This is a genomic window from Streptomyces sp. R818, assembly GCF_056172735.1.
Window position 1 is genome coordinate 480775 of record NZ_JAOCNE010000004.1, and the last position, 56973, is coordinate 537747.

Genomic DNA, 56973 nt, shown 5'->3' on the forward strand with positions numbered 1-56973 from the left:
GGCCGCGCCCGGTTCGCCGGACCAGCGCGGCTGGAGGTACGAGATCCACTCGACGTGGGTCTCCAGGTCGAGCGGGGCACGGCGCAACGCGGCGTCGAGGCGGACCTCGTTGACCGCGGGGCCGAGGGACATGCCGCGGCCGGACGTGAGGAGGCGGCGCCAGGGCGTCACCCAGTCGGGCCGCAGCTCGGCGGCTTCGAAGAGCTGCTCCTCGGCGATGGTGAGCCGCTCGCGGAAGGTGCGCCACTGCTCCTGCGTGACGTCGTGGGCGTAGGCGCCCGTACGCGCCTCCCAGCCCCACTTGATGTGACGCGCGCCGGATATCAGCAAGGCGGTCGCCCGGTGCTCCTTGTCCTCCTCGATGGCGCGGCCGATCCAGTCCTGCACACTGTCGAGACCGGCGAGTTCGTCGAGGACGAGGTGGTCGCGCCCGAGGTCGAACGGGGCGAGGTGCTCCTTGACCGCGTCCCAGTCCCCCGCGTCGGCCGCCTCCACCAGAGCGAGGACGCGCGTGTCCCCGAGAGCCCGCAGCCGGTAGACGCCGTGGGACCGCTTGCGCGGGGCCGCCAGGGCGTACGGATCCGCCGGCGCCCCGCCCCCGCCCCCACCCTTACCGAACAGCTTGCCCAACATGCCGCGCCCTCCCCAGGTCCCGCGTGATCGTTCGCGCAGCATAAGCGGCCCCACTGACATCGGTTTCACGGGGTGGCCACGGGAGCTTCACGTACTCCTGGCGTATGTCACTCGTGTGAGATCGGGGACGCGTGTCGAGCGGTTCGGTGCGCCGAGCGCTTTCGGTGCTGCCCGGGTTCGCCCAACTCGGTTGTGATGAAGACCACTTGATGCCCCCGAGGCGCGCATGTGCGGGTGAACGCCGGTTCACTCTCGCTGCTCACGGCCCCCTTCTGGACTGTTGTGCGGCAATCGTGAACACGTTCCGCAGCCAACCATGATCATTAAGTGATATTTCCTCGCGCCGCCATGCGTGAGCGGGCGCGATTCTCGACATGGTGGTCACATGAGCCGCCTGGCTCACTGGTGAGCGCCCCTGGTGGGGGCACGCGCCATCGTTTCCGCACCACAGGGACAGGCACATGATCACTGCGAGGCCCGCGTGACCAACGACGATCACGCGCTGACGGACGCGTCCGGCACCCCCGCACGGGGCGGCCGCAACCCGATCTCCGCGCCCAGCACCGGACTTCCCCTCGACTTCGAGGGCTTCTACCTGGTCCAGCAGGAGTTCTTCCACGCCTTCGCCGAACTCCACCTCGGCCACCGCTCCGTCGCCGAACACGTCGTCCACGACGTGTTCCTGGAGATCCTCGCATCCTGGGACGAGCTGCTCACCGAGGCCGACATCGAGCAGCGGACGATGGCCGTCCTCAGCCGTCACGTCACCAGCCGGCTCACCGCGGAGCGGCGTCCCCCGGCGTTCGTCATCAATGCCCCGATATCGCGCAACCTGCGCGCGATACGCGCCGAGATGGAGCTGGCGCCCAGCAACGCCGGTCTGTACGAGGCGATGCTGGAACTGCCCACCCGTCAGTACAACGCGATCGTGCTCAAGTACGTGCTCAACTACCCGGTGCCGCGTATCGCCCGCTACATGGGCCTGGACCCGCGCACCGTCGACTACCACGTCCGCAAAGGGCGCGAGCGCCTGCGCGTCCTGCTCGATCTGCCCACCGACAGGGACCGCCGCAGGAGGACGGCGCCGATCACGCCGATCGAGCGAATCAAGCACATCACCCAGAACGCGGAGAACACCGATCCATCCAGGGGGGAACGATGAAGACGATCGACGACGTGCTGGCCGAGGCGGCGATGCCGGTCAGCACGCCCAGCAAGTTCGACGTCGGCGCCGCACTGGAGAGGCTGGCGGTCGACGCCGGCCGCATCCGTGCCGCCGACGACAGCCGGCGCGCCGCGCAGGCCGGACAGCGGCTGACCGTGATCGCCCGGTGGATCCTCGGCGCCCCGCACGCCGCGCACCACGTCGACCAACTGGCCCATGGCGACCCCGACCTGCCGGTGGAGGAGGACAACCTCGACGTCGAGGGCGCCGCCGTCTTCGCCTCGCTGCTCTACCTGACCGGTCAGCACCCCGAATCGGCGCAGTTCTGGTGGCAGTTGGCCGCTGGCGCCGGACACCGCGCGGCGGCGTACTGCCTGCACCTGCACCACACCGCCCTGGGCGAGCAGCGCGAGGCGGCCCACTGGTGGCACCAGGTCAACAACGACCTCGGCACCCGTCTCGACGACGCCTTCTTCGACCGGATCGAGGCGCTCGCCCGCTACGTCTACCCGCGCCCGGCCAGGCCGCTCCGCTCACCGGCGGTCTGGAGATGGAGGTCGACCGGCTCGCCGACGACGGCGCGCCCTGCGTGATCGTGCCCCGCCCCGACCGCCGCCTTGCGCGTGTCCTGCGCGAGCACAGCCGCGGCTGACGGCGACCACGGCGAGGTGCCCGTTGACGCGCCCCCGGTTGCGTGGGCCCACGGGGCGCAGGGCTCCTCGCGAAGGCGACCTCCTCACCGCATCCGGCCGTCCAACCGGCCGACCAACCGGCCGACCGTCCGAGTGATGAAGGACCTCTCCATGACGCGTAATCTCCGGCGCCGCGCTGTCCACCGCCTCGGCGGGACTCCGGCCGCCCTCGCCAGGGCGCTGGACTGGCTGCGCGCCCGTCGCCGTGTCGCGCTGGGACAGGCGCTGCGCGGTCTCTGCTTCGGCTCCGGCAGCGGTCTGATCACCCTGTTGGTCTTCTGGCTGACGCACCACTGACCCGCCGCACCACAGTGCTGGTCACTGGCTGAGGCGATGCACGCTGACCGCGTAGCCGCCGCCGTCGGCGTACGGGGCGGCGTCCCACGTGGCGAAGCGATCGACGCGTTCGAGTCCGGCGGCGGCGCAGTACGCGTCGTACTCCGGCAACGTGATGCTGGGCGGCACCGGCAAGTGCGCCGCGTCGAGCCCGAACCCGGCTACCAGCAGACCGCCCGGGCGGAGGGCCGTGGCGAGGCGTTTGACCACCTCGGCCTCCGTGCCGGGCGCGAGCAGCGGGAGGACGTTGCCGGCGGCGACCACGAGGTCGAGGTCCGGGGCGATGCCGAGCGGGGCCGGGTCGAACGCGGCGAGATCGACCTGGAGGAAGGGCAGGTGCGGCGCCCGCTCCCGCGCGACGTCCAGCATCGAGGCGTCCAGGTCGATCCCCACGCAGTCGTACCCGAGCTCAGCCAGCCGGATCATGACCCGCCCGGTACCGCACCCGGCGTCGAGGACCCGGGCCCCGACGGGCACGAGGGCCGCGCAGAACGCGGCTTCGCCGTGCACGTCCTTCCCGCCTCGGCGCAGCGCGTCGAAGCGGGCGGCGTACTCTTCCCCGGACGTCCCACCGGTCAGTTCCTGCCAACGACTCATGTGATCGACTATAGGTCGCCGGGTCATGGACAGCCGGGGGGCGGTCACCGCGGCAGTGGCGGTCACTGCGGCAGTGCGGACGATCAGGAAGCGACGAACCGGGCGATCTGCCCGAGCACGACGGTGTCCGTCAGATACCCGATGTGGGTCTGGCAGACCACGTTGTTGTTGGTCGCGCCGTCGAGCCGGGTGCTCGTGTAGGGCAGGATGATGCCGTCGCACGCCGAGTACCAGGTGGCGTACCTGGTGGAGCCGGGCGTCTCGTCCCCGGCGGTGATCTGGGAGATGAACGACGACCCCGGGTACATCTGCTGGCAGGTTGTGTAGATCAGACAGGCGCCGGCGTAGGTGGTGCCGTGGTTGGCACCCGCGATCGAGGCGAGGTGGCTGACGCTGGTGTTGCCGCCGAGGACCTTCAGGTAGTACTGGCTGACCAGGCCGCCCATCGAGTGGTTGACGATCGCGACCTTGCTCGCCCCCGTCCGCGCCTTCACGGTGTTGACGTAGGAGGCGAGCCCCTGGGCGTTGGTGATGTTGTTGCCGTACGAGTTGTACTCGTAGGCGAAGAGGTTGGAGCTCGACCAGCCGTTGGCACGGAAGACGCTCATCGCGGTGACCCAGTTCGAGGCGCTGCCGGTGTAACCGTGCACGAAGACGACCGGCGTGCTGGTGGAGAGCGGCTGCACAGCGGCGGCGGCTCGCGCGGGCGTCGCCTCGGGTGCGGTGGCGCCCGCCGCCGTGGCCGACGAGAAGAGGGTGAACGCGACGGCCGTGGCCGCCAGCACGCCGAGCAGCCGGCGCGGGGAACGACGAGTTGCGGAGCCCATGGAGCCCTCCTGACAGGTGCGGGTGTCTGGTCCGACCAGAGTCCTGCGACGGCCCCCACACGCCATCGGCGAAATCACCGGTGTCCGCGAAGGCCGCCCAGGCCCCCGGCAACTCGTCCCCCCATGCAAGGCCCGGCTCCGCTCACCCCTCCGGCGGCGCCCCCAGCGGCCGAACCCGACCCGGCGCGGGCCCGGTCGACTCCCGCTCCACGTAACTCGTGCGCAGCGTATGGCGGCGCGGCCGGGTCTCGGAGCCGTTGACGCGGCGCACCAGAATGTCCGCCGCGAGGCCGCCCAGCTCCTGCACCGGCTGGCTGACCACGCTGAGCCGCGGCCGGACGAGGGTGGCCCATTCGGCGTCGTCGAAGCCGATGACGGAGACGTCGTCGGGGATGCGGGCGTCGAGGTCGAGCAGGGCGTCCAGGGTGCCGAGCGTGGCCACGTTGTCCGTGGTGAACAGCGCGGTGGGGCGGTCGGCCCCGGTCATCAGCTCCAGTACGACGGAGCGCGCCCAGGCCCGGTCGTACCCGGTGTGCCGGATCACCTCCGCCCCGCGCGGGATGCCCGCGGCGCGCAGGGCCTGCCGGTAGCCGGTGAGGCGCTCGGTCGTGGTCCAGATGTCCGCGCCGGGTGCCAGGTGGCCCGAGGCGGCGTCGGCGGAGGCGGAGGTGATGACGGCGATCCGCGTGTGCCCGGCGTCGGTGAACCGGGAGACGGCGGCTTTGGCCGCACCCCGGTTGTCGACCACGACGGTGTCCAGGGCGGCGCCGGTGAGGGCGCGGTCGAGGAGGACGACCGGGATGCCCGAGGCGACGGCCTTGTCGAGATGGTCGTGGTCGGCCGCGGCGGGCGCCACGACCAGGCCGTCCACGCGCCGCTCGATGAACAGCTGCACGGCGGCCTTCTCGGTCTCGCCGTCCTCGTCGCTGTTGGCGAGGACCACCTGGAAGCCGGCCTTGGCCGCGATGTCGCTGACGCCGCGCACCGCGCGCGCGAAGTAGGCGTTCTCCACGTCGGCGACGATCACCCCGAGGGTGTGGGTGCGGCCGCTGATCATGCTGCGGGCCACCGCGTTGGTGCTGTAGCCGAGTTCGGCCGCGGCGGCGAGGACGCGTTCCCTGGTGGCCGCGCTCGCCGACCCGTATCCGCCGAGGACCCGGGCGGCGGTGGCCTGTCCTACGCCGGCGTGCCGGGCGACGTCGGGGATGGTGACGCGCCGCGGCGGCCGTGCGGTGTTCGACATGGGCGGTCTCTCGCGGGGACGGCTCGGCGGACGCCGAGGGAACGGTCGGTGAAATCCGCCTCCATCCAACCATTGACGGAGAGCAAGAGCCGATGGGTAAGGTACGAGCAGATTGGTAACGTTATCAAAAACCGGTCGACGGGCTCTCCTGCGCTCGTCCGAGCGGCGACCTCCCCTGTCTCCCCCTGCCTTGCTCCCGTCTTTCCGGGCCGACCTCGGCATGTCCGCGTCCACGGTCGGCCGCCCCGCTTCCACGTCCCGAACACCGGAGGTACCACGGATGGCACCCGACACCCTCTCGCCGCCGCCACCGGCCACAGGCCCGGCCATCACCCTCGTGGACGTGGTCAAGTACTTCGACGGGGCCGGCGCCCGGGACACGGCCGTCGTCCGCGGCGTCGACCTCGCCATCGGCGAGGGCGAGTTCTTCTCCCTGCTCGGCCCCTCCGGGTGCGGAAAGACCACCACCTTGCGGATGATCGCCGGATTCGAGGAGCCGACGAGCGGTCAGATCCTGCTGCATGGACGGGACATGGTCGGCGTGCCCGCCAACAAGCGCGACATCAACATGGTCTTCCAGTCCTACGCGCTCTTCCCGCACCTGAGCGTCGCCGACAACGTGGCGTTCGGACTGCGTCGCAAGCGCGTTCCAAGGACGAGATCCGCGACCGGGTCGAGAAGATCCTGCGCACCGTCGAACTCGCCGACAAGGCCGACCGCCGCCCCCGCCAGCTCTCCGGCGGCCAGCAGCAGCGGGTCGCGCTCGCCCGCGCCCTGGTCAACCGGCCCCGCGCGCTGCTCCTCGACGAGCCACTCGGCGCCCTCGACCTCAAGCTGCGCCAGTCGATGCAGCTGGAGCTGAAGCGGATCCAGCGCGAGGTGGGCATCACCTTCATCTACGTCACGCACGACCAGGCCGAGGCCCTGACCATGTCCGACCGGATCGCGGTGATGAACAACGGCCTGGTCGAGCAGGTCGCCCCGCCCCGGGAGGTCTACGAGCGGCCCGCCACCGCGTTCGTCGCCGGGTTCATCGGCACGTCGAACCTGATCGGCGGACGCCTGAGCGCCGTGGACGGGGACAGCGGGGTCGTCGATCTGAGCGACGGCCAGCGCCTCACCGTCCGGTTGGGCGACGCGAACCGCACGGCGGGGACGGAGGTCGAGATGACCGTCCGGCCCGAGAAGATCACGCTGACGACCGGCCCCGTCGACACCGCCAGCCGCGTCCGCGGCACCGTCCGGGAGGTGGTCTACCTCGGCACCTCCACCAGCTACACGGTGGACACGGACGTCACAACGGACGCGGGCGCGCGCGTCGAGATGACGGTCTTCCAGCCCAACGACGGCACCGCCCCGGTCTCCCCCGAACGCGGGGAAACGGTCTGGCTCTCCTGGCCCGCCGACCACTCCTATCCGCTCTCCACCGCACCCGCACCCGCAGCCGCCGCGGACGCGACCCCCGTCCCCCTCACCTCGCGCTGACCGACGACAGGCGGACCACCACCATGCCCGAGCACTCCACCCCCTTCGCGCCCCGGCCGCGCGGACCGCTCCCCCGCGGACTCACCCGGCGCGGCCTGCTGCGCGCCGCGTTCGGCGCCGCCGCGCTCACCCCGCTCGCCGCGTGCAGCGTGGCCGGCGCCCGGGTCCACGTACCCACCGGCAAGGCGGAGATCGCCGCCGCCGTCCGCGACTTCTGGGACGGGAAGAAGAAGACCGGGAAGCTGGACTTCGTCAACTACACGCAGTACATCGACGTCGACCCGGCCGACCAGAGCAAGCACCCCACCCTGGACGCCTTCACCCGCGAGTTCGACGTCAAGGTCGGCTACCACGAGCTGATCGACGACAGCGCCTCCTGGTTCGGCAAGATCCAGCCCGAGTTCGCCTCGGGCCAGGGCATCGGGTACGACCTGATGGTCGTCGGCGGGGACAGCTACCTCACCAAGTACATCGAGCTCGGCTACCTGGCCCCGCTCGACCACAGCCGGCTCCCCACCTTCGCCCGGCACGGCGGCGCCGTCTTCAAGGACTCCTCCTTCGACCCCGGCAACGTCTACACCGTGCCCTGGCAGTCCGGCATGACCGGCATCGGCTACGACCCGGCCCAGGTCGGCCGGAAGATCACCAGTTGGCAGGATCTGCGCGACCCCAAGCTGCGCGGCAGGATCGGCATGTGGAACGACGCCGTGCAGATGGGCAACGTAGGCCTGCTCGCCATCGGCGTGAACCCGGAGACGTCGACCCACGCCGACTGGCGCAAGGCGGCGGCCTGGCTGAGGGAGCAACGGGACGCGGGCATGGTCCGCTCCTACTCCACGGCGACGTACCAGTCCTCACTGCAGCGCGGTGACCTGGCGGCCTCTCTCGTCTACTCGGGCGACGTGTTCCAGGCCAACCAGAGCGGATCGAAGCTGGAGTTCGTCATCCCCGACGAGGGCGGTCTGCTCTGGACCGACAACCTCTGCATCCCCTCGTCCGCGTCCCACCCCGTCGACGCCCTCGCCTACATGGACTACGTCTACCGGCCCGAGGTCGCCGCGAGGATCAGCGAGACCGTGCAGTTCGTCTGCCCCGTCCCCGGCGCGCAGCAGGTCGTCGCCGAGGACGCGGCCGCCGCCACCGGCAAACGACGCACCGTGCTCGACGCCCTGAGCACCAGCCCGCTCGTCTTCCCGACCGAGGCCGACCAATCCAAGCTGCGCCGCCTGCGGGTGCTCGACAAGGAGGAGGAGAAGCAGTGGAACAAGCTGTTCGAGCCGATCTACCAGGCCTGAGCCCGAGCCGAAAGCGGCGGCCCCGCCGCGCGGCGGCGCTGGCCCCCTACTGGATGATCCTGCCGGGCTGGCTGTGGCTGGCCGCCTTCTTCGTCATGCCCGTCATCGTGATGGTGTCCCTGTCGCTCCAGACGGGCGACTTCATCGAGGGCTTCCGTCAGACCTTCCACTTCGCCACCTACGCGGACGTCATCAGCACCTACCACGTGCAGTTCCTGCGCTCCCTCGGCTACGGGGCCGTGGCCACCGCCGCCTGCGCGCTGATCGGCTACCCGGTGGCCTACTGGATCGCCTTCCGCGCCGGCCGCCACAAGTCACTCTTCCTCTTCCTGATCCTGCTGCCGTTCTTCGTCTCCTTCGTCATCCGCACCCAGTCCTGGAACGTCGTCCTCGCCGACCACGGTGTCCTGCTCGGCCCGCTCAAGGACGCGGGCCTGCTCCCCGCCGACTTCCATCTGCTGGCGACGCCGTACGCGGTGATCGGCGGCCTCACGTACAACTTCCTGCCGTTCATGGTGCTGCCGGTGTACGTCGCCCTGGAGCGGATCGACCCCAAGGTCCTTGAGGCCTCCACCGACCTGTACGCCTCCCGGGCGGGCACCTTCCTGCGCGTGGTGCTGCCCCTGTCGCTGCCAGGTGTCTTCGCCGGGGTGCTGCTGACCTTCGTGCCCGCCTCGTCGGACTACGTCAACGCGGCCATCCTGGGCGGCCCTTCGACCACGATGATCGGCAACATCATCCAGTCCCAGTACTTCACCAACCTCGACTATCCCAGCGCCGCCGCCCTCTCCTTCGTCCTCATGGGCGCGCTGCTCCTTGCCGTGTTCACCTACGCCCGGGTCCTGGGCACCGACGACGTACTGGAGGCGGCCGCGCGATGACCACGTCCATGACCACGTCCACGTCCACGTCCGCTGTCGCGCCTCCGGTGGGCACACCGGCCGCACGCGCACGGCGCCGCCGACGCCGCCGCCCGACCCTGACCGTGTGGACAGCCCTGGTCCTCCTCTGGCTGCTGCTGCCGGTGGCCGTGATGGTCCTCTTCGGCTTCAATGACACGCACAGCAAGGTCAACTTCACCTGGCAGGGCTTCACCCTGGACTGGTACCGGCACCTGTTCGCCATTCCGAACCTGACCTCGGCACTGGTCAACAGCCTGACGATCGCGCTGATCGTGGCCGTGGTCGCCACCTTGCTCGGCACCCCGATCGGCCTTGCCCTCGGCCGTTACCGCTTCCGCGGCAGGGGTTCGGTGGACCTGCTCCTCTTCGCGGCGATCGCGGCACCCGAGATCGCGCTGGGTGCGGCCCTGCTGTCGCTGCTCATCGTGCTGGGCGTACCTCGCGGCTACTGGACGGTCGTCCTGGCCCACGTGGCGTTCTGCATCCCGTACGTCGCCATCACCGTACGAGCACGTATGGCGGGCCACGACCCGACGCTCGAGGAAGCGGCCCGCGATCTGGGAGCAGGCCCCTGGACGGCGTTCCGCCTGGTCACCCTCCCCACGCTGCTGCCCGGCGTGGTCTCGGGCGCCCTGCTCTGCTTCGTCCTGTCCATCGACGACTACATCATCACCAGCTTCAACGCCGGCCGTACGGTCACCTTCCCGCTGTGGGTCTACAGCGCCAGCCGTACGGGCGTGCCCCCGCAGGTCAACGTCATGGGGACGCTGATCTTCGTCGGCGGTCTGCTCATCGCCGCGGCGAACGTCGTGTTCTCGCGGCGCCGCGCGGCCTGACGGGACCCGGCCCCCGCGCCTTTTCTCCACCCCCCTCCACCCTCATCCACCCTCGTTCGCACCCCTCCACCCTCGAAGGAACCTCACCGTGCTCAAGTTCAACGAAGCCGAGTTCGTCGCCCAGACGGAGAGCCTCGTGGCGCTCCGCCCGCAGATAGAGGAGCTGGTCGACCGCCTCGTCGACGACGGCTACGACAACGTCCTCCTCGTCGGAGCGGGTGGCACCTACGCCCAGATGTGGCCCTACGAGCACCTCGCCCGCCGCACCTCGAAGCTCCCGGTCCGCGCCGCCATCGCCGCCGAACTGGCCGTCTCCGGCGACGCCTTCCTCGGCGAGCGCACGATCGCCGTCTTCACCTCCGTCTCCGGCACGACCGAGGACAGCCTGCGCGCCATCGACCACTGCAAGTCCCGCGGCGCGCACACCATCGGCTTCACCGGCATGGCCGACTCCCCGGTCGCGCAGAGCGTCGACACGGCTCTGATCTCGGCACCGAAGGCGTGGCCCTTCGACGTGCAGATGCTGCTGCTGATGGGCCGACTGCTGTCGCGTCGAGGCGAGTTCGACGGCTACGAGCGCCTCGCGGACGACCTCGCGTCCCTCCCCCGCGTCCTGGTCGACGTCTCACGCCAGGCGGAGCCGGTCGCGGAGGCCTTCGCCAAGGCGCACAAGGACACCGACTACCACTTCCTCATCGGCGGCGGGAACCTGTGGGGCTTCACCTACCTGTACTCCATGTGCATCCTCGAGGAGATGCAGTGGCTGCGCACGACCCGGGTGCACAGCGCGGAGTTCTTCCACGGCTCGCTGGAGCTGCTGGAGGAGGACACCAGCGTGATCCTCTTCCAGGGTGAGGACGAGACCCGCCCGCTCACCGACCGCGCCGAGTCCTTCGCCAAGCGCGTATCGAAGGACGTCACCGTCTTCGACACCCGCGACTACCCCCTCGAAGGCATCAGCCCGGAGTTCCGCGGCCTGCTCTCCCCGCTGGTCATGGACACCGTGATGGACCGGGTGAGCAAGCACCTGGAGCGCGTACGGGACCACTCGCTCGACCTGCGCCGCTACTACCGGGTCATGGACTACTGACGCGAGCGGCGGTTCCGCTCCTCCCCCGTCCCCATCTCCGTATCCGTCAACCAGTCCCCGTCAACCAGTCCCCGTCAACCAGTCCCCGTCAACCTGTCCAGCGCGCCGGTACCGCTGCCGCATCGGCACCGGCACCGGCGCGCCCTCCGGGAGATCCCGTTGAACGTCTCGCACGACCAGACCGACCACGACGACCGGCGCGGCCCGAGCGTCCTCGGCCTCGGCGACAACACCATCGACCGCTTCGTGGACCGCGGCACCGACTACCCCGGGGGCAACTGCGTCAACGTAGCGGTGTATGCGCGTCAACTCGGCCTCCGAGCAGCCTACTTGGGAATCCTCGGCGACGACGAACTGGGCACTTTCCTCCGCGAGTCGATGGCGGCGCGGGGCGTATCGGTGGAACGCAGCCCGACCCGTCCCGGCACCACATCCATCTCGACATTGCACGCGAAGGACGGCGACCGCACGTTCCTCGGCTACGAGGCCGGCACGATCCGGGACGCGCTCGTCCTGTCCCCCTCGCTGCTGACCTACGCGGCCTCCTTCGCGCTCGTCCACTCCAGTGTCTACTCGGCGACCGAACCCCAGCTCCCTGCCCTGGCCACGAAGGGCCCACTGCTCAGCTTCGACTTCTCCGACGAGGACGAGTACCGCACCCCCGCGTACCTCGACCGCGTCTGCCCGTACATCGACCTGGCGCTCCTCTCCTGCTCCCACCTCTCCGAGCCCGCCACGCGTACGCTGCTCGCCGATGTGGTGGACCGGGGCGCGGGCATGGCGCTGGCCACGCGCGGCCTGGACGGAGCGATGGTCCACAACGGCCGCACGACACTCACGGTCCCGGCACGCCCCGCGGACCCCTCGGCGATGCGCGACACGATGGGGTGCGGCGACGCGTTCCTGGCGGGGTTCATCGTGTCGCTGCTGCGGGAGGGCTGGTCCCGGCAGGCCCCTGCGTCCACTGCCTGCCTGGAGCGCGCCCTTGCCCAGGGGGCGCAGGCGGCGTACGAACAGTGCTTCGTGGAGGCGGCGTTCGGCTGCGGCCGACCCACCGCGGGTCAGCCGCTACGTGGGGGCCACTGACCGGCGGCCGTGGTCACCGCACATAGGTCCTTCTCCAGCGCGCCCGATGCCGGCGGTCGCCCTGACCGGAGCCGCTGACGGCGGCCAGCGAGGGCAGCGCCGCACCGCTGTTCCACAGTCCGAGGAGGTCGCGGTGCAGGGCGAGGATGCCGTTGGCGTCGGCGAACTTCTCGGCAGGCGCGGTGAACCGGGTGGTGGTCACGAAGACGGCGACGTCGGCCTTGAAGTGCATCCGAGCACCGAGCAGATCGCGCATCTCACGGCTGGGAACACTGCTGGTGGGCGCGTAGCGCTTGCACTGGATGACCATGGAGCGGCCATCGGGCAGGCGGCCCACCACGTCCGCGCCGTTGTCACCGCTGCCGCCGACGCGCCGGACCTCGGTGCACCCGTCACGGCGGCACAATTCCGCGACGAGGTACTCGAACTGCGTCCCGGTCACGGCATCCACCTCGGCGAGCGACCGATGCCCGCTCCTGACCGCCTCATCCCGACGCCAGGCACTGTCCCCACGCCGCAACAACCGGTCGGTGCGCCACAGCCACCACCCGCCCGCGCCCAGCGCGACGACGGCGAGCAGAACGGTGACGTAGACCCAGATCCGCGACCAGTACGCGACGAGGAGGACAAGCAGCAGCACGCCCAGCGCCGCGACAACCCGCAACCGAGCCACCCGCCGGGCGCGCGCGGCGGAGCGACGAGTCCTGCGTCGGGCCATGAGTCCGCTCCCCCTTTGACGGTCTCTAGCTGCGCACCAGTGTCCTCGGGGCTACGAGACGTGGGAAGGACCCAGACGCGACATGGCGGTGGGGCCTGGGCCTGGGCGCCGGGCCTGGGCCTGGGCCTGGGCTCGCCGGAGGGCAGCCCTTCCAGCCGCCCCTCGCCCCGTGCCACCGCCAGGACCGCACCAACACGGGCCAGTCCGGCGGCCACCTGTGCCTCCTCCCCCTCACCTTCTGCGGACGGCCTTGCCCCTCACCCGCACGTCAGGGTTTAGCGTCCGGACACCGCATAGCCCCAACGGTCCCCGGAGGCCCCCATGTCCGCACCGTCCACCGGTCTCGAGGTACAGCTGGCCGACGTCCCCTCGGCGCTGCCGGGCCCTAAGCACTTCCGGGTCACCAAGGCCCCGGTACCCCACCCCTCCCCCGGGCAACTACTCCTCCGCAACCGCCAGTTCCTCGTCTTCGCAGGACTGCGCACACTGATCTCACGGGAGGCGAAAGGGTTCCCGTTCCCACCGCTGAAGCCCGGCGAACCGCTCTTCGGCCCCGCGCTCGGCGAGGTGGTGGCGACAGGTCCGGGCGGGGCGGACATCCCGGTCGGCACCCTCGTCACCCACATGCTCGGCTGGCGCGAGTACGCGGTCGTCGACGCGGGCGCCGTACAGATCGTGCCCGCCGGGCACCCCGACCCGGTGGCGCTGCTGTCCGCCCCGGACGGCTACGACGTGATCATCGACAAGGTCGGTGGTGAACAGCTCACCGCAGCAATGGAGTTGACGCGAACTGGCGCCCGCGTGGGCGTCGTCGGCGCACTGTCGGGGCAGTTCGACCCCGCCCTCGCCGGCTCCACCTCACCTGCCGCGATCGACACGTTCCTCCTCATCAAGCGCTCCGTGTCACTGCTCGGCTACCAGACCGTCGATCACCCCGGGGTGGAGGAGGAGTGGCGCGAGCGGCTGACGGACTGGCTCCGCGCCGGGGACATCGTCTACCCGTACGTGGCGCTCCCGGGCATCGAACGGGCTCCGTCGGCGTTGCAGGAACTGCACCAGGGCCGGCACTTCGGAACCCTGGTCGTGAACGTCTGACCGTCCGCACCCCGACGAGAGGGAGCCCCCCATGCGCATCGGAGACGCGGCGGCAGCCGCCGGAACCACCCCGCGTGCTCTGCGCTTCTACGAGGAGCGGGGCCTCCTCCCACCACCGCGCCGCACGACGACAGGCCAACGTCACTACAGCGCACAGGACTTGGCGCGAGTCCGCGCGATCCGCCAGTTGCTGTCGCTCGGCCTGACCGTGGCGGACGTACGAGCCTGCGCCGACCGCATCGACCTGCTCCTCACCCACCCCGACCGCACCTGCACCGCACCCGTGCCGGGGTCCGCGCCGGGCGTCGTCCAGCAACGTATCGACGCCTTGGACGCGGAGATCGCCCGCCTCACGAGCCTGCGGAACAGCCTGGCACGACAGCTGGCGGCACCGGCCCACCCCGGCCAAGCGGAGAGTGCGGTCCGGCGCAGTCCGGTCGACGCCATCTCGTCTTGACCGCCCTCATGGCACATCGCCCCAGGTAGCGTGACATCTGCCGCATGGGGCGTCCATGCGTCCACCGAGGTCTGCCCAAGGACCCCGACCGACGAAAGTGCTGAGACGGCGATGAGTGAACTGACGAAACCCGAGGTCGATGTTCCGAAGGGCGACGCCCCTGCTGAGCTGACCATTCGGGACCTGATCGTCGGGGACGGGCCCGAGGTGAAGCCCGGCATGGTGGTCAAGGTCCACTACGTCGGAGTGACCTTCGAGTCCGGCAAGCAGTTCGACGCCTCCTGGGACCGGGGCGAGCCGTTCAAGTTCGCCCTCGGCGGCGGCAGGGTCATCAAGGGCTGGGACCGAGGAGTGAGGGGCATGAAGGTCGGCGGCCGGCGCGAACTCGTCGTTCCCCCACGCCTCGGCTACGGCAACCAGTCCCCCTCACCGTTGATCCCGCCGGGCTCGACCCTGGTCTTCGTCGTGGACCTGGTGGACGCCTACTCCAGCACGACCGGGTGGAGCAACGCCTGACACCCTTCCGACGGTTGGACGCGGCGTCCCGCGGCGTCCAGTCCAGGCAGCCAAGCTCCGGTTCCAGACCCGGACTCGTATGAGGTAAGAAGACACCCGTGTCCGAACCACCCCGAACTGCCACCCAGCACGCGTTCATCGCCCTCGCGCCGCCCGACGACGCGAAGAACGAACTGGCGCACGCGCTGAGCCCGGCCTACGCCGCCTACCCCGGCCTGCGCTGGAACCGTATCGAGGACTGGCACATCACCCTGGCGTTCCTGGGCGAGCTGCCACTGCACGCCGTCCAGCGGCTTCGTTCGCCCCTCGCCGACCTGGCGGCCGCCCGACCCTCCGTCGAGCTGGCACTGCGTGGTGGCGGCCACTTCGACGAGCGAGTGCTGTGGACCGGCATCGAGGGCGATCTCGACCGACTGCACGAGCTGGCCGACGCAGTACGGGCGCGGGTCAGGGACTGCGGCATCGACTTCGCCGAACGTCCGCTGCGACCACACCTCACCCTGGCCCGCGCCCGACGCCACGACACCGCGTCCGTGACGGCGGTAGCCGCCCGCCTGGACGGCTTCACCGGACGCCGTTGGCACACCGAACGCCTCCACCTGGTCGGCAGCACGGCGAGCGGCCACCCGGGCCATCGGCGCTATCAGGACATCGCCGCATGGCCCCTGGTCATCGACCAAAGAAAGCCCGATCCGAACGCACCCCGGACGGCTCCGCCCCGACCGTCCACTGGAACGGGAACCCGGGCATAAGAACCCAGAATGCAGGCCCCTCCCCTCTCCGACGAGACAGTGGGAGCGCGCGGGCAACAGAAAAAGGGCCGTTCAAAACAGCCCTGTCTCCTACTGTGCCGTCCACAGACACGGCTCGTCGGCGCGAAGCCAAGTGATGACGTCCAGCGACGCACAGCTTGCCTCGTCGTCTGGCAGAAGGGAGCCCTCAGCCGCTGCCTGAGTCGGCACCGAGATACAGGCAGCAGGCCGCGGGCACCGGGCAGACCCCCATGCAGCGGCTTGGCGTGCCGGACCGCTACAAGCCCTTCGTGAGCGTTGAACGCCCACGTTGCTGATACTGACGCCGATGCCGAGGTCACGGTGCCCCGGAGAACCCCGGTGGCACGGTTCACATGCCGCCGTTCAACCGCGAGGTCCAAGCGTCTTCGGGGTGCGACATGCGCTCGCCCCCGTCAGGTCCCGTCCCGCTCGTCGAGCAACTCCGATCGATGGGAGAACAGCACGCTCGGACAACAGCGGGGCTTCGCAGGTGTCACCCGGCCCCTCGGGAACGTCGCCGCCACCGCACCGGATCGACGGAGACCTCGGCGCCGACGGTGGCAGCCGGGCATGCACGTCCGTATCCCCGTCCGTATCCCAGGGCACGGCGGGCGGGAAGCGGGCGCAGTGCCGTGCACAGCGCGCCGCCGAAGCGCCGCTGTGCTCACCGCTTTCCGGAACGGCCGGCCACGGCGACTGTTCGCGGGGCCCGAGTTCGTGCGCCTCTCCGCCCCGCCCGCCGAGTTCAGCGGCTCCTGGCCGCGCCCCCTTCTGGCCGGAATTTGTCTCGCTCCGAGTCGTACGGGGGAACCGGAAGGGATCGACCGGCCGTCGCGCCGGAATTCCGATCAAGAAATGCAGCGGCTCGAAAGCCGGATCGACCAGGGCTCATCCGGAAAGCGGAAAGATCTGTTCCGCGAGGTAAGCCGTGCGGCGGTCCGTTGATCGAGCATGTCCTGATCAAGACTTATCGGCCTCTGTTTTCTTCTGCTTCAGTAGAAAGCGTTGTGTCCCGTAGCTAAAGAGGAGGCCACATGGCCGAAGTCAGGAAGGTCGTCCGCCCCGCGGTCACGGCGTCGTCGCGACCCTGCGCGTTCGTCTCCCCGGACAAGGGCAACGCGCCGACCATCACGCCCGTCCGCAAGCAGGCGGGGGTTGACGCCACCCCTGCCGAGCAGCGGAAAGAGTCCGCCTCCGCCTAGGCGCTGAGGCTGATCCGGGCTCCGTCCGGTTGGCCGGGCCCCGGGCAGTCGCGCGGACCGAACCCGACGACAGGGTCGGTCCGCGTCCCGAGGGCCGCCCGGCCGAAATCCCCTTCGCCGAAGCCGTGTGACGCCCCGCCGTACTTCGCGGCCGGGCCGTCGGACACGGCCGTGCCACGCACCGTACCGAAAGCCGTGAGACGCAGGGAGAAGTTTTCAGCATGCAGAATTCGGTGTATCAGGCCTCGCGTTATGTCCGCACTCTGCGTGCCTCGGGTGACCGGGATTTCACGTCTTTCGGAGGGCGCCTCAATTCCTATGAGGGCGACGCACGAACCATGGCCTTTCATTCGCTGTACGGGAATGCGCGGATCATCGACAAGGACGTGGTCGAACTCCTGCGGGATGCTTCCCAGGGCCTCAGCGTGGACCGGCTGCGGGAGCGGATCGACGAGGATGCGCTGCGCGACCTCGTGGAGGCGCGGTTCCTTGTCGAGGCGGGGCACGACGAGGCTCAGGAGATCGACGGCCTGCTGGAGAGCCGGAGGGACGTGCTGGACACCGGCGTGTTCCACTCCTCCATCCAGCTCGTGCTCACCAACGCCTGCAACTTCTCCTGTCAGGGCTGCTTCGCGTACAACTTCGACGGCGGTGTGGAGGAGCGCAACACCTCGGGCGAGTCCGTGAAGCCCGGCCCCGTGCTCGTGGAGCTGCGCCGCTCCCGGGAGGACGCATCCGGTCCGGCCCACCAGGACTCGGGGCCCACGCTGGCGAGCGGTGACTGGAACCACGGCTCGGACGCCGGCCGCAACCCGTCGATGCACATGTCGCGCGAGGTGGCCGAGAAGACGATCAAGGAAGCCATCGCGCTGCGCAAGGCCAATGGAGGCGGCCATCTGACCGTGTCCTTCTTCGGCGGTGAGCCCACACTCGCCCGGGGGACGATCCTGCACGTGCTGCGCACCTTCGGCGACAGCCACGACGGGGTCACCTTGTCCTACGACCTGACGAGCAACGGCTCCCGTATCGACGACGAGCTGTTGGCCGCACTCGCCGAGCACCGGGTCGACACCACGGTCTCCATCGACTACCTGGTGCCGGAAACCGGTGAGTTCCGCGGCGGACAGCAGCAGCGCACTCCGTGGCCGGTGGTCCGCAAGGCGATCCTGGACATGAAGGCCGCGGGTGTCCCGGTCAGCATCACGACGGTCCTCTCCCAGTACACCTGGGAGAAGTGGGGCAATCCGTTGATCGACTTCGTCGCCGAGGCGGGTCTGGACGCCCTGGACGTCATCGTCTCATTCCAGGCCAAGGAGTTCTTCCAACAGCACAGCCCGCACGACGTGGCACAGCGGCTGCTGGCCGCGGTCGACTACGGACGCGAGCGCGGAGTGCAGCTCAGCGGCTACTGGTATCAGACCTTCCAGATGATCATCGACGAGGCCAAGTGGGCATCGCAGGCCGACTACAAGACATGCCCGGCGGTCGGCCGGCAGCTCTCCATCGAACCCAACGGCAGTGTCTTCGCCTGCAAGGCCACTGCCCGCGTGCTGGGCACCATCGACGACTGGCAGGGCATCTTCGCCTCCCCCGCCTACCAGGACTACGGCATGCGCGCCTACACCAACGGACCGGGTTGCCAGGGCTGCGAGTTGCAGGGGACGTGCTCGGGTGGTTCGGCGGGCGCACTGGAGGAGGAGAACGGCTCGATCCAGGTGATGTCCCCCGGCTACTGCGCCTACATGCGCGAGGTGGTGCAGGGGCTCCTGGAGCGGCACCACGCGCAGAGCCTCGCCGCCCTGTCGTGAGCGGACCCCGGAGATGTCCCCGGCGGCCCGCCACGAGCGGGCCGCCGGTCCACGGGTCCCCCGCAGCCGGCTGAAACAAGAGGTAACAGGCTCATGGCAACGATAGGTATGCACTTCGGCCACGACGCGGGCGCCGCCCTGACCGACGCGGACGGCTACCTGATCATCGAGGCGGAACGCCGACTGCAGCTGCGCCACGTGTGCGGGGGCAACGGTGACTTCCCACAGGCGGCGGCCGGTTGGCTGGCGGAGCTGCGGGAGCGGGCGGCGAGCCCGGTGACCCGGGTCGCGGTGGCCGACTGGTACACGCCCGTGTGCCGGGTCCTGCCGCCGGCGCTCGTCGAGTTGGTCAACGAGGACGCACGCTGGACGGCCACGGGCGGGATCGGTCTCGCCGACGCGGTGACCCGGGTGATCAAGCCGGTGGACTGGCCGCTCGCCGAGGGGCTCGGCGACATCACGCTCGTCGCCGTACGCCACCACTACGCACACGCCGCGCTCGCTTACTACACCTCCGGTGCCCGTAAGGCCCTGGTGCTCGCCCTCGACGGGACGGGCAATTACGCCGAATGCGGCATGGTCTGTCTCGGTGACGGCGACCAGCTCACCCCGGTGATGTCGTTCACCAACCGCGGCGGCCCGCGCTTCGGTCTGGTCTACGAGGCGCTGGCCCGGCGGGTGCACGGCAGCCAGTTCGACACCGGCAAGCTGCTCGGCCTGGCCGCGACCGGCGAGAGCGACGCCTCACTGTTGCCGGTGCTGCGCGCCATGGTGGTCCCGCAGTCCGCTCGGCGCGCCGCGCCCGACCTGTACGAGCAGTTGGACGAGGACCGGCTGACCGGCTCGGCGCTGCGCTACGCCGACACCTGGTGGGAGTACGACCCGGTCAGCGGCGGCTATCTGGACGCCGGCCTCGCCGATTCCTCGGACGACGACGTGGTGCACTCCTTCGGCTCCGTGTTCCCCGACGAGATCCGCACCGCGGACGGCCGTACGACCATGGTGGGGACCTCGCCCGAAGAACGGGTCTGCAGGGATCTCGCCGCCACCCTGCAGTCCGCCGTGGAGCGGGACCTCACCCGGCTGGCGACCGGCATCAGTCGGCGCTTCCCGAGTTACTCCACGCTGTGCTACGCGGGCGGTTGCGCACTCAACATCACCGCGAACAGCCGCCTCGCCGAGTCCGGGCAGTTCACCCGGGTCTCCGTCCCGACCTGCTGCGACGACTCGGGCATCGCGCTGGGCGCGGCACTGGCCGTCGCGGAGCCGTCCGAGCGTCCGGCTCTGGCGGGCCGCTCGGGCTGGGCGCGGCTTGCGTACGCCGGGCCACCGCTGGAGGGACTGGACGAGCCGCCACGGCACGGGCTGTCACCCGCCCGCGTATCCGAGACCGCGTCCGGGGAGGGAGCGGGTGCGGGCCCGGTCGACGGCCTGGCCACGCGGCTGGGTGCCCGGGGGCTGTCCGCTCGTGCACTCGCCGACGACGACGCACTGGTACGGGCGGTCGCGGACCTGCTGGCCGAGCGGCGCTGCTTGGCCTGGCTGGAGGGCGGCATGGAGACGGGGCCGAGGGCGCTCGGGCACCGCTCGCTGCTGGTGTCGGCGCACTGGGACGGCGCCCGCCGGCACGTGTCTCAGACGATCAAGGGACGCGAATGGTTCCGACCGGTCGCGCCGATCTGCCCGGCGGAGGTCGCGGACCGTTACTTCACCGGCCCCCTGGACCACACCGAGAGCATGTTGTTCGCGGTACGGGTACGGCCCGAGGAGTCCCACCGGCTCGCCGAGGTGCGGCACATCGACGGCACGGCCCGCCTGCAGACCGTACGGCAGGACACCCACCCGCTGCTGCACCGGCTGTGCCACGCGGTCGGCGACCGCACCGGGCTGCCCGTCCTCATCAACACCAGTGCCAACGGAGGCGGCATGCCCATCCTCAACCACCTCGACGAGGCCCTGAAGCTGATGGCGGAGACGGAACTGAACGCCGTGGTACTGCCCGGACGCCGCCTGATCGTCGAGTGATCCCCGCCCACCAGATCCTGTACAGGCGTCGTTCCCTTGGAGAGTGCACGTGCCCGCGACCCAACTGCGCGACATCCGCAAGACCCAGCCGCTGCGTGTCCTGTCCCCCGCCGACTGGGCCCAGTGGACCGAGCAGGGCTATGTGATCGTCCGTCAGGCGGTGGCGCCCGAAACGGTCGCCGCGCTTGTGGACGGCCTGCGATCCTTCCTCGACATGCGCCCCGACGACCCCTCGACCTGGACGTCGCCGCATACCGGCAACGACCGGCTGCCCGGCCACAGCGGACTGGTCGAGATGTACAACCACCAGGCCCAGTGGGACGTGCGCCAGACACCGCGCGTGTACGAGGCGTTCACCGACATCTGGGACATGGACGAGCTGTGGGTGACCATCGACTTCGCCAACGTCAACCCGCCCAACCGGGGCGAGCGGGCGTTCGGCGGGTTCGTCCACTGGGATGTGGACACCTCCGCCGACCCACTGCCGGTGAGCTGTCAGGCCGTGCTCTCGCTCACCGCGGGCGACGAGGACATCGGCGGCTTCCAGTGTGTGCCGGAGATCTTCGCCGAGTGGGAGAAGTGGGTGAGCCGGCAGCCCGCCGAGCGTGACCCGTTCACACCGGACATCACCGGTTACTCGATCACCACCCCGGAAGTGGCGCCCGGCGACCTGATCATCTTCAACAGTCTGCTGCCGCACGGTGTGCACCCGAACATCTCCGAGCGGCGGGTCCGCATGGCGCAGTACCTGACCATGGCGCCGGCCTGGGAGGAGAACGCCGAACTGCGCGAGGCCCGGGTGCGGTTCTGGCGAGACCGCGTCCCGCCGCACCCCCCGGAGGGCGGCGTCCGCAAGGAGGAGGCAGAGCTGTACGGGCCGGCGCGGCTGACGGAGCTGGGCGAGCAGTTGCTGGGACTGCGCAGGTGGCATGAGGGTGGCGTCGTTGGCTAGCACCGCGCCACAGAGCACACGCACCGCTGGACGGCCGGACCTGGGCCGCCCGTTCCGCTGGCTGCTGGCCTCGGCGGCGGCGTCCAACGCGGGCGACGGCATCACACGGACGCTGCTTCCGCTGCTGGTCGTCGCACAGCACCCCGATCCAGCGGCGGTCTCCGGTCTGACCGCCGTGAACATGTTGCCGTGGTTGCTGTTCGCGCTTCCGGCGGGCGTCCTGGTGGACAGGGTGGACCGACGACGCCTCGTGCTCAGCAGCAACGCGGTCCGGGCCGTGGCGCTGGCCGGAGCGGCGTTCGTGCTTGCGCAGGACCGGCCGCTGGTCCTGCTGTACGCGCTCGCGTTCGTGCTGGGCATCGCCGAGACACTGGCCGACACCGCCGCCCCCGCGATGCTGCCGCGCCTGGTCGACGAGCGGCATCTGGAGCGGGCCAACGGGCGTCTGTCGGCGGCGCAGATCGTGCTCAACGAGACGGCCGGGCCGCCTGTGGCGGGTCTCCTCGCGGGGCTGACCGCCGCGGCGGCGCTGGCCGCGGGCGGAGCGCTGTACGCGCTGGCCGCGCTGCTCCTGCTGGGCCTCGCACCGCTCGCCCGCACCGGGCGCGCACCGGAACCGGACGGGGCACGCTCCGCAGAGGCGCGCGGGGAAGGTCGCGGCGGTGTGCTCGGGGACATCCGGGAGGGCGTCGGCTTCGTCCTGCGCCACCGCACCTTACGGCTCACGCTGGCCGCGAGCACCCTGTACGGACTGGTCTTCTCGGCGACCTTCTCGATGCTGGTCCTGCTCAGCGACCACACTCTGGGGCTGAACGGCGCCGGTTACGGACTGCTGCTGGCCGCCGGGTCGCTGGGCGCTGTCGTGGGCAGCTGGCTGGCGCCCCGGGCCGCTGACCGGCTGCCCACCGTACCTCTGGCCTTCTGGTCCCTCGCGGCGTCCGGGGCCGCGTACGTCCTGCTGGGAGCGGCGCCCGACCCGGTACTCGCCGGGCTGGCGCTGGCCGTCAACGGCGTCTTCATGATGGGCTGGAACATCCCGGTGATGTCGCTACGCCAGCGGTTGACACCGGAGAACCTCCAGGGCCGGGTGATGAGCGTGTCCCGGTTGTGTGCCTGGGGCGCCATGCCGCTCGGCGCGCTCCTCGGCGGGCTGCTCGCCGAAATCCTGTCCGTTCCGGCGGTGTTCGTCGTCTGCGGCACCGTCCTGGCCGCGGGTGCCCTGCTGCTTCTCGCCCTCCTGCATGGCTCCCCGGCCGCGCCCGGGGAACATCCGCGTCCCGATCCGCATACAGACCTTTCCGACAAGGGGTGACCATTGGACACGCAGCTCTACGACACGGTGATCGTCGGGGGTGGCCCGGCCGGCTTGAACGGAGCCCTGTATCTGGGCCGTTCGCGCCGCCGGGTGCTGCTGATCGACTCCGGCGACGCACGCAACATGGCGGCCGGGGTGATGCACAACGTGCTCACCAACGACGGCGTGAGCATCGCCGACTTCCGGGCCCGCTCCCGCGCCGAACTCGCCGAGTACGACGTGTCGTTCCGCGACGACGAGGTGGTGTCCGCGGCCGGCGAGGACGACCACGTGGTGGTCGCCACCAAGGAGTCGGGTACATTCCGCGCCCGCACCCTGCTGTACGCGGCCGGCGTGCGCTCCGTCCTTCCTCCGGTGCCCGGTATCGCGGACCTGTGGGGCAAGAAGGTGTTCGAGTGTCCGTACTGCCACGGCTGGGAGGTCCGCGATCGGACCATCGCCGTGTACGGAGGTGGGGAGCCCAGCGAGTGCCTGGCGTCGCTCCTCACGGCCTGGTCCGGTGACATCACCTACCTCTCCGACCGTCGGGAGCTGCCCTCGGAGGAGCGGGACCGGCTCACCGCGGCCGGGGTTCCGGTCCGCGCGGACAAGGTGGCGGCGCTGAAGCCGCACCCCGAGGGGGTACAGGTCGAGTTCGCGGACGGGGACGGCGCGCGCTACGGTGCGCTGTTCCTGCATCTCGACATGGAACCCCGGGTGGAACCCCTGCGCCCCTGGGTCGAGGCCCCGGACCTGGAAACGGTGCAGACCGACGACCGCGGCCGCACCAGCGTCCCCCGCCTGTACGTGGCCGGCGACCTGGGACGCACCATGCACCAGGCGGCGATGGCCGCGTCCAGCGGCGGACTGGCGGCCATGGCCATCAACAGCGATCTGGTCCGCGAGGACCGGCCCGGCTCTCTGCCCGCGCCGCCGCCTCCCACCCCTGCCCCCTGACAGCAGCCCGCCCTCCACCGCGCACACCGACGGGAGCACCGCACGATGACGTCACCCCGCGCCATGTACACGCCGCACATGGAGCACTACACGTTCGTCCTTGAGGACCAGCCCTATCTGGGGTACTTCCAGTACGGCGGTGAGAAGTCGCCCGTCCACAGCACCGACCGGCACGGCTTCCGGATCACGCCTGGCCCGGACGGGCAGCGGGCCACGGTCGGCGACGACCGGCCCGAGGGGCCCGCGCGGGTGCTGGCGGGCAGTTCCGCCGTGTTCGGCGTGGGGGCCACCGGGGACGCCGCCACCATCAGCGCACGTCTGTGGAACACCTACGCACCCCGGCTGCCGTGGCTGAACATCGCTGGCCAGAGCCACAACTCGGCGCAGGAACTGCTGCTGTTCACCCTGTTCCAGCACGAGCTGCCGCCCCTCGAGGACATCGTGCTGCTGTCGGGGGTGAACAACCTGGTGCTGAGCCGGTTGCCCGAGGAGAAGCAGGGCCGCCACGGCGCGTTCTTCGACTGTGGTCCCGCCCCGGACGTCGTGCCCCCGCCGGACCGGAGGGTCGGGCATGCAACGGAGCTGACCCTGCGCCACCTGCGCGGCTGGAAGGTGCTTGCGGACGGCCTCGGGGCGCGGCTGACGTTCGTTCTGCAGCCACTCGCGCCGTGGGTGCGCGAGAACCCATTGCCGCGCGAGAAGCTGCTCTTCGAGGAACTCGACGAGGTGTCCAACTTCCGCCGGTTCCACAACGACATCTCCACCATGGAGGTCGGCCGCTCCTACGCGGAGCGGCTCGCCGTCGGATGCGCCGCGCTGGACGTGCCGTTCCTGGACATGAACGTGGCGCTGGGCGAGGCCGCCGCGCCGGAGGACTGGCTGTTCATCGACCGGGTGCACTGCACGGACCAGGGCTACGACCTGGTTGCCCGGCAGCTCGCCGACCGTCTGGACCTGGCATGAGGGGGCCCGGTGAGAGCGGGGAACACGGAACCGACGGAACCCCGGCGGTCCGCCGCCTCGCGTCCTGGCTGCGTGCCCGGAGCCGCGTCGAGCGGCCCTCCGGCGCCCCGGACCCGGCCGAGCCCCCGGTCGCGCCCGCGGCGGACCGGACAGCCGAACGGCTCCCGACGCCCCCACGGATACGTCCGCAGCCAGAAGACGACGCGTCCGTCTACCCGTTGTTCTGACCATGAGGAAGCGAACCGGCGAAGGCCGGACAGACCGTGCGGGCCGGGACGGTCCGGTATTGGGAATCTCCGCCTACTACCACGACAGCGCGGCGGCCTTGGTGTGCGACGGCGCTCCGGTGGCCGCCGCCCAGGAGGAGCGGTTCAGCAGGCGCCGCCACGACGCCGGTTTCCCCACCCAGGCCGTCGCCTACTGCCTGCGGGAGGCGGGTGTGCGCCTGGACGAGCTGGCGGCCGTGGCGTTCTACGAGGACCCGGCGCTGAAGTTCCGCCGGGTGATGGCCACGTGGCTGGCGACGGCGCCGCACGGCTTCCCCGTTTTCCGCCGGGCCTTCCCGCAGTGGGCCGGCTGGAAGCGGCACGCCCTGGACGACGTGCGCGCGCGGCTGCGCGCGCTGTCCGGCGGGCTGGCGCTGCCGCCGGTGGTGGCGCACCGGCACCACGCCTCGCACGCCGCGTCCGCGTTTCTGCCCAGCCCGTTCCCGTCGGCGGCGGTGCTGTGCGTCGACGGTGTCGGCGAGTGGGCGACGACGACGCTGTGGCACGGCCGGGGCACCCGGCTCGTCCCCCTCGCCGAGCTGCGCTTCCCGCACTCGCTGGGCATGCTGTACTCGGCGTTCACCCACTTCTGCGGCTTCAAGGTCGACTCGGGCGAGTACAAACTGATGGGTCTCGCCCCGTACGGCACGCCGCGCTGGGCACCCCTCATCCGGGAACGGCTGATCGACGTGAAGGCGGACGGTTCGTTCCGCCTGGACCTGCGCCACTTCACGTTCCAGTACGGCCGGACCATGACCGGCCGGGCCTTCGAGGAGCTGTTCGGCGGAGCTCGACGCACCCCCGAAGGGCCCCTCACGGAGCGGGAGTTCGATCTCGCCGCCTCGGTCCAGGCGGTGACCGAGGAGGTGGTACTGCGGCTGGCCCGCACGGCGCTGGAGCGCACGGGCGAGCGACGGCTGTGCATGGCCGGGGGTGTGGCGCTGAACTGCGTGGCCAACGGACGGCTCATGGACGAGGGCGTCTGCGACGAGCTGTGGGTGCAGCCGGCCGCCGGGGATGCCGGCGGCGCGCTGGGCGCGGCCCTGGCCGAGTCGCACGGCCGGGGTGCGCCGCGCGCCCATGTGCGGCGCGGCACGGACGCGATGGCGGGCGCACTGCTCGGGCCCGCGTACGGCGCTGAAGAGGTAGCGGAGTTCCTGGACCGGGGCGGCCGGCCCGCCGTACGCCTGCCCGAAGCGGAACTGGTCGAGCGGGTGGCCACCGAGTTGGCGGCGGGGAAGGTGGTGGGTTGGTTCCAAGGGCGCATGGAGTTCGGTCCGCGCGCGCTGGGCAACCGGTCGATCCTCGCCGACCCGCGCGATCCCGCTACGCAGTCCACGCTCAACTTGAAGACCAAGTTCCGGGAGTCCTTCCGGCCCTTCGCCCCGGCGGTGCTCGCCGAGGACGCCAAGGACTGGTTCGACCTCGCCGGGGAGAGCCCGTACATGCTGCTGACCGCGCAGGTCGCGGCGGCACGACGCCGGGCGTGCGAACCCGAGGCGGAAGGGCTGGCCCCCATGGACCTGCTGCGGGTGCCGCGCTCGACGATCCCGGCGGTGACGCACGTGGACGGGTCGGCCCGGGTGCAGACCGTCACCGCCGAGCACAACGCCCGCTTCCACGCGCTGCTGAACGCGTTCCGCGACCGGACAGGCTGCCCGGTGCTGGTGAACACCTCCTTCAACGTGCGCGGCGAACCGATCGTCCGTGACCCCGCGGAGGCGTACGCCTGCTTCATGCGCACTCGCATCGACCTGCTGGTGCTCGGCGACTTCCTGCTGGACAAGCGGGACCAGCCCGCGTGGCGGGAGGAGGGGGACTGGCGTGCCGCGATCCCGATGGACTGAGCGCCTGGGCGGACTGGGTCTGGCCGCGCTGTACTTCGGCGTGCTGACCCCGGTCGGATGGTGCGTCCGCGCGGTGCGGGACCCGCTGCGCCGGTCGTGGGACGCCGACCGCGCCGGCTATCTGGAGACCCCGAAGCAGGGCCGGGCCGGGCGGCGACGGGGGCGCGGGACGGCGCGCGTGTTCAGCGGCCCCCGGGCATGACGGCCGAGGTGGCCACCACGCCACGGGTGCCCAGGACGTGGACGCGGGAGACGACCCCGGTGAAGCCGTTCGCGGTGGCCCAGGCATCGGCCTCCTCGGTGCTGCCCGGGATGGGGACATCCGCCGCGAGGAGCGCGGAAAAACGTTCGGACGGCCGGAAGCGGGTGGCCAGCGGGAGCGTGAACCCCACCCGTCCGCCCGGGCGCAGCGCGCGTCGCCAGTCAGCCATGGCCCGGCCGCCCAGGAAGTGCAACGAGGAGGCGCAGAGGATGACGTCGAGGGAGTGGTCGGCGACCGGCAGCGGCACGGCGTCCGCGAGGCGCCAGTCGATCGCCGTGCTCAGCATCGGGGACGCGGCCCGCGCACGCCCCGCCTCGATCATGCCGGGCGACATGTCGACGGCGAGAACCGGCGGCGCCGCGGCGGGACGGCTCCGCGCGAGCTGCAGGGCCACGGCGCCCGCTCCGCAGGCCACGTCGGCGACGGCGTCCATCGGGCCGGGGCCGACCAGAGCCACCAGGAGCCGCGCGACCTCCTCGTGGTGCTCGTGGTCGTAACCAGGGGCGAGATCGTCGAAGACCCCGGCCAGGGTCGCGCGCTGCGTCACCGGGCAATCCTAACCGCGGCGGGGTGTCGGGCTCGGCGGCGAGCCCTGGAGGCAGACCAGGGACGGGCAGTCATGTCCGTATGCCCAGATCCACAGATCAATAGGGCGCTGAATACATGTCGCTCAGCATCCAGGCTCAGCAGTGTGCATGCCTGTGGGGAGCGCTGTCACCTTCCGTCCGATCTGGAGCGCCCCCCAAGCCCGGCCCTCAGCCGGGGTTTGCGAAGACGCCCTCTGACCAGCACCGAAAGGCGCTGTCGCACGGTTCAGCAATTTTCGACGTGGCAGCCTTGACCGCCGATGATCCCCTCGCGGGCGCCCTGCCTCGCGTGGCCGGGCGGAGCGGTCGACGCCCGGCTCCTTCCACCGCCGGTGTCCATGGCGCGGTCGGCGAAGTGGCGGAAAACCATCTTCATGCGACGGCGCCACTGAGCGGTGTCATCTGCCCCCTCCGGATTGCTGGTGCAAGAGTTTATGATCCCCTGGTGTTCGACGAGGTTCGAGAGCCAAGACCGGTACCACGGGACGAGTCCGCAAAGGCCCAACAACCATGCCTCCAGATCCAGTTACCCGCGCCCGGGACAGAACCACCGGGTCCACGTCCGACTCGATGGAGTTCCCCGCCCCTCGCCTGGCACGGATCGTCCTCACCGTAGCGCTGCTCAGCTACCTCGGGGTCACCGTCGTCAACCTCGTGGGGGTGCTGTCCGACCCCGCACCCTTGGCCTCGTCCATCCTCTGCCTCGGGTGCATCTTCCTGCTGCAGTTGCGCCACTCCGGGACGGGAGCGCGGCACGCGCCGGCTCGGCACAAGGCAGTGACCCTCTCCGCACAGGCGGTTCTGACCTATCTGCCGATCGCGGCCTTCCACTCGCAGTGGGGGGCGATGGCAGGTTTCCTCGCCGGCTCCCTGCTGCTGCTCCTGCCCGGCCGGTGGGCCTGGCCGCTGTACGGCGTCGTGGGGCTGACCATGCTGATCCCGCCGACCATCGACCGGCTCTCCGTACAGGAGACCGTCTATCTCTGCCAGTCGACGCTGCTGACCGGGCTCGTGGTGTACGGCCTGTCCCGGCTCGCCGAGCTCGTCCAGGCGCTGCACGAGACCCGTGGGCAGCTGGCCGGCATGGCCGTCACCGCGGAACGGCTGCGCTTCGCCCGGGACCTGCACGATCTTCTCGGATACGGCCTCTCGGCCATCACGCTCAAGAGCGAGCTGATCCACCGGCTCATCCCCGCGAATCCCCAGCGCGCGATGGAGGAAGTGGACGAAGTGCTCGTCATTTCCCGGCAGTCGCTCGCCGACGTACGCGCTGTGTCCAGGGGGCTGCGCGAGATGTCCCTGCGGCAGGAGCTGGGAGCGGCCGGCTCCCTCCTGGAAGCCGCGGACATGGATGTGCGGGTCGAGGCCGACATCGACGGACTCGACCCCCAGGTCGGCTCGGTCCTCGCCGCCGTCCTGCGCGAAGCCGTCACCAACCTGCTGCGCCATTCCAGGGCAGCCGTGTGCCGGATATCGGTGGCGCAGGAGGCCGAGTGGATACGTCTGACCGTGTCGAACGACGGGGTCGACCCCACCTACCGGAACATCTCGCCGCACAGCGGCAGCGGGTTGGGCAACCTGGAGGCCCGACTGCGCGCCGTATCGGGGAAGTTGGTCACCGTGATGGGCCGCGACGGTACCTTCGAGCTCGTCGCCAAGGCCCCGCGCCGCCTGGTCCCTCAGCCCGCCGACCGCACCGACGTGGCAGCCGCCGGGGCCGAGTACCGCGCGGTCTGACCCGGCCCGCCCGGCTCCACCGACCCGAGAGAGGAAGGTCCTGCATGGCGATCCGGATCCTGCTGGCCGAGGACATGAACATGGTGCGCGGTGCACTGGTCGCCCTGCTGAATCTGGAGAACGACCTCGACGTCGTCTGCGAGGTGGAGCGGGGCGACCAGATCATGGCGGGCGCACTGCGGCATCGGCCGGACGTCGCCATCATCGACATCGATCTGCCGGGCATGGACGGACTGACCGCCGCCGCCCAGCTGCGGGAGCGGCTGCCGGAGTGCCGTACGCTGATCCTCACCAGCCTCGGCCGTCCCGGCACACTGCGCCGGGCACTGGCCGCCCAGGTCTCCGGCTATCTCCTCAAGGACGCCCCTCCGCAGGAACTGGCCGCAGCCGTACGAAAGGTCGCCGCGGGCCAGCGAGTGATCGACCCGCAGCTCGCGATATCCGCGTGGAACAGCACGGAGAGTCCTCTCACGCCGCGCGAGACGGAGGTCCTGCAGCTTGCCGCGGAGGGCCTGGAGCCTGCCGAGATCGCCAAGCAGCTGCGGCTCTCCCTGGGGACCGTGCGCAACTACCTCACCACCTCGGCGACCAAGCTCAACGCCCGTAACCGCGTCGACGCCATCAAGATCGCACGGGACGCCGAGTGGCTCCTGTGACTGACCGGACACGACGCGGTCCGGCTGCGGTGAACCGACCGGGCCCCACGCCGCCGTACACCGACCGGGTTCAGCGTTGCGGTGGGCCGACCCGCACGAGCATGCCCGCCGCTGCCAGGTACTGGAGAACACTGCAGGTGACCTCGCGGGGCAGCGGTAGAACCTCGTACACCGTGTCCGGCGTGATCGGGCCGGCCAGCATGGAGACGACCCACATCGCCTCGGGGCGGTGCAGGATCACCCGGTGCCCTGCACCGCGCCGCTGTACGAGGAATCCCTTCCCGGCCAGGGTGATGGACACCTGGCGTGGCAGCCGGACGGGGCCCGCGGCGGGCAGCGGGTGCAGGGCGAACGGGGCGGGGCGCCCCACCGGGCTTGCCGAGAGCAGCGGCCCGCGCAGGTCGGCCATGCCCAGTGTCCGTACGACCAGGTGGGACAGGCGTTCCAGCGTCGGCTGCAGCGTCAGGAAGATGACGGCCCCGGAGGCCGAACTGTCCCGGTCGGGCTGCACGTTGCTGAGCAGGACCGGTCCCAGTTCCATCCGGGACAGCGCTTCTCGCACCAGGTCCGGCACCTGTTCGAGCCGGTCTGCCCCCCAGGGGCTGCGGAGAACTATGTCCTCTCCGGCGCCCTCCTGCGCGAGGACGACATCCTCCCTGAGGGACCAGAGGTGCACCGTTTGTCTGTCGTTCATGCTCCCCATGGAGATCCCTCGGCTTTGCGTGATCTTCCGATCGAGTAGGGGGTTCGCGGTCAACGCCGCGACAGATATGGATTCACCTCCCTCCCCTGAGCGTTACATGGACCTCTGCTCGCGATGTCCCACAGCGATCCGGACACCACCACCCAGGTGGAACCAATAATTCCGCCTTTGGAAGGTACCGCAATCCGGGGTTCAGACGAAGAGCGGGATCGGGTTCAACTCCGCGTAGGGCAGCCGGGTTACGCGCCTGCCCAGGGCGACCGGAACATCGAACAGCCGCCCAGGGGCGAACCGGGCCCAGAAGTGGCGCATGCCGGGGACGATGACCTTGAGGACGGGCAGGTCGACGTCGGGGCGGGTCTGGTCGAGCACCAGCAGATCCATACCGTGGGCACGGACGACCTCGGTGATCGTGGCCACGTCGTCGCCCAGGTCACCGCCCGGCGTGTACGCCCAGCGCTTCGGTCCGCACTCGGGCCGCACCGGATCCGGCACGAGGTAGGGCTGATCGACGAGGGTGGCGTGCCGCCACCAGTCGAGCACCTCCACGTCATCGACGCGATACCCGGAGCCGTCCGGGGTGACGTCCGCGACGAGGGGCAGCAGTTGACCCATCTCGGTCAGCGCCCTGCGCAGCGCAAGACGGGGATCGAAGTGCGCCCCGAACCCGAAGACGATGTCCTCGGCCGGCTTGTCCGTGCGCCGGGACAGGGCGGCGATCACCGGGAACCCGAGGTCCGAGGTGAGGTCGAGTGCCCACACCTCGCGGCGCAACGAGCGATAGCCCTCGACCAGGCGGGCGATGCCGGGCTCGTCGAAGGCGTCGAGAGCGACGGCCGGCTGCCGGGTCCGGTTGTACCACCAAAGGGCCACGGCGTCCCGCTCGACCACCTCGAAGAACCCCTGGATCAGGGCGTCTTCGGGGCTGCTGCCCGCAGCGTTGCCGTTGGAGTCCGCGAACAGCCCGTCGCGGGCGGCCCGTTCGCTGTAGTAGAGCATGGAGGTGGGCAGCAGGCGCCGGGTCTGTCCGGTGAGCGACCACACGGGCGTCCACTCCGTGGTCGCGTACTCGTCGAAGCGCGTCGGTACGTAGCTCATCCGTGAACCCGCGGAGTTCCAGGTGTCGCGCTGGCGCAGTTGTCGCTCGTCGTAGAGCTGGCAGGCGTTGGGGTGCACGGCGACCGGGGCCAGGTCGGCGTAGGCGCCGTACACCACGGGTTCGTCGCCCTGCCGGGTGCCGCTGTAGCGTTCCACCGCCTCACCCAGAGCGCTGGTGCGGGCCTCTTCCTCGGTCAGGCCCTTGCCGCCGCTGAGCGAGCGCAGCCCGGCCCGAAGCCCGGCGAGCGTGGGGCTGCGCATGGCGAGGTTCTCGCCCGCGAGGAAGGCGTGGACGAAACCCGGGGCGCCGGGCGGTCGGCGAATCTCCTTGACGATGCCGGTGACCGGATCGACCAACCTGCCGTGACGCTCCAGCATCTGCGGGGGCGTGAGCGCCCGGTGCCCGCCCGCGTCCTGCGCGGCCTTGAGCCGCGGACGCGGTACGAACGGCCGCTGGACCTGGCGGGCGACGAGTCCGGGGTCACCGCAGGCGGGGCACTGCGGCCGTCTGGCCACGGGGTGCAGCGAGCTGCCGAGCTCGATGGTGTCGAGGACGTGCACGGCCCGCTGTGCCGGATTGCGCACGCCGGCCAGGTATTTGGCGGCTTCGAGCGCGGCCAGCCGGAGCGTCACGGAGCGGCCGACCGGGAGCATCGCCGACGGGCGTACCGCGGGGGCGTCGGGGCCGAGCACGCGCCTGAGGGGCTCCTCGGTCTGCCGGTGGCCGCGCAGCCGGTGTGCCAGGCAGTTCCAGCACGGTCCGCCGTCCGGTTCCCCCGCCGGGAAGACGGGACCGACCCAGGAGGCCGTGGACCCTGCCGAGGCGAGCAGCCAGGGCCGTCCGGCGGCGCGGTGCTCCGCGTCGATGTCCCGCAGGCGGGGGTCGAGGTAGTCGTCGCACAGGACGAGGGTCAGATCTGCACCCTCGTGCCGTGCCGCGGGCGTGAGGCCCGCGGCACGGCACGAGTCATGTGCCTCTTCCAGGCCGGTTCCGGCGGGGGGATCGACCAGAAGGACGACCCGGACGAGGCGCCTGGCCAGGTCACGGGGAACCTGGCCGCCGTCGAGACCTGCGAGGTCCCAGTAGGCCTCGGCGGCTGGATCAGTACGGGGAAGGGCCGCGGGCACCGCGGGTTTGAGGCGCAGCAGACCCGCGGCATCGAGTGCGTGCAGGGACTGCAGTACCTCGTCCGCGCTGAGCGACTCGGCGGCTTCCCGGACGACGGCGGCCGGCGTGCGGCTGCCGTCCAGGAGCGGTACGAGTATCTCCGCGGGGTCTCCGTGCAGAGCGGTGACCCCGCGGTGCGAAACCAGGTAGGCGGCCTCCCCCGGGACGATGACGGCTCGCAGGTGACTCTTAAAGCCGACGCGATCCCCGCCGTCCCGGACGCCGGGTCTCAGCGCGTCCTCGCCCCCGGCGTTGATGCCCTCCCCCGTGATGCTCATACGTCGAGCGGCATGGCCGTAGCAGTGGGTGTGGCGGAGGGTGCCACGAGTACGCAGATGCTGAGGAGGGCCGCTCCCCGCTCGGGTGTCACCTCAAGACTCTCGATCACGAGGCGGCTGCGCCCGGAGGGCTGGGCTCCCGGGGCCGACGGATCGGTCGAACGGGCCTCGCAGGCAACGGAGTTCGTCATGGTGTTCTTTCCCCTCTCGATGTGCAGGTCGGTGATGGCTGCGATTCTGTCCGGCTCGGAAAGCGGCGGACAGTGTCCGCATCACTGCGCACATGTGAAGTTCTCATGCGCGGAGAACGGCGGCTTCCGTGCGGGCCAGGTCGCTGGACGAGCAGCTCTCAGTAGATGACCCGCGCCTGGGCCGACAGCCGCGCGTGCCGGGACTTGCGCAGGTCGCGGGTGATGTTCAGCCGGCGCAGCCAGCGGTCGGTGCCGTCGAACCGTGCCTGGAAGGGCTTACGGCCGTGCACCACGCGGTAGTTGTCGATGAAGATGACGTCGCCGGGTGTCAGGGCCACTCCGCCCATCGCGCCGTCCAGGGCCTTTGTGATCTCGTCCAGTGCCCGCTGCTCGCGTTCCCCCTGCACGCCCTGCATGTAATGAGGATCGAGGCGGAGATAGGGGTCCTCCGGCGAGCCGAAGAGCACCGCGACCGGCTCGGGGGATCGCAGGGCGCTGTCCACCCGCTCGGCGCTGCGCCGCATGAGCTCGGCCACCTCGGGATCCTCCTGGCCGCCCCCCGCTTGGTTCTGCGGACGGTGCGAGTCGTCCGGCAGGATGCTGAAGCGCTCCTCCCCCAGGGCCGCGCGCGTCGCGTCGTCCAGCCGTACGTCGGCGATGTCCGCGAAGGTCGTCTCCACCCCGTCGGGATTGCGCAGGCACATAAGTCCCAAGTAGTCGGTGCGCAGGGGGTGGAAGGCGTCCTCGGTGTGCCAGGTGAGCGTCTCCGCGCTTCCCCAGCCGATCTGACCGTGCTCGTGGGCGCGTATGGGGAAGATGTCGTGCATGACACGCCCGTCCTGCTGGGTGGCCCAGCCGATCGGCTCGCCGAGCAGGCAGCCGATGAGCAGGAAGGGGATGTCGAGCCGGAGCGTCGCGTCCGGCGCCGCCTTGTCGCGCCAGTCCGGCGGGGTGTCCCCGAGCATCGCGTCATCGACGGGCAGTCCGGACACGACCACCACACCGGACGGCTCGGTCAGCTTGAAGTCGACCAGGGCGCTGCGCAGTGCGCGGGGCAACTCGTGTGCGTACACCGGGGCGGCCCGGTGCAGGGCGGGATCCTCGATGGACGAGAAGCGCCCTGCCACCTCCTCGGTGATCTTCTCCATCGCGACGATGTCCTCGTCGCGCAGTTGCAGCTTCAGCATGTTCTTCCTCCATTGTCGCGGTCAGGAGTGGGCCGGCTGTCGCGCGGTCGACGGCCGGGGCCGCGCGAGGCGGCGCAGTGTCGGGCTCAGGGTGGCGCCGGTGGCGACGACCACCAGCAGCGCGGACGCGCCGAGGATGCGCACGGAGCCGTCCCCGGTGACGGCGGACAGCACGCCGGCGACGACCGGCCCCGCGGTGGCGGCCAGTTCGGAGCCGAGAGCGACCAGGCCTGACAGACGCCCGCGCAAGCCGTCGGGCACGGCCGACAGCTGACAGGTGATCACGGTCGCGTTCGCGACCGGCATGGCCATCGCGGCCACGCCCAGCAGGACGCCGAGTGCCATGCCGCGCGGCGCGTACGCCATGGCTCCGGCGACGGCGGCGAAGACCCAGGTCGAGCCGGTGACCAGCACCCCTGGTGACAGCGCCGTCGCGTGCAGACGATCGGCGATCAGGGCACCGGCCAGACCGCCCGCGCCGAAGCACGTCATCATCAGGCCCATCTGACCGGGTGCGACATCGTGCTCGCCCGACACGATGAGCACGAGCACGACCAGGGAGTGGAACGCGAGGTTCACGCCGACGATCCACGCCATGGTCGCCCGTATGGTGCGCATGCGCAGCAGCGGCCCGAACCCGCCGAGCCGGGGTGCGGCGGCCGCGGCCTCCTTGCCCGCGGGGGGTGCGGCGGCCCGCCGCGGCAGATGCAGCGCCGCCAGCGCCACGAACGACACGGCGAGCACCGAGGTGTTCAGGGTGAACGGCAGCACCTCGTGCAGCCCGAAGAGGAAGCCCGCCACCGCCGGACCGACGAGGAGCGCGGCGAACGGCCGGGCCGCGTTGCGCGCCAGCGCCTGCGGCAGCAGTTCCTCCGGCACGACCTGGGGCAGGGCCGCGTGCTCGGCCGGTACGAAGATGCCTGCGGCCGCGCCCTCGACGACAGCCACGAGCAGAACGTGCCACAGCGCGCAGCTGCCCAGCAGGACGGCTGTGGCGACGCTGAGCATCGCCACCATGCGGACGCCCTGGGCCGCCACCATCACCCGCTTGCGGTTCACGCGGTCGGCCAGCGCCCCGGCGGGCAGGCTGACCAGCGTCCGCGCGCCTGCGAGGACCGCGGCGACGCCGGAGACGGCGGTCGCCGAGCCGCCGTCGGCGAGCACGAGGAGCGGGAACGCGATGTACGCGATCTCGCCGGCCAGCTCGGACAGGAACATGCCCGACCAGAGAATGCGGTAGTTCCGGTTCTGTGCCAGGGGTGTGGTCATGCCGTGCCTTTCCCGGCCTTTCCTGCGCGAGGGCAGCGGACGTCGCCGAGTCTTCGGGCGGCGGGGTGGCTCGCGCCACGCAGTTGCCCCGTGGCTCAAACTTCGAGGTCGGCCGCGGCGCCCGCCCCTGGCTGACGCCCGGGCGAGGGCTGCGGCCTGCGCGTTGTCGGCACGGTTCAAGTTCGTTGAGGACAGCGGCGTGTACGTCGATATTCAGAGGCTGAGTCGTGTCCGGCATCCGGCAGGACCGCGAGCCACTACCCAACGGAGTCCCCTATGGCTTCCGCGACAGCGATCGCTCCCCCAGACAAGAAGGCGTCCACACCTGCGGACCGGCTGACCCCCGTGCCGTGGCGGCCGGTGTTGCTGAGCGCCGTCACGATGACGGTGTTGCTGCTGGCGCTCGCCACCCGGCACGGCTACCACGTGGACGAGCTGTACACCCGGGTGGCCAGCCGCCATCTCGCCTGGGGCTATGTCGACCAGCCGCCGCTCGTGTCGCTCGTCGCCAAGGTCGAGATGGCGGTGTTCGGGGACAACCTCTTCGGCTTCCGCGTGGTGCCGGCGCTGCTGGCCTCCGTCGCCGTGGTCCTCGCCGCGTTGATCGCCCGCGAGTTGGGCGGCGGCTCCCGGGCGCAGATACTCGCGGCGTTCATCGCGTTCGCGTCCGGCGTGGTCATGTTCACCGGCCACATCATGGGCACGAACAACTGGGACGCGCTGTCCTGGGTCACGACGTCCTGGCTGCTCATCCGGATGGTGCGCACCCGCGACACCCGTCTGTGGTGGGCGATCGGTGCCGTGGTCGGCGTCGGCCTGACCGCGAAGTACCTGTTGGTTCTGCTGCTCCTGTGCCTCGGGGCCGGTCTGCTGGTGTCCGGACAGCGGTGGGTGTTCCGGACCTGGCGGTTCCCGGCCGCGGTCGGCATTGCCGTGGTCATCGCCTCGCCGGTACTGATCTGGCAGATCACGCACGGTTTTCCGCAGCTGGAGATGAGCGCCGCACTGTCCAAGGCTCTGGAGAGCCTTGCCCGCAGCACCTTCCTGCCGATGCAGCTCCTCCTCGTCGGCGTCTTGCTGTGCCCGGTGTGGATCGCCGGCCTTGTCGCACTGCTGCGTCGTCCCGAGTGGCGCGCGTACCGGTTCGTCGGTTGGTCGTATCCGCTGATGGTGGTCGTGCTCCTGGTCGTCGGCGGGCAGGGTGCCTACACGACCTCACTGCAGTTCGTCCTTCTCGCCGCGGGAGCCGTGGTCGTCGACCGGTGGGCGCACAGCGCCAGGCGACTCGGGGTGATCGGCGGGCTGACCGCGCTCAACGCGGTGAGCTGCGCAATCCTCCTGCTGCCGACCCTCCCGATCAACGTGTACGCGAGCAATCCCGCCCTCAGTGACGCGGCCATCACGCAGTTCGACCAGGTCGGCTGGCCAGCGATGACCCGGCAGGTCGCGGACATCTACCACGCACTGCCGTCGGACGAGCAGCAGCACACCATCGTCTACGGCAACCACTACGGTCAGGCCGGCGCGATCGACAAGTGGGGGCCGAAGTACGGGCTGCCGCAGGCATACAGCGGCCACAACTCGTACGCCGACTTCGGCCGTCCCAGCGAGGACAAGACGACCGTGATCACCATCGGCGCCGACCCGAAACAGTTCAGCAAGCTCTTCGCATCGTGCGAAAAGCGGGGCGAGTACAGGAATGACCTGCCGGTGTCCGACGACGGCCAGCAGTTCATGGTGTGCCGTGGCCCGCTGCGGCCCTGGCCCCAACTGTGGGAGGAGTTGCGCTGGATCGGCTTCCAGTGCCCTTACACGGCCAAGGCGGTCACGGCCAGCAGTGCCAAGGGCTGCGACTGAACGGAGCCGGACGTCGGGGCCGAGGATGTGTCACAAGCTCAGCAGCGCACCAACAGGGCGGTGCTGTCGTCCCGGCCGCCTTCCAGGCCGTCCATCCGCGCACCGGCGGCGAATGGTACGTCGCGGGCAGCCGGTGGCTGATGTGCGGTGCCGGGCTGTCGGACCCAGGGGGCGGGCCGCCGAGTGTGTGGAGGACGAGGTCCGTCGGGTCGCCCGCTCCGCCCCGTCCCGCACGGGTGAGTCGTCCACCGAGACCTGTCCCGGACAGCCGCCGTCCTCGCGGTGGTGCCGCGAGTCGCCCACGTCGAACCAGCACAGCCGGTGACAGTCAGGGCGCGGCCCCACCGCCGTGGTTCCCGCTCCGGCGCACACCGGGTTCGCGTCGGCCGCCTCATACAGTCCCGCGTCGATCTCCTGGAGCAGCCTGCCGGCGACCGCGATCACGGTCGGCTTCGTCATCGCGGTCATGGTCACCTCCACCGCCTCCCGGGACCCGGTCGTCACCGGTGGTCTCCGCCCGGCTGTTCGACAGTGATTCCGAGCGTGCAGTCCGCGGCCAGCCTGAGAACGTCGCCGTCCCTCAGGGGCGTTCGCGCGCCGGCGCCGGCCGGGGTGCTGTTCACGAAGGTGCCGTTGGTGGAGTGCTCGTCCCGCACCCATGCGGTGCCGTCCGGTTCCAGGCCGACGGTCGCGTGCCGACGGGAGACGTTGTCGTAGCGCTCCAGCAGGCCCCGCGTGGTGTGGGCGGCCGGGGCGCGACCGAGGAGCAGGGTGCTCCCTGGTGGCACGGTGTGCTCCACCGCGCCGAACCTGATGCGCAGGACGGTGGTGGGGGCGTCGCGGCGGGTCGCCCGCAGGTCCACGGCCGGCTCGCCGGACGCGGTACGGGACGGGGGCACCTCGCCCAGCATCCGCTGGCAGGCCACACACACCTGGTTGGTCGGCACCGGAACCGGGGCCCCGCAGTGCGGGCAGCCCCTCGGCCGCTCCTCCTCGGCCGGGTGGTCCTCGGCCACCGCCTCCGGGGTTCCCCCCACGGTCGCGTGCGGGGGCGGCCCGGGCAGCGGGTGCCGGCCGACGGCGGGACGACTGAGGTTTCCGGAGCATCCCCGGCAGACGAGATCGTCGTCGTCCGCCTCAAGGCCACAGGACGAACAGGTCAACTGCGCCACGACACCTCTTCCATGGCGATGCCGGCGGAGCGGAGCCGATCGCTCAGGCGGTCCATGTCGCCCCGGCGGGGAATGCCGATGAACCAGATGCGGCCGTCGGCCACCGCCACCTGCATGGGCGGTGAGTCGAGGGACCCGGCGGTCTCGTACCGTTCGCGCCCGAGCTCGGTCAGCGTGATCAGGCGCTGGTTGCTCGACCCCCGCCAGCGCGGTCCGGGGCCGTTGAGGCGCTCGACGTACGGACCGGTGAGCACCGCGTCGCACAGTCGCAGGAGCGCGGGTGCTCCCTTCTCAGCCGGGCCCCGGAGTACCCGCTGTAGACGAGTACGTCCAGGGGCGCGGGCCGCTCGCGGCGCCAGGCCCGGACCCACTCCAGGAGCGCGGCGAGCGCTTCCGGCTGCTGGAACGGCTCTCCGCCCGAGACCGTGATTCCGTCGAGCGGGTCGGGCAGGCCGGAGAGCCAGCCTGCACTCCACGGACGTGGCGGGGTCGGCCGCCCAGGTGTCCTGGGAGACGCACCCGGCGCAGCCGATCGTGCAGCCCTGTGTCCAGATGCCCGCCCGGGTCCCGGGTCCGAGCGAGGTCACCGGATAGTGCGCCTTGTTGAGCAGCAGTTGGGCCGGTCGGGAGGGCGTCGTCATGCCAGCTCCACCGAGACGATGTCCCCCTCGATCCGCAGGCCCGTCACCCGCACGTGCGCGCCCGCCGCCGAGTCGAGGGCGAACAGGGCGCGGGCGAGGGGATTGACGAACTGTGATTCCAGAGCCATGCCGATGCCCCGGCCGCCCATGTGCGGGTTGTCCGTGCAGCGCTTCCGCAAGGCGTCCCGGGCCTCGGGGGTGACCTCCAGGGCGATGCCCTGTTCTTCGTGGACTCGGGCGATGATGTTGTCGAGTTGGAGACCGAAGATCCGGGCGGCCGCCTCACGGTCGATGAAATGGAACACCACGATGTTGTCCCCGAAGCGGTTGAGCAGTTCCGGCCGGCCGAGGACTCGGGTGAAGTGGTCGCTGATCGCCGCTTTCACACGCTCCTCGATCTCCTCGTACGCCATGTCGGGGTGTACGTGGGACATGAGCCGCCCGTCGCCTGCCTCCACGCTCATGCCGAGGTTGGACGTGAACACGAGGACGGACTCGGAGAAGTGGACCGTCGAGCCCCGTCCGTCGGTCAGCCGGCCGTCTTCGAGGATCTGCAGGAACTTGTCGAGGATCCTCGGGTGCGCCTTCTCGATCTCGTCGAAAAGGATCACTCTGAAGGGCTGTTGACGCACCGCGTTGGTCAGCTCGCCGCCCGCCTCGAAGCCCACGTATCCCGGTGGCGCCCCGATCAGCCGGTCCCCGGCGTGCTCCGAGGAGAACTCGCTCATGTCGAACCGCAGATAGGCGGACTCGTCCGCGAAGACCAGCGACGAGACGGCCTTGGCCAGTTCCGTCTTGCCCACGCCCGTGGGCCCGGCGAAGAACAGCACGCCACGCGGCCGGGCCGAGGAGGTGGACTGCTGCGCGCCGGACAGCCCGAGGGCGGCCCTCTTCAGGATGTCGAGGGTCTTGGTGACGGCCTGCGGCTGCCCGACGACGCGCTGCGGGATCGAATGCTGGCCGTCCGTGATCCGCTTGCGGAGGTACTCCCGTTTCCAGGGATTGTCCATGACGCCGAGTTTGTAGATACGAATCGCATCCGGAAGCTCCGTCACCGTCAGTCCGCGATCCCGGGCCAGCCGCGTGACCTCGATCATCGCCTGCAGGGTGAGCCCGTCCGTCTGCGCCGCGAACGCGTCGCACGCCTCGGCCGCTGGGGGGTCCGCTGCGAGGTCCGTGACGCCGAAGAGCTTCATCAGCAGGCGCGCGGTGGCCTGCCGGTCGCCCAGGTCCGGAACCGGGACCCCGATGGAGCGGACCTGGTCGTTGGCCGACGTGAGCCAGGCCGGCAGATCACCCTCACGGTCCGCGAGCCAGATCACCGGGTTGTACAGCGGGGTCGTACGGCCGCTCGGCGCACCTACTGGAACAGCGGTGCGGGAGAGTCTGGCACAGAACCTGAAGAAGTCCCGCTCGTTCGGCTCCATCTCGGTCGCGCTGCGCGCGATGCGGGAGGCGTCATCGATCGCGAGGGCTGCCCGGATCGGCTGGGCGGGGCGGGCCAGTTCGGCCATCAGGCCACGCAGCGCCTCCAGCGAGGGGAGTGTTCCCGTCCGGGGAAGCCGGGGAAGCAACCGATGCATGGCGGCCTCGGCCTGATCGGCCTCCTCGGCCGTGGCGCCGGCCGGCAGGTGCACGCGCAGGCCGTCGACGGAGTCGTGCACGAGAAGGCACGCGTATCCGCTCGCCCGCAGCGTTTCCCAGAGCAGGTCCGGCAAGGACAGCAGTCGGGGGCGGGCGTCGCCGGGCCCCCGGACGAGGAAGCTGTCATGGCGGTTCCCCCACAGCACGAACTGCGAGTGGACGGGCAGAGTCGCCTCGAATTCCCGAAGGAACGGCGGCCCCGCTGTCGGCGGGACGTCCTCAGGTGCGTGCGTGTCCCCGACGGACAAGGGTTTCCCTCCTCATGGTGTCGGCTTCCGGGGAGCCTGTCGGTCCTTCGGAGGGATCACCGCTCCCGCTCCCGGTGCCTGGGCCGGTCCCGCGTGCTCGGCGCGGTCGGCGCGGCGGCCAAGGGCACGGGAACCTGTCCGGGTGGGACCGCGACCTGGACGTCGGTGCTGAGCCCCGCCTGTGCGAGGCGGCCACGCAGTTCGTGGAAGTCCTGGCACCACTGTTCTTCACGCTCGACGTCGAGGTGTGCGTCGTCGTCACCGCCTCCGACAGCCGTACGGACCACGGCGGTTCGCAGCTGGGCGCCCTGCTGGTCGACGATCAGATTGACCGCGTGCTCGGGCCATTCGCTGCGTGACAGGCGCAGGGTGCCGTCGGTGACGGTGAGCGTCTCGAATCCCTGACTGACCTGGTAGCCGAGGTCGGTGAGAGCGTCGGTCACCGTGTTGACCACGTACTGCTGCTCGGCTTCGGCCTCGGCCGCGGCCTGACATGCGGCCGCCCTCCGGCGCAGTGACTCGTCGAGGGTACGGCGGCCGGCCACGACCTCCGTGAGCGACGTGCGCACCGAGTCGGCTTCCGCTGCCCCGGCGCGGCTCAGGTACTCGAGGTCATGGAGGAGTCCGATCGCTTCGCCGGCGTCGCGTCGCCTGGCCTCCGCGGCCTCGTTGGCACGCTGCACCCGGAGCCTTGTCTCGGTAAGCCAGGTGCGTGCCTCGTCGGGAGTGGCCGCCTCCGCCACCCGCGCCGCGGCCAGCCGAGCCTCCGCACGGTCGCGCTCGCCACAGTCCGCGAAGAGGCGCGACAGGACCCGGGCCAGGGTTTGTTCGACATCCTCGCGCGCCGCATTGTCCGCGTGCTCGGGGGCGGTGGTGCCGGAGGGCTCCGAGCGGTCCGCGAACAACTCGGCGGCATCGATCAGGCGGCGCGCGGTGGTGTGCCCGGCCATGTCGGCGAACAGCTCCGCTGCGACGGCGCGAGCGGACCGTTCCCGCAGGTCACGCTCTGCGACGGCGAGTACGCGGTCGGCCTCGGCGCACCAGGACTCCAGCTCGGCCGTGGGCTGCGCACCGATGCGCAGTGGTTCGGGGGGCGACAAGGCGAGGGTGGTTCCGTACTGCTGTCTGAAGTCCTCGATCGACGCGGCGAGAGCCGTGCTCCGCGCGTTGCGCGCCTTCACCTCGCGTACGGCCGTGTCCCGGGCGGCCGCTGCCTCCAGGGCCGCCTTGCGAGCGGCTTCGGCGCGGCGTCGCGTGGCTTCCCGTACCGCTGCGTCTCGCGCGGCAGCGCGCAACTCCGCGGCGCTGAGGGTCTCGTCACGCTGGTACGTCGTACATTTCGGCCCGCTCATCGCTCCCCCGGAGTCTGTGTCCGCTGTGCCAGGTGCACGGTGCGCCAATCCCGGTACCGGGTGAACGACCAGGTCCCGTACCCCGCCGCGACCACGAGGGGAATCGGGGACCATACCCGCAGCGTGACGATCAGCCAGGTCACGGTTCCGAGCGCCATGTAGAGGAGGCAGCCCCCGCCCAAGACCCTCGTGCGCTTGCGCAAGGGCCCCAGTTGCATGGCCAGTGCGCTGCCCCCGCCCGCCAGCCGGCGACGGAGATCGGGGAGACGGGACCGAAGCGACCACCGCGGGTGGTAGAGACCTGCGAGCTTCGCTGCCAGGACCAGCTCGCAGACGAGCGGAACCCCGCAGAGCACTGTCGCGGCAGGGATGAACCGCAGCAGGAAGTCGCCGTCGCCGAGCAACGAACCCACGAGCAGCGGCACACCGACGGGCAGGGCGAACAGCAGGGCAACTCCGCTCAGGGCACGCAGAATCGCGTCGCCGGTGCCGGATCGCCCCCGTTCCCCGGTCTCCTGCTCCTCGTACTGCGGGATCGTCCGCCTTTCGCTCCCACTGGCCGCCGCCGCGGCCGCGTTGGCCCGGCGCACCTCCTCCAGGCGGCGGGCCTCGGCGACAGCGGCGGGAAGCGTGCGCGTGGCCGCCAGGTGTCGTACGGGGTCCCCGCCGTCCGCCAGCAGTGCGTCGAACCAGCCGGTCCTGCCCCGTACGGACTTCGCGGAGGCTTCGACGCGTTGGCGTAGCGCCCTGGCCCATTCGGGGGCCACCGCGATGGCCAGCGCCTCCACCCGGATCTCGGAACCGCCCAGTTCCTTGCGGATCCTGGGCGGCAGCGCGGTCGACTGCCGCAGTCCGTCCCAGCGGGCATTCAGGTCGTGCCAACGCTGGTCCACGGCGGCGAGCTGGTGAGCATCCTCGCCGAAGGTGGCAAGGGTGGCGAGCAGCTCGCGGGTGTACAACTCGTCGACGAGCTCTCGCGCCGTCCGGCGTGCGTCGTCGTCCTCGGTGGACGAGGCGTGTTCGGCGAGTACGAGCAGGTCCTCGGGGAGCATGCGCTTGCCGCGATAGACGGGCGGCATCGTCGGATCGAGCCAGTGCAGCAGCCGCAGCATTTTCACATCCGGTTCCTCGGTTCCGGGGAGGTGGATGTCGACCAGATCCACCAGGTCCTCGACGTCGTCGGACTCAGGATCCTCGAACTGGGAAAGCCAGTTGCGCAGTTGCCGCCACCCCTGGCTGGGGTTGCCCCGCTCCCCCATGGACACGAAGAACCGGCGCGCGGCAGTCTCCCAGTCCGCTGCCAACGCCCTGGCCAGTGCCGTCCTCTCCGTGTACTTCACGCCGTTGAACTGCAGGGGTCTGCGGCCGGTGGCGCTTGCCCGCGCGACGCCGGAGTCGGGTGGTTCCTCCGCCACCTCCGGAGTCTCACCCTCGACCCACCTGCGGACCTCAGACGCGCCCCAGCGACGCCCCGGGTCCCTGACCAGCAGTCCGCCGCACAGCAGCCGTATCCGCTCGTCGGTCACATCCGACACGTCGACCGGCCGAGTCGCCAAGTACTGCCGGACCGCCTGCTCCGACAGGCCACCGAACGGCCTGCGTCCCGTGGCGAGCTGGCGGGCGATCACTCCCATCGCCCACCAGTCCTGCGAACCGGACACCTCCGCGCCGAACAGATACTCCGGCGCCGAGTACGCCAGTGTCCCGAACACGCGCCGCGTGAACCGGGACGTCGCGTCCAACGACTTGCTCACCCCGAAGTCCGCCAGCGCCAACTCCAGCGGTTCCCTGCGGCGCAGGAGTACGTTCGACGGCTTCAGATCGCCGTGCACGATCCCCACTCCGTGCAGCTGCGCCACTGCCTCCGCCAGCTGGGCGACGACATCGGACAGGGCGGCCGGTGACAACACGGTCCCTGCCCTGACCAGGTCCTCCAGCGACCCCGAGGAGAGGTACTCCGACACCTCGAAGTCACGCCCGTCCGAGAAACCGGTCCACACCACACGCGCCACACGGCTGGTGTCCAACCCCCGCAGGCGCTTCCAGACTTCGGGCGCGACCCGGACCCCGCTGCGGTACACCTTCGCAACGAATTCCTCCCCCGCGGCGTCGCGGACCAGTAACACATCCGCCTCATGCCCCTGATGCGGCAACTCCTCGACCACCGCGAACCGTTCGGCGAGCGCCGATGGCAATCGCAGCAGAGCCGCGGAACCGCCACCGCCGTCACGACGCGTCACGGCGGCGTCCGGCGCTTCACCGCCGGAACCGGCATCATCACGACGCGTCACATCAGACGACATGGCCCGCTCTTCCAAACCCGTCACCCCCGCGGAAAGATCTTAATGGGCAGGGACACACTCACACGGGCGCATTCCGGCCAGGATGCGCTTTGCGGACATGCTCAACTCCCCTTTTTGTCATCAGAGTTGTCGCAAAGCGCTCGGTCGACGAGGGCGCTGGCGGCCTTGTGCTGCCGGAGCGCGGTGTCGAAGTCGTGGAAGCTGGTGGACAGGGAGACGGTGACGGTGCGGCCGCCGCCGTCGACGGCCCCGTTCAGGGTGAGGTAGCCCGCTTCGCCTCCTTCGTGGCCCCAGTAGCTGCCGCCGCAGGTCAGGGGGCGGCTGACCAGGCCGAGGCCGTAGCGTCCACCGGGCCATGTCACCGCGAGTCGCTTGTCGACCGGGACGGTGTCCCGCATTTCGGCCATGCGCGCCTCGGGCAGCAGCCTGCCGCCGAGCAGCCCCTGGAAGAAGCGGTTGACGTCTGCCGTGGTGGAGACATAGCCGCCGAGATCGGGGACCAACTGCGCGGTGACGTCCGTCCGTTCACCGGAGGCGAAGACCTGGTAACCGTTCGCGTGCGGGCGACGAAGACCGGCCGTGGTGCCGGGCAGGTACGTGTGGTGCATGCCGAGCGGTTTCAGGATCCGGCTCGCGACCTCCTCCTGCCACGGTCGCCCTGCGGCCTTTCCGACGATCATGCCCAGGACGACGTAGCCCGCGTTGGAGTAGCGCCAACCGGTGCCGGGCCGGAAGTCCGGGGCGTGCCGCATCGACCGGGCGACGATCTGCTGGGGGTGTACGTGTCGTAGCGGTGCCGGTAGTACTCCTGCGGGGTGTCGAAGCCGGGTAGATCGTCGTGGAGGCCGCTGGTGTTCTGCAGAAGCTGCCGCACGGTGATCCTGCGTCCGTCGTTGCGGTTTCCGTCGATGACTCCGGGCAGCCAGCGGTCGACCGTGTCATCAAGTGCCAACCGGCCCTCGTCGACCAACTGCAGAACCACAGTGGCCAGGAGCGTCTTGCCGGTGCTGGCCATCCGGAAGTAGCCGTCGCTCGGCACCGGGCGGTTCGTGCCGGCCACGGCGACGCCGGCGGTGGCGACCAGATCCCGGCCAGAGGCCGTGGTCACCCGCGCCTGGACGCCGGTGTTCCCCTGTGCCCGGATGGCGTCAGTGTCCCGGCGCAGGTCCTCTTGTCGGTAGCCGGGCGCGGCCGCGCCGCCCGCGGTCTGGACCGCCGTGACCGCGCTCACCAGGCCGAGCAGGACCGCCGCTACGGCCGGCCACCTGCGGCCTGTCCCGCGGCGGCGGTCTCGAGACGGACGCCCCTGAGACGGACGGTCGTGGGACGCTCGGTGTCGCGGCGCGGAAGCCGACGTTGCAGATCGCATGAGTCACACGCTAAGTAAACGTCCCGTCGCGTGTCGCTACCGCAGGCGACCGGTCGAAACTACAGGTGGCTGTAGCGCCACGGCGGCGCCCGGCACGTACCGTGGCGCGTCCGGGGGCCACCACACCCGGCCCCCGTACATCCGCGGGCCACGCAGGGTCCCGTACAACAGACAAGGGCGAGCCCGTGCATGGTGTGAACGGCAAGACCCGCGCACGGCTGGTCCAGGCCCTGGTCCGGTCCGGGCGCGGCGGAGGCTATGTGCTCGGCACCCTGATGACCGCGGCGGTGACGCTCGTGGCGGCGCCACTGTTGTGCACACCATCGCTGGCAGCCGCCTGGGCGGAGCGTCATCGCCGGCGTGCCGGGGCGCTGTTGGGCAGACCGGTGGAGCCGCGCCCGCGCGTACTGCGTCGCGACCTCGCGTGGCTCGTGACTCAGGTGGCCACCGGCCTGTCGGCGGGCTTGTTCGCCCTGCTGTGCCTGGCCAACCTGCTCCTCATCCTCGCCATCACCGCGGGCTGGTGGGCCTTTCCCCCGTCGGATCCGCCACGGCTGCCGCTGCTCGGTGTCCGTATCGACAGCTGGCCTCTCGCGCTGACGATCGGTCTGGCGCAGTTCCTGCTCCTGGCAGCGCTGACGATCGTCGCCCTGCCCCCGCTCGCCCGGGCACACGCACGGTGCTGCCTGGCAGTCCTCGCGCCGACTCCCGCGGATCGGCTGGCCGCACGCGTCACCGAACTCACCCGGTCGCGCACCGACGTCCTTCAGGCACACGGCGCGGAACTGCGCCGGATCGAACGCGACCTGCACGACGGCACCCAGGCCCGTCTCGTGGCCATCGCCATGCGGCTCGCCGTGGCCGGACAGCTCCTTCCCGAGGACCCCGACGCGGCCGCCGATCTCGTACAGCAGGCCCAGGCCGAGACCGAGGAGGCCATGACCGAACTGCGCTCCGTCATCCGCACCATCTACCCTCCGGTCCTGGCCGACCAGGGTCTCGTCGGCGCGCTGCGGACCCTGGCCACCCGGGCCGGCGTGCCCACCCGCATCGTCATCGGCGAGCTCGGTGAGGTCCCTGCCGCGGTCGAAGCCGTCGCCTACTTCGCCGTCGCCGAGGCGCTGGCGAACGTCGCCCGGCACAGCCGGGCCACCAAGGCGGCCGTCCACGTCACCCGCGACGGCGCCACACTGTCCGCGGAGATCGCCGACGACGGGACCGGCGGGGCAAACGCATCGCGCGGCAGTGGGATCGACGGAATTCACCGACGCGCCGTCGCCCTGGACGGCACCATGAAGATCAGCAGCCCGCCGGGCGGGCCGACCCTCCTCACCGTGGAGTTGCCGTGCGTGTAGTCATCGCAGAGGACAACGTCCTGCTGTCCTCCGGGCTCGAACTGCTGCTGCGGACCCGGGGCTTCGAGGTCGCCGCGATCACGGAGGACGCCACCGGCTTCCTCGCCGCCGTCGAGACCCACCGCCCGGACGTCACCATCGTCGACGTGCGCTTACCCCCGACCTTCCGCGACGAGGGCATACATGCCGCCCTCCAGGGCCGACGCAACCACCCGGGGCTTCCCGTCCTCGTCCTGTCCCAGTACGTCGAGCAGGAGTACGCCGGCCGCCTCCTCTCCGATCCCAGCGGCGGCATCGGCTATCTGCTCAAGGACCGGGTGAGCCGTATCACCGAGTTCACCGACGCGCTGCGCCGCGTGGCCGCCGGCGGCACCGCCATGGACCCCGAGGTCATCGCCCAGCTCCTCGCCGTCCGCGGCGATCCCGTGGACGCCCTCACCCCTCGCGAACGCGAGGTGCTCGCCCTGATGGCCGAGGGGCACGACAACGCCACCATCGCCGAGCGGCTGTTCATCACCGACAACGCCGTCCACAAGCACATCGGCAGCGTCTTCCTCAAACTCGGTCTGTCGGCCGGTGACAGCGGCCACCGCCGGGTCCGCGCCGTCCTGGCCTACCTCCGCCGCCACGGCGGCACGGAGCCCAGTCCCGGCTGAGACCTCGCCCAGTCGACGCCGGGCGACCAGTGGGCTCTCGGCGACCGGCACGCTTTCCCGGCCCGACTCCCCCACGAGGGCGGCGGTCTCGGTGCCGTGCGGCACACCGGCGCCTTGGGGCGCGCTCGTGAACACCCAGGTGCGGTAGGACCAGAAGCGGAAGAGAGTGGCGACGCCGATGCCGAGGAACTTGAAGCAGTTGCTCCACCGGGCGTCGTGCTGCCCGAGTCCGTACGTGGCCCCGTAGAGCACCCCGTTCTCGAGAAGCAGCCCGACGGCGCTGAAGAACGCGAACAGCGCCATCTCCCGCCGGCGGGGGTCGGCCGTCACACGGTCCCGGTAGGTGAAGCGGCGAGAGCCGACGTAGTTGCCGACGATCGCCACCGCGGTGGCGGCGACGCCGGCGCGTACCGTCGGCAGATCTGTTGTCGTGCGCAGCACGTTGAAGACCGCGAGATTCAGCAGGACGCCGAGCAGGCCGACCGCACCGAACTTGGCGATCTCGGGGTACAGCCTGCTCAGCGCCAGCGGCGTGGCCCGGTGGCTTTCACCCATCGGTGCCTCGCAGCTTGCGGTGGCGCCAGCGCAGCCGCAGGGGGACCACGGCCGACTCAAGCTGTGTGCCGAAGCTCATCTTGGATTCGCCCTCGGTGCGTTCCTCGAACCGGATCGGGACCTCGACGACTTGGCAACCACCCCGTACGGCCTTGTACTTGAGCTCCACCTGGAAGCTGTAGCCGGCGCTGTCGAGCGACCGCACGCCGACGGCCGCGAGCACGTCCGCGCGCCACAGGGCGAAACCGGCCGTGAGGTCGGAGATCTGCCTCGTGCCGAGCACGGTGCGGGCATAGGCGTTGGCGAACTTCGACAGGGCCTTGCGGTGCAGGCCCCACTCCTCGTCGAGGGAGCCGCCGGCGACGTAACGGCTGCCGATCACGAGTCCAACGTCGTACTCCAGAGCGGCGTGCAGCATCTGTGGCAGCACCTGCGCCGGGTGCGAACCATCGGCGTCCATCTGCACGACGTACTGCGCGCCCTCGGCGAGGGCGGCGCTCATGCCAGCCGCGTACGCCCGTCCGAGTCCGTCCTTCTCGACCCGGTGCAGCACGCTCATCCGGTGCCGCCCGTCGGCGTTGCACTTCACTGCGAGCTCTTCAGCGCGGCGGCCCGTGCCGTCGGGGCTCCCATCGTCGACGATCTTGAGGTGCAGGTTCGGAATCGGCTGTGAAAGGACCTGTTCGGTGATGCGCGGCAGGTTGGCCACCTCGTTGTAGGTGGGCATCACCACGGTGACTGGTACGTCGAATCCTGCCGCGCCGCGCTGCTGCATGTCTTCTCTCCCTTCATCGCGACGGTGCCCGCCCCGGATGCCGTCTGCCGGTTCAAGCGGCGCTCACCGTGTGCTCGTGGGGCGCCGTGTGGCTCGCCAGCGCTCGAGAGCGGGCCGGAACGCCGCTGAAGAAGTCGAGGATCTGCCGGTTCACCTCCTCCGGTTGCTCCAGATACCCGTAGTGACCCGCGTGCTGGATCAGCCGGTGCACGGCGCCCGGGATGGCCCGTGCCACTTCGGCGACCAGGTGTGGGGGCGTGACGAGGTCGTCGGCGAAGCCGAGAACCAGGCACGGCGTGGTGATCGTGGCGTAGGCCGCGAGGCGGCCGGGGTCCGGCTTGATGGCGAGCTGGTGCCGCAGTCCGGGTCCGGTGGACAGCGACCGCTCGAACACCGACAGCCAGTCGGACACCTCAAGGTCGTCGTTGAGCGTGTGCGGGGACAGATTCAGGAGAGCCTGCCTGGCCGCGAGGTACCGGCGTGGCAGCGCGATGCCGGAATCAAGGAGCTCCAGCTCGGCCCGGGCCGCGGCCTCCCGCATCTGGTCGTCGCGGCCGCGGGTGGCCATCAGTACCGCGGCGGTGGCCAGGTCGGGCCGGGTCAGCAACAGCTCCTGCACCACGTGGGCGCCGAGCGACGTGCCCACCAGGCAGCACGGTCCGGCGTCCAGATACTCGATGAGCCCTGCCAGGTCGGCCGCGAGATCGCCGGCCGTCAGACCCGCCTCGCCCGCGTCACTGGGGGGCACGCCCCGGGAGTTGTACGTGATCACTCGCCAGCCTGCCTCGGCGAGCGCCGGCACCTGATGCAGGTGCCACGCCCGGCCGCGGCCGCCCGAGCCCATGACCAGGACCACCGTCTTCCGGCCGTCCCAGCCCTCGGGTACGTCGTCGTCGTACTGCAGCCGTATCCCGCCGACGGTCGCGAGGCTCATCAGCGTGCGGCCATGCGGTCGGCGAGACTCTTCGGGCGCATGTCGGTCCAGTTCTCCTCGACGTACGCGAGGCAGGATCCGCGGTCCGTGTCGGCCAGCGCGACCGACCAGCCCTCGGGGACGGCGGCGAAAGTGGGCCAGAGCGAGTGCTGGCCCTCGTCGTTGACGAGCACGTTGAAGGTCGCGTCCGGGTCGTCGAACGGATTCGTCATGAGCTTCTCCTTCTGGGGACGGGTGTGGGACGAGGGAGGGGTTTCAGGCGAGTACTCGGCCGGAGACAAGCGTCTCGGCGTATCCGAAGACATGACCGCGTCCGACCGAGACCGGCCGCAGCGAGGCGAAGTCCTCGTCCAGCGCGTCGAACATCTCGAGGTGCGCGTCGCCCGACCACACCTCGGAGAACTCGACGCTCGTGACGGTCGAGGTCACCAGGCCGACCGGCGGCTGCTCGCCGTCGATCCAGGGTGGCTGGACCCGGCTGTGCACGAGCGGCACGGTGTGCAACTCCGGCGGTTCGGCGGCCCGGTCGGTCACGCTCACCGAGGCCTGGGCGATCCGGCGGCCACCTGTCGCGGCGGTGCCGTGGTACGTGCCCGCCGCAGCGCCCAGCGGCCCTGCCTTGCCGACCCGCATGGGCCGGGTCTGGTGCACCTCGCCGAACTGCTTCGGCATTCCCTGCACCCAGCCGCGCAGCAGCGGCACGGGCTGGTCGACCCAGGCATACGGGCACCGGGCCAGGGGGCGGCCACGGTACTCGCAGCCGAGCAGGATCAGGAACTCGCTGAACTGACTGCCACCCGGATCGGCCAGCTCGGTGCCCGGTTCCGAGCACCACTGCCAGTGCGCGAACACCGCGGCGGCGCGCCCCGGGTCGGCGCCGGGGTCGAGCTCGGGAGGCAGGAACCGCGCCGCCGCCGCCGGATCCACTCGGTAGTCGACCATGACGATCTCGCCGGAGAAGTGCCACGGCGGAGGGGTCAGGGTGGCCGAGGTGCCGGACGGGGAGAGCGGAAGGCTGTAGCCGCGCAGGCTGCCGGCGACAGAACTGGTCATCGAAGGGGTTCCTCGTTTCTCCAGGCGTCGGCGAGCCGGGCGGCCGCCTCCGCCAGTCGGTCGGGTGGGTTGAAGCTGTACGCGAGCCGCAGGTGGGTGCCGGCCACGCTGCCGTAGCGGGAGCCCGGCGCCACCGCGACGCCTGCCCGGTCGGCCGCGGCGAGCAACGAGGCCTCGCTGCGCCGGGGGTCGAAGGTCAGCCAGACGAAGAAGCCGCCGGCCGGAGAGCTGACGGTGACCGACCGGCCGAGGCCGGCCCGCAGGGCACCGACGAGCGTGTCGCGCCGCGACCGGAGTTGCTCACGCAGCCACACCAGACGCCGGTCGTAGCGGCCGTCCGACATCAGCATGGCCACCGCCAGCGAGGTCAGGTGGTTGAGCGCACCCCCGCTGACGAGTTGTCCGCGGCCGGTCAGCGTCTTGATCACATCCGGTTCGGCCTCCAGCCATCCCAGACGCAGTCCCGGTCCGAGTGTCTTGGCGAACGACCCGAGCCTGATCACGCCGCGCCGGCCGGCCAGCGCGGCGAGCGAGGGCGGCGCGGCGGGGTCGTCCAGATGCAACTCGGTGTACGCGTCGTCCTCCACGATCGGCACCTGGTGCCGGGCGGCGACGGCGAGCAGCTTGCGGCGGCGCGGCTCGCCCGCGACCGTGCCGGTCGGGTTGTGGAAGGTGGGCGTCAGGTAGCCGAACGCCACGTCGTCGTCCTGGGACAGGGCCCGGTCCAGGGCAAGTGGTCGTACGCCCTCCCCATCGGCGTCGACGTCACGCAGGCGCAGGTCGTGGTCGCGCATGATGCTTCGGCCGAGGTCGTAACAGGTGCGCTCGACCACGACGGACCGGCCGGGCCGGCCCAGCACGGTGCACAGCAAGGTCAGCGCCTGGGAGGTGCCGGCGGTGACCAGGATCTCCTCGGGATCGCAGCCGTGCCGGGCGGCCAGCAGGGCGCGCAGTGGCTGGGCTCCGGCGTTGGCACCGTAACCGAGCGCCGCGGGGCCGAACTCGGTGAGTGCCTCCTCGTAGAGCGGAAGCACCTCGGCGACCGGGAGCAGGCTCGGTTCGAGGTAGCCGGGTCCGAGGTCGATGACGCCTGGCGGGGAGACGGCCTGCACCACACCCGCACGCCACCACCGGGTGAGCGGGGACCGGGAGGCCGTCGTCAGCGGTCGAAGCATCAGCCCGGGGATCCTGGCGCGCGCAGCAGGGCCGAGCGCAGCACCCGTGCGCCCGCGATCAGGGTGGACGGGTTCCGGGACAGGGCCAGGCGCAGCATCCGTTCGCCCTCGTGCGGTCTGGCCCAGTGGAACTTCTGGCAGGGCAGCACGTACAGGTTCTGCGAGCTGACCGCCGACCAGACGTCCAGTCCCAGGCGTGAGCCGACGTGCAGGCGCTCGACGCTGACCCGGGCCTGCTCGTCGACGAAGCGGATGTCGGGTATGCCTGCCAGTTCGGCGCGTACGAGGGCCCGGTGGTCGGCGATGGTGCGCTGCAGCTCCTCCAGGCCGCCGTCCGCTCCGTCCTCGGACAGCCGCTTCACCATCAGCATGATCAACGGCGAGGTGCCGAGGAGGATGTCCGAGTGGATCTTCTCGATCGGCAGATCGACGTTGGCCGAGCGGACCAGCCAGCCGATCTTGAGCTCCAGCGTGGGCCACAGCTTGCCGGTGTCCTCGATGACCACCCAGCGGCAGCCGCTCTCGTCGAGCAACGCGTAGTGGTCGTACTGTGCGTCGGGGTCGAATCCCCGGAAGCAGGTGTCCAGGGCGAGCACCACGTCGTGTTCGGCGCACTGCTCGGCGACCCTGCGCAGGCGGGCCTCGCTCATCACCCGGCCGGTGGGGTTGTTCGGCGTGGTGATGAAGACGCAGCCCACCTGTTCGAGCAGCTCCGCCGGCAGGTCCTCCTCGTGGGCCTGCTCCTCCTCCAGGGGAACGAGCCGCAGGCCGACGCCGCGCAGGATGTCGGGGATGTTGTCGAACGTGGGGTGGATCAGCGCCACCGCGTCGGACGTGGTGACCAGTGAGCGGGCGAGGATCTCCATCGCCAGCGAGGACGAGTAGCAGCTCAGCGTCCGCCCTTCGGAGAACGGATGGCTGTGCTGGCCGAGCATGCCGAAGAACGACTCGGCGGCCTCCTGTTCGATCTCGTCCACCGGGCGCATGGTGGCCTCGGCCCACATGTCGGGCAGCTCGGCGACCATTTTGCTCTGCGCGCCGGTGAGTTGCTGGCGGGCATGCCCGTCGGCGAGGTTCATGGAACTGGCGAGGGCGAGGGTCTCGAACTGGGTCAGGTTCTCCGCGGAGACCGTCTGCGGAATTCTGTTCACAAGCACCTCTCATGCTGGTGTGGGTGAAGCGTGCTTGGAGCCACGGCGGGGTACCGGGACTCACCGGTGCTCGGGCGCACCGGGATGAGAATCGAACGACCTCCGTCAGCAGAAGGAGAATTGGGTGAGCAACTGCTCGGCATCGTCCGTACGGTCACCGGAAATCAATCCGGCTTTCCCGACGAAACGTTTGAGGTAGCCGGCGCCCTCGGTGCCGCCGGACCCTGTCATCTCCGGCAGATAGCGGCGGCCGAATCCGTAGTGCCGGCCGCGCCAGATGTGCAACGGCTTCTCACCCGCGGTGAACGCCTCGCGAACCTCGGCGTCGCGGGCCCCGCCCGCGGCATCGCACAGGGAGGTGAACTCGCGCAGCAGCGGGTTGCTGACCGGAGCCAGGTGCGCGAACCGCTTGTAGGTATCGATCTTCCGTTCGTCGTAGCCGTACACCACCAGCTCCATCAGGTGGTAGTTGAGTGACTGGACCGCGCTGGCGTTCCCCGTCGCGTCCCTGAAGCCCATGAAGAGCTCCGGGGTCAGGGTCCGCAGCGCGTGGAAGACGACGTTCAGGAGCTCGGCGGCGGAGGCGAACTGGCGTATCCGCCAGAGGTATTCGCCGCGGTCGCGGCCGAGGGCCTCGGTGGCATGGCGCGCGGTGCGGCGGACGAGGAAGAAGCCGACCTCGCAGGCCTGCACGCAGCGCATGAACATGTGCTCGTCGTGCTTGTCCGACCGTCGGAATCCCGAACAGCGGTTGACCACCAGCAGATCGCGGACCAACTCATCGTCGTGGTCGGCGAGCCGGACCAGCTCGGCGCCGGCCATGGTGCGGTCCGGGCCGAGGGGAGACCTGCCCAGATGGTCGAGCACGGCCCGCAGGCGACGCACGCGTTCCGCGCCCTCCTCGACCGTGGTCTCGTGCAGCCCGGCCTCACGCTCCTCAAGCGCGATCAGATCGGTCACGAGCGCGTGCACGAGGAGCAGGCTCGCCGCGTACGGGTCCTCCCGCCGGGCGAGGTACCAGCCGGCCACGTGCAGTCCGGCGTAGCGGTAGTACTCGGGTATGTCCAGGCGCTTGCTGAACGGCCGGGTCAGTAACCGCAGGATCTCGTTCTCGTCGGTGTCCGGCCCGGCCACGGCAGCGTCATGGTGGTCGGAGAGCTGGAGGATCTCTTCGTCGGGCAGCTCGGCGAGGGGCGTCGCGTGCAGCCGTGCGGCCAACTCGGCGCAGGCAGCGGGCAGTTCCCGCCCGCGGGTCGTCCCGCGGGTCGAGGTGACGGCTCCCGCGGCGCTCACCGCTCGGCCCCGCTCCCGGCTCGCCGGCCGATGATCAGGTGCTTGTCGCCCGTGGAGCGACGGACCGTCCCGTCCGAGAAACCGGCCTGGCGCAGCAGGTCCAGGTACTCGGCCGCCGTACGGTGCCGGCCCTGGGTCTCGACGTGCATGGAGAGGTTCATGACGGAGGTGGCGAGCGGGCCTTCGCGCTCGTCGTCGAAGAGCCGCTCCATGATCAGGACCCGGCCGCCGGGCAGGCACGCCTCGTACGCCTTGCGCAGCAGCGTCGCGCAGGTCTCGTCGTCCCAGTCGGACAGGATGTAGCCGAAGGCCAGGCAGTCGCCGGCCGGCAGCGGGTCGCGGAAGAAGTCGCCGGCCGCGAAGCCAAGTCTGTCGCCGAGCTCGTACTCGGCAGCCCGCGCGGCCAGGTGCGGTCCGACCTGCGGAAGGTCGAACACGGTCGAGCGCAACTGTGGAGCGGCCTGCAGGGCGGCCACCGAGAAGGGCCCGCTCGCGCCGCCCACGTCGATCAGCTGCCGGGAGTCGCTCAGATCGGCCAGGGCGGCAAGCTCGTGCGAGACGTGGTGGCTGAGGCCCCACATCGCGTTCAGGAAGCGGCCCACCGACTCGTTGTCGCGGTAGATGGCGTCGAACGGCGCCGGTGTGTCCCGGTCGGTCTCGGCCTTGCCCACCCGCAGATAGCCGCTCAGCCGTCCGAACTGATCGGCGGTGTCGCCGATCAAGTGGTCGACGAATCCCATCAGGTAGCGGGGGTCCTCGCGGTCGACATAAGGCCGCACGCCCGCCGCGAGCGCGTAGTGATCGCCGTTCGCGTCGAGGACGCCGAAGGAGACCAGCACCAGCAGAAGCCTCTCCAGAGTGTCCTCGTCGACGCCGAGGGCGACCGCGATCTTCCCGGCGCTGTCGTCGCTGTGGCGTGCCAGGTGGTCGAAGACGCCGTGCCGGTCCGCGACGTGCAGAGCGTGGGTGGAGTACATTCCGAAGACGGCGCGTTCCAGATTCGCAGGAATCATTGTTTTCGCTGCCCATCGATACAAGGGATTGTCAGGCATTTTCGGCGCGGCGACGTTTCGACGCGGCCACCGTGAATTACGGGCGAGCCCATCACCCGGCACTGGAGAACCGTCCGGGTCGTTGAGAAGTATTTCGGTGCGCACGACGATCGGCCATCTTGTTGACCCCAGAGCGAAATCCCCTGTTCGGAGCTGCTTTCCAGGTCGGCCGCCGCGCACGCTTCGGCCGTG

At 70.6% G+C, this 56973-nt stretch carries 51 protein-coding genes and 5 pseudogenes; 28 read left to right on the top strand and 28 right to left on the bottom strand.

Annotated elements, in window-relative coordinates; all coding sequences use genetic code 11:
• Positions 1–633: pseudogene (locus N5I75_RS15085) on the bottom strand (hypothetical protein); the annotation flags it as partial.
• A 481-nt stretch (positions 634–1114) separates the two neighbouring features.
• On the opposite strand from N5I75_RS15085, the gene N5I75_RS15090 reads away from it, so the two are divergent.
• The 3 genes from N5I75_RS15090 to N5I75_RS15100 all read left to right on the top strand — a co-directional run bounded on the left by N5I75_RS15090 (position 1115) and on the right by N5I75_RS15100 (position 2787).
• Positions 1115–1795, top strand: a complete 681-nt coding sequence (locus N5I75_RS15090; RefSeq protein WP_476677744.1) for a sigma-70 family RNA polymerase sigma factor — start codon at positions 1115–1117, stop codon at positions 1793–1795.
• Positions 1792–2391 carry a hypothetical protein gene (locus N5I75_RS15095; RefSeq protein ID WP_476677746.1) on the top strand — a complete coding sequence of 200 codons (600 nt, stop codon included), beginning with the start codon at positions 1792–1794 and terminating at the stop codon, positions 2389–2391. Before N5I75_RS15090 ends, N5I75_RS15095 begins: the two co-directional genes overlap by 4 nt.
• Positions 2392–2601: 210 nt before the next feature.
• Positions 2602–2787 (top strand): hypothetical protein, encoded by a 186-nt coding sequence (locus N5I75_RS15100; RefSeq protein WP_476677748.1) that lies wholly within the window; start codon positions 2602–2604, stop codon positions 2785–2787.
• Between the two features lie 21 nt (positions 2788–2808).
• On the opposite strand, the gene N5I75_RS15105 is transcribed toward N5I75_RS15100, so the two are convergent.
• The 3 genes from N5I75_RS15105 to N5I75_RS15115 form a co-directional block, all read right to left on the bottom strand.
• A complete protein-coding gene (locus tag N5I75_RS15105; RefSeq protein WP_476677750.1) occupies positions 2809–3423 on the bottom strand; it encodes a class I SAM-dependent methyltransferase in 615 nt (204 codons plus the stop codon).
• Between the two features lie 83 nt (positions 3424–3506).
• Positions 3507–4250, bottom strand: a complete 744-nt coding sequence (locus N5I75_RS15110) for an esterase/lipase family protein (protein ID WP_476677752.1) — start codon at positions 4248–4250, stop codon at positions 3507–3509.
• A 142-nt stretch (positions 4251–4392) separates the two neighbouring features.
• Positions 4393–5493 (bottom strand): LacI family DNA-binding transcriptional regulator, encoded by a 1101-nt coding sequence (locus N5I75_RS15115; protein WP_476677754.1) that lies wholly within the window; start codon positions 5491–5493, stop codon positions 4393–4395.
• Positions 5494–5773: 280 nt separating this feature from the next.
• Between N5I75_RS15115 and N5I75_RS15120 the strand changes: the two are divergent.
• The 7 genes and pseudogenes from N5I75_RS15120 to N5I75_RS15150 all read left to right on the top strand — a co-directional run.
• Positions 5774–6249 (top strand): annotated as a pseudogene (locus N5I75_RS15120) (ABC transporter ATP-binding protein); the annotation flags it as partial.
• Positions 6250–6339: 90 nt separating this feature from the next.
• Positions 6340–6978: an ABC transporter ATP-binding protein gene (locus N5I75_RS15125; RefSeq protein ID WP_476677920.1), complete on the top strand. Its 639-nt coding sequence runs from the start codon at positions 6340–6342 to the stop codon at positions 6976–6978.
• A 23-nt stretch (positions 6979–7001) separates the two neighbouring features.
• Entirely contained in the window at positions 7002–8273 is a 1272-nt protein-coding gene (locus N5I75_RS15130) for a polyamine ABC transporter substrate-binding protein (RefSeq protein WP_476677756.1), read from the top strand.
• Positions 8237–9154, top strand: coding sequence for an ABC transporter permease (locus N5I75_RS15135; protein ID WP_476677757.1), 918 nt, complete (start codon positions 8237–8239; stop codon positions 9152–9154). The genes N5I75_RS15130 and N5I75_RS15135 overlap by 37 nt, the downstream gene beginning before the upstream one ends.
• A gap of 8 nt (positions 9155–9162) precedes the next feature.
• A complete protein-coding gene (locus tag N5I75_RS15140; protein WP_476677759.1) occupies positions 9163–10011 on the top strand; it encodes an ABC transporter permease in 849 nt (282 codons plus the stop codon).
• 88 nt (positions 10012–10099) lie between these two features.
• Entirely contained in the window at positions 10100–11101 is a 1002-nt protein-coding gene (locus N5I75_RS15145) for an SIS domain-containing protein (protein ID WP_476677761.1), read from the top strand.
• A gap of 159 nt (positions 11102–11260) precedes the next feature.
• Positions 11261–12187: a PfkB family carbohydrate kinase gene (locus N5I75_RS15150; protein ID WP_476677763.1), complete on the top strand. Its 927-nt coding sequence runs from the start codon at positions 11261–11263 to the stop codon at positions 12185–12187.
• A gap of 13 nt (positions 12188–12200) precedes the next feature.
• Here N5I75_RS15150 and N5I75_RS15155 read toward each other — a convergent pair whose 3' ends face one another.
• On the bottom strand, positions 12201–12905 hold the full coding sequence (locus tag N5I75_RS15155) for a restriction endonuclease (RefSeq protein ID WP_476677764.1): 705 nt from the start codon (positions 12903–12905) through the stop codon (positions 12201–12203).
• A 321-nt stretch (positions 12906–13226) separates the two neighbouring features.
• Here N5I75_RS15155 and N5I75_RS15160 point away from each other — a divergent pair, with 321 nt between their 5' ends.
• From N5I75_RS15160 to N5I75_RS15220, 13 genes are all read left to right on the top strand, one after another.
• The gene (locus N5I75_RS15160) at positions 13227–14000 is read left to right on the top strand and encodes a zinc-binding dehydrogenase (RefSeq protein ID WP_476677766.1); all 774 of its coding nucleotides are present in this window, start codon (positions 13227–13229) and stop codon (positions 13998–14000) included.
• 31 nt (positions 14001–14031) lie between these two features.
• A complete protein-coding gene (locus N5I75_RS15165) occupies positions 14032–14457 on the top strand; it encodes a MerR family transcriptional regulator (RefSeq protein ID WP_476677767.1) in 426 nt (141 codons plus the stop codon).
• A 111-nt stretch (positions 14458–14568) separates the two neighbouring features.
• Positions 14569–14973: an FKBP-type peptidyl-prolyl cis-trans isomerase gene (locus N5I75_RS15170; protein WP_476677769.1), complete on the top strand. Its 405-nt coding sequence runs from the start codon at positions 14569–14571 to the stop codon at positions 14971–14973.
• A gap of 98 nt (positions 14974–15071) precedes the next feature.
• Positions 15072–15725, top strand: coding sequence for an RNA 2',3'-cyclic phosphodiesterase (gene thpR / locus N5I75_RS15175; RefSeq protein WP_476677771.1), 654 nt, complete (start codon positions 15072–15074; stop codon positions 15723–15725).
• Positions 15726–16780: 1055 nt separating this feature from the next.
• Positions 16781–16948, top strand: a complete 168-nt coding sequence (locus N5I75_RS15180; RefSeq protein ID WP_476677772.1) for a hypothetical protein — start codon at positions 16781–16783, stop codon at positions 16946–16948.
• 338 nt (positions 16949–17286) lie between these two features.
• The gene (locus tag N5I75_RS15185; RefSeq protein ID WP_476677773.1) at positions 17287–18756 is read left to right on the top strand and encodes a radical SAM protein; all 1470 of its coding nucleotides are present in this window, start codon (positions 17287–17289) and stop codon (positions 18754–18756) included.
• 93 nt (positions 18757–18849) lie between these two features.
• Positions 18850–20781, top strand: a complete 1932-nt coding sequence (locus N5I75_RS15190) for a carbamoyltransferase C-terminal domain-containing protein (RefSeq protein WP_476677775.1) — start codon at positions 18850–18852, stop codon at positions 20779–20781.
• A gap of 49 nt (positions 20782–20830) precedes the next feature.
• On the top strand, positions 20831–21733 hold the full coding sequence (locus N5I75_RS15195) for a phytanoyl-CoA dioxygenase family protein (protein WP_476677777.1): 903 nt from the start codon (positions 20831–20833) through the stop codon (positions 21731–21733).
• The gene (locus N5I75_RS15200) at positions 21726–23045 is read left to right on the top strand and encodes an MFS transporter (RefSeq protein ID WP_476677779.1); all 1320 of its coding nucleotides are present in this window, start codon (positions 21726–21728) and stop codon (positions 23043–23045) included. The genes N5I75_RS15195 and N5I75_RS15200 overlap by 8 nt, the downstream gene beginning before the upstream one ends.
• A gap of 3 nt (positions 23046–23048) precedes the next feature.
• Entirely contained in the window at positions 23049–23984 is a 936-nt protein-coding gene (locus N5I75_RS15205) for an NAD(P)/FAD-dependent oxidoreductase (protein WP_476677780.1), read from the top strand.
• Between the two features lie 45 nt (positions 23985–24029).
• On the top strand, positions 24030–24947 hold the full coding sequence (locus N5I75_RS15210; protein WP_476677782.1) for an SGNH/GDSL hydrolase family protein: 918 nt from the start codon (positions 24030–24032) through the stop codon (positions 24945–24947).
• 229 nt (positions 24948–25176) lie between these two features.
• Positions 25177–27060 carry a carbamoyltransferase family protein gene (locus N5I75_RS15215; RefSeq protein ID WP_476677784.1) on the top strand — a complete coding sequence of 628 codons (1884 nt, stop codon included), beginning with the start codon at positions 25177–25179 and terminating at the stop codon, positions 27058–27060.
• The gene (locus N5I75_RS15220; protein ID WP_476677786.1) at positions 27038–27262 is read left to right on the top strand and encodes a hypothetical protein; all 225 of its coding nucleotides are present in this window, start codon (positions 27038–27040) and stop codon (positions 27260–27262) included. The genes N5I75_RS15215 and N5I75_RS15220 overlap by 23 nt, the downstream gene beginning before the upstream one ends.
• Here the strand turns inward: N5I75_RS15220 and N5I75_RS15225 are convergent.
• Positions 27243–27869 carry a class I SAM-dependent methyltransferase gene (locus tag N5I75_RS15225; RefSeq protein WP_476677788.1) on the bottom strand — a complete coding sequence of 209 codons (627 nt, stop codon included), beginning with the start codon at positions 27867–27869 and terminating at the stop codon, positions 27243–27245. The two genes, N5I75_RS15220 and N5I75_RS15225, sit on opposite strands and share 20 nt — an antisense overlap.
• Positions 27870–28479: 610 nt before the next feature.
• Here N5I75_RS15225 and N5I75_RS15230 point away from each other — a divergent pair.
• Complete coding sequence (locus N5I75_RS15230; protein ID WP_476677789.1) at positions 28480–29646, top strand: sensor histidine kinase; 1167 nt, start codon at positions 28480–28482, stop codon at positions 29644–29646.
• Positions 29647–29690: 44 nt separating this feature from the next.
• Positions 29691–30302, top strand: a complete 612-nt coding sequence (locus N5I75_RS15235) for a response regulator transcription factor (protein ID WP_476677791.1) — start codon at positions 29691–29693, stop codon at positions 30300–30302.
• A gap of 70 nt (positions 30303–30372) precedes the next feature.
• Here N5I75_RS15235 and N5I75_RS15240 read toward each other — a convergent pair whose 3' ends face one another.
• The 5 genes from N5I75_RS15240 to N5I75_RS15260 form a co-directional block, all read right to left on the bottom strand.
• Entirely contained in the window at positions 30373–30996 is a 624-nt protein-coding gene (locus tag N5I75_RS15240) for an NADH oxidase (protein ID WP_476677793.1), read from the bottom strand.
• Positions 30997–31197: 201 nt separating this feature from the next.
• Positions 31198–33549: a TOMM precursor leader peptide-binding protein gene (locus N5I75_RS15245; RefSeq protein WP_476677795.1), complete on the bottom strand. Its 2352-nt coding sequence runs from the start codon at positions 33547–33549 to the stop codon at positions 31198–31200.
• The gene (locus N5I75_RS15250) at positions 33546–33740 is read right to left on the bottom strand and encodes a hypothetical protein (protein ID WP_476677797.1); all 195 of its coding nucleotides are present in this window, start codon (positions 33738–33740) and stop codon (positions 33546–33548) included. Before N5I75_RS15250 ends, N5I75_RS15245 begins: the two co-directional genes overlap by 4 nt.
• Before the next feature lie 158 nt (positions 33741–33898).
• Positions 33899–34927, bottom strand: coding sequence for a guanitoxin biosynthesis L-enduracididine beta-hydroxylase GntD (gene gntD / locus N5I75_RS15255; protein WP_476677799.1), 1029 nt, complete (start codon positions 34925–34927; stop codon positions 33899–33901).
• 21 nt (positions 34928–34948) lie between these two features.
• The gene (locus N5I75_RS15260) at positions 34949–36196 is read right to left on the bottom strand and encodes an MFS transporter (RefSeq protein WP_476677801.1); all 1248 of its coding nucleotides are present in this window, start codon (positions 36194–36196) and stop codon (positions 34949–34951) included.
• A 276-nt stretch (positions 36197–36472) separates the two neighbouring features.
• On the opposite strand from N5I75_RS15260, the gene N5I75_RS15265 reads away from it, so the two are divergent.
• Positions 36473–38053 carry an ArnT family glycosyltransferase gene (locus tag N5I75_RS15265; protein WP_476677802.1) on the top strand — a complete coding sequence of 527 codons (1581 nt, stop codon included), beginning with the start codon at positions 36473–36475 and terminating at the stop codon, positions 38051–38053.
• A 500-nt stretch (positions 38054–38553) separates the two neighbouring features.
• Here the strand turns inward: N5I75_RS15265 and N5I75_RS15270 are convergent, their stop codons facing one another.
• The 8 genes and pseudogenes from N5I75_RS15270 to N5I75_RS15305 form a co-directional block, all read right to left on the bottom strand.
• Entirely contained in the window at positions 38554–39090 is a 537-nt protein-coding gene (locus N5I75_RS15270) for an FHA domain-containing protein (protein ID WP_476677804.1), read from the bottom strand.
• Positions 39091–39212: 122 nt separating this feature from the next.
• Positions 39213–39479 carry a hypothetical protein gene (locus tag N5I75_RS15275; protein WP_476677926.1) on the bottom strand — a complete coding sequence of 89 codons (267 nt, stop codon included), beginning with the start codon at positions 39477–39479 and terminating at the stop codon, positions 39213–39215.
• Positions 39404–39676 carry a 4Fe-4S cluster-binding domain-containing protein gene (locus tag N5I75_RS15280; RefSeq protein ID WP_476677922.1) on the bottom strand — a complete coding sequence of 91 codons (273 nt, stop codon included), beginning with the start codon at positions 39674–39676 and terminating at the stop codon, positions 39404–39406. The genes N5I75_RS15275 and N5I75_RS15280 overlap by 76 nt, the downstream gene beginning before the upstream one ends.
• 34 nt (positions 39677–39710) lie before the next feature.
• Positions 39711–39866, bottom strand: a pseudogene (locus N5I75_RS15285) (4Fe-4S cluster-binding domain-containing protein); the annotation flags it as partial.
• Complete coding sequence (locus N5I75_RS15290; RefSeq protein ID WP_476677805.1) at positions 39863–41758, bottom strand: AAA family ATPase; 1896 nt, start codon at positions 41756–41758, stop codon at positions 39863–39865. The gene N5I75_RS15290 and the pseudogene N5I75_RS15285, both read right to left, overlap by 4 nt.
• Before the next feature lie 56 nt (positions 41759–41814).
• Positions 41815–43110: a hypothetical protein gene (locus tag N5I75_RS15295; protein WP_476677807.1), complete on the bottom strand. Its 1296-nt coding sequence runs from the start codon at positions 43108–43110 to the stop codon at positions 41815–41817.
• A complete protein-coding gene (locus N5I75_RS15300; RefSeq protein WP_476677809.1) occupies positions 43107–45122 on the bottom strand; it encodes a serine/threonine-protein kinase in 2016 nt (671 codons plus the stop codon). The genes N5I75_RS15295 and N5I75_RS15300 overlap by 4 nt, the downstream gene beginning before the upstream one ends.
• 392 nt (positions 45123–45514) lie before the next feature.
• A pseudogene (locus tag N5I75_RS15305) lies at positions 45515–46782 on the bottom strand (serine hydrolase domain-containing protein).
• Between the two features lie 185 nt (positions 46783–46967).
• On the opposite strand from N5I75_RS15305, the gene N5I75_RS15310 reads away from it, so the two are divergent.
• Positions 46968–48137: a sensor histidine kinase gene (locus N5I75_RS15310; RefSeq protein ID WP_476677811.1), complete on the top strand. Its 1170-nt coding sequence runs from the start codon at positions 46968–46970 to the stop codon at positions 48135–48137.
• Positions 48128–48793: a LuxR C-terminal-related transcriptional regulator gene (locus N5I75_RS15315; RefSeq protein ID WP_476677813.1), complete on the top strand. Its 666-nt coding sequence runs from the start codon at positions 48128–48130 to the stop codon at positions 48791–48793. The genes N5I75_RS15310 and N5I75_RS15315 overlap by 10 nt, the downstream gene beginning before the upstream one ends.
• Positions 48794–48901: 108 nt before the next feature.
• Here the strand turns inward: N5I75_RS15315 and N5I75_RS15320 are convergent.
• The 9 genes and pseudogenes from N5I75_RS15320 to N5I75_RS15360 all read right to left on the bottom strand — a co-directional run.
• A pseudogene (locus N5I75_RS15320) lies at positions 48902–49348 on the bottom strand (GtrA family protein); the annotation flags it as partial.
• Positions 49341–50123, bottom strand: a complete 783-nt coding sequence (locus N5I75_RS15325; RefSeq protein ID WP_476677815.1) for a polyprenol monophosphomannose synthase — start codon at positions 50121–50123, stop codon at positions 49341–49343. The pseudogene N5I75_RS15320 and the gene N5I75_RS15325, both read right to left, overlap by 8 nt.
• A 52-nt stretch (positions 50124–50175) precedes the next feature.
• A complete protein-coding gene (locus tag N5I75_RS15330; RefSeq protein WP_476677817.1) occupies positions 50176–51057 on the bottom strand; it encodes an alpha/beta fold hydrolase in 882 nt (293 codons plus the stop codon).
• The gene (locus N5I75_RS15335) at positions 51057–51269 is read right to left on the bottom strand and encodes an MbtH family protein (RefSeq protein ID WP_476677818.1); all 213 of its coding nucleotides are present in this window, start codon (positions 51267–51269) and stop codon (positions 51057–51059) included. Before N5I75_RS15335 ends, N5I75_RS15330 begins: the two co-directional genes overlap by 1 nt.
• A gap of 43 nt (positions 51270–51312) precedes the next feature.
• Positions 51313–52110: an enduracididine biosynthesis enzyme MppR gene (gene mppR, locus N5I75_RS15340; protein ID WP_476677820.1), complete on the bottom strand. Its 798-nt coding sequence runs from the start codon at positions 52108–52110 to the stop codon at positions 51313–51315.
• Positions 52107–53285, bottom strand: a complete 1179-nt coding sequence (locus tag N5I75_RS15345; RefSeq protein ID WP_476677822.1) for an aminotransferase class I/II-fold pyridoxal phosphate-dependent enzyme — start codon at positions 53283–53285, stop codon at positions 52107–52109. Before N5I75_RS15345 ends, mppR begins: the two co-directional genes overlap by 4 nt.
• The gene (mppP, locus tag N5I75_RS15350; protein WP_476677823.1) at positions 53285–54436 is read right to left on the bottom strand and encodes an enduracididine biosynthesis enzyme MppP; all 1152 of its coding nucleotides are present in this window, start codon (positions 54434–54436) and stop codon (positions 53285–53287) included. The genes N5I75_RS15345 and mppP overlap by 1 nt, the downstream gene beginning before the upstream one ends.
• A gap of 105 nt (positions 54437–54541) precedes the next feature.
• Positions 54542–55729, bottom strand: a complete 1188-nt coding sequence (locus tag N5I75_RS15355; protein WP_476677825.1) for a tryptophan 2,3-dioxygenase family protein — start codon at positions 55727–55729, stop codon at positions 54542–54544.
• Entirely contained in the window at positions 55726–56706 is a 981-nt protein-coding gene (locus tag N5I75_RS15360; RefSeq protein ID WP_476677827.1) for a methyltransferase, read from the bottom strand. Before N5I75_RS15360 ends, N5I75_RS15355 begins: the two co-directional genes overlap by 4 nt.
• Positions 56707–56973 lie beyond the last annotated feature (267 nt).

Bases quoted from the DNA above. Each gene is read 5' to 3' on its own strand.
- N5I75_RS15095 (WP_476677746.1), top strand. From the start codon at position 1,792: ATGAAGACGATCGACGACGTGCTGGCCGAGGCGGCGATGCCGGTCAGC.
- N5I75_RS15100 (WP_476677748.1), top strand. From the start codon at position 2,602: ATGACGCGTAATCTCCGGCGCCGCGCTGTCCACCGCCTCGGCGGGACT.
- N5I75_RS15105 (WP_476677750.1), bottom strand. From the start codon at position 3,423: ATGAGTCGTTGGCAGGAACTGACCGGTGGGACGTCCGGGGAAGAGTAC.
- N5I75_RS15110 (WP_476677752.1), bottom strand. From the start codon at position 4,250: ATGGGCTCCGCAACTCGTCGTTCCCCGCGCCGGCTGCTCGGCGTGCTG.
- N5I75_RS15115 (WP_476677754.1), bottom strand. From the start codon at position 5,493: ATGTCGAACACCGCACGGCCGCCGCGGCGCGTCACCATCCCCGACGTC.
- N5I75_RS15125 (WP_476677920.1), top strand. From the start codon at position 6,340: ATGCAGCTGGAGCTGAAGCGGATCCAGCGCGAGGTGGGCATCACCTTC.
- N5I75_RS15130 (WP_476677756.1), top strand. From the start codon at position 7,002: ATGCCCGAGCACTCCACCCCCTTCGCGCCCCGGCCGCGCGGACCGCTC.
- N5I75_RS15140 (WP_476677759.1), top strand. From the start codon at position 9,163: ATGACCACGTCCACGTCCACGTCCGCTGTCGCGCCTCCGGTGGGCACA.
- N5I75_RS15155 (WP_476677764.1), bottom strand. From the start codon at position 12,905: ATGGCCCGACGCAGGACTCGTCGCTCCGCCGCGCGCGCCCGGCGGGTG.
- N5I75_RS15160 (WP_476677766.1), top strand. From the start codon at position 13,227: ATGTCCGCACCGTCCACCGGTCTCGAGGTACAGCTGGCCGACGTCCCC.
- N5I75_RS15165 (WP_476677767.1), top strand. From the start codon at position 14,032: ATGCGCATCGGAGACGCGGCGGCAGCCGCCGGAACCACCCCGCGTGCT.
- N5I75_RS15170 (WP_476677769.1), top strand. From the start codon at position 14,569: ATGAGTGAACTGACGAAACCCGAGGTCGATGTTCCGAAGGGCGACGCC.
- N5I75_RS15180 (WP_476677772.1), top strand. From the start codon at position 16,781: ATGGCCGAAGTCAGGAAGGTCGTCCGCCCCGCGGTCACGGCGTCGTCG.
- N5I75_RS15185 (WP_476677773.1), top strand. From the start codon at position 17,287: ATGGCCTTTCATTCGCTGTACGGGAATGCGCGGATCATCGACAAGGAC.
- N5I75_RS15190 (WP_476677775.1), top strand. From the start codon at position 18,850: ATGGCAACGATAGGTATGCACTTCGGCCACGACGCGGGCGCCGCCCTG.
- N5I75_RS15210 (WP_476677782.1), top strand. From the start codon at position 24,030: ATGACGTCACCCCGCGCCATGTACACGCCGCACATGGAGCACTACACG.
- N5I75_RS15215 (WP_476677784.1), top strand. From the start codon at position 25,177: ATGAGGAAGCGAACCGGCGAAGGCCGGACAGACCGTGCGGGCCGGGAC.
- N5I75_RS15230 (WP_476677789.1), top strand. From the start codon at position 28,480: ATGGAGTTCCCCGCCCCTCGCCTGGCACGGATCGTCCTCACCGTAGCG.
- N5I75_RS15235 (WP_476677791.1), top strand. From the start codon at position 29,691: ATGGCGATCCGGATCCTGCTGGCCGAGGACATGAACATGGTGCGCGGT.
- N5I75_RS15240 (WP_476677793.1), bottom strand. From the start codon at position 30,996: ATGAACGACAGACAAACGGTGCACCTCTGGTCCCTCAGGGAGGATGTC.
- N5I75_RS15245 (WP_476677795.1), bottom strand. From the start codon at position 33,549: ATGAGCATCACGGGGGAGGGCATCAACGCCGGGGGCGAGGACGCGCTG.
- N5I75_RS15250 (WP_476677797.1), bottom strand. From the start codon at position 33,740: ATGACGAACTCCGTTGCCTGCGAGGCCCGTTCGACCGATCCGTCGGCC.
- gntD (WP_476677799.1), bottom strand. From the start codon at position 34,927: ATGCTGAAGCTGCAACTGCGCGACGAGGACATCGTCGCGATGGAGAAG.
- N5I75_RS15260 (WP_476677801.1), bottom strand. From the start codon at position 36,196: ATGACCACACCCCTGGCACAGAACCGGAACTACCGCATTCTCTGGTCG.
- N5I75_RS15265 (WP_476677802.1), top strand. From the start codon at position 36,473: ATGGCTTCCGCGACAGCGATCGCTCCCCCAGACAAGAAGGCGTCCACA.
- N5I75_RS15295 (WP_476677807.1), bottom strand. From the start codon at position 43,110: ATGAGCGGGCCGAAATGTACGACGTACCAGCGTGACGAGACCCTCAGC.
- N5I75_RS15325 (WP_476677815.1), bottom strand. From the start codon at position 50,123: ATGCAGCAGCGCGGCGCGGCAGGATTCGACGTACCAGTCACCGTGGTG.
- N5I75_RS15330 (WP_476677817.1), bottom strand. From the start codon at position 51,057: ATGAGCCTCGCGACCGTCGGCGGGATACGGCTGCAGTACGACGACGAC.
- N5I75_RS15335 (WP_476677818.1), bottom strand. From the start codon at position 51,269: ATGACGAATCCGTTCGACGACCCGGACGCGACCTTCAACGTGCTCGTC.
- mppR (WP_476677820.1), bottom strand. From the start codon at position 52,110: ATGACCAGTTCTGTCGCCGGCAGCCTGCGCGGCTACAGCCTTCCGCTC.
- N5I75_RS15345 (WP_476677822.1), bottom strand. From the start codon at position 53,285: ATGCTTCGACCGCTGACGACGGCCTCCCGGTCCCCGCTCACCCGGTGG.
- N5I75_RS15360 (WP_476677827.1), bottom strand. From the start codon at position 56,706: ATGTACTCCACCCACGCTCTGCACGTCGCGGACCGGCACGGCGTCTTC.